The organism is Exiguobacterium sp. KKBO11 (assembly GCF_001644945.1).
GTDB lineage: Bacteria > Bacillota > Bacilli > Exiguobacteriales > Exiguobacteriaceae > Exiguobacterium_A > Exiguobacterium_A abrahamii.
Genome location: NZ_LUCU01000044.1, coordinates 55,758 through 112,950, shown reverse-complemented (window position 1 = coordinate 112,950; position 57,193 = coordinate 55,758). Strand labels below are relative to the sequence as shown.

The 57,193-nt window shown below is 46.8% G+C and carries 59 protein-coding genes and 1 other annotated feature (2 of these 60 only partly in view); of the genes, 24 read left to right on the top strand and 35 right to left on the bottom strand.

What is annotated here, in order from left to right; all coding sequences use genetic code 11:
- A protein-coding gene (locus tag AYO36_RS13330) for a purine/pyrimidine permease (RefSeq protein ID WP_064300701.1) crosses the window boundary here: on the bottom strand, nt 1–129 show its 5' portion. The gene continues 1,143 nt to the left of window position 1, outside the view; only the first 129 of its 1,272 coding nucleotides appear in the window; the start codon lies at nt 127–129; the stop codon falls past the left edge of the window.
- Nucleotides 130–287: 158 nt separating this feature from the next.
- Here AYO36_RS13330 and AYO36_RS13325 point away from each other — a divergent pair, with 158 nt between their 5' ends.
- A complete protein-coding gene (locus AYO36_RS13325) occupies nt 288–983 on the top strand; it encodes an alpha/beta hydrolase (RefSeq protein ID WP_064300700.1) in 696 nt (231 codons plus the stop codon).
- A 106-nt stretch (nt 984–1,089) separates the two neighbouring features.
- Here the strand turns inward: AYO36_RS13325 and AYO36_RS13320 are convergent, their stop codons facing one another.
- From AYO36_RS13320 to AYO36_RS13300, 5 genes are all read right to left on the bottom strand, one after another.
- The gene (locus tag AYO36_RS13320; RefSeq protein ID WP_050677176.1) at nt 1,090–2,025 is read right to left on the bottom strand and encodes a carbohydrate kinase family protein; all 936 of its coding nucleotides are present in this window, start codon (nt 2,023–2,025) and stop codon (nt 1,090–1,092) included.
- Nucleotides 2,012–2,854: a PRD domain-containing protein gene (locus AYO36_RS13315; protein WP_231681717.1), complete on the bottom strand. Its 843-nt coding sequence runs from the start codon at nt 2,852–2,854 to the stop codon at nt 2,012–2,014. The genes AYO36_RS13320 and AYO36_RS13315 overlap by 14 nt, the downstream gene beginning before the upstream one ends.
- A 127-nt stretch (nt 2,855–2,981) precedes the next feature.
- A complete protein-coding gene (locus AYO36_RS13310) occupies nt 2,982–4,394 on the bottom strand; it encodes a sucrose-specific PTS transporter subunit IIBC (RefSeq protein WP_023469730.1) in 1,413 nt (470 codons plus the stop codon).
- Between the two features lie 169 nt (nt 4,395–4,563).
- Complete coding sequence (locus AYO36_RS13305) at nt 4,564–5,367, bottom strand: endonuclease/exonuclease/phosphatase family protein (RefSeq protein ID WP_023469729.1); 804 nt, start codon at nt 5,365–5,367, stop codon at nt 4,564–4,566.
- An 86-nt stretch (nt 5,368–5,453) separates the two neighbouring features.
- Entirely contained in the window at nt 5,454–7,121 is a 1,668-nt protein-coding gene (locus AYO36_RS13300; RefSeq protein WP_023469728.1) for a PTS transporter subunit IIBC, read from the bottom strand.
- A 257-nt stretch (nt 7,122–7,378) separates the two neighbouring features.
- On the opposite strand from AYO36_RS13300, the gene AYO36_RS13295 reads away from it, so the two are divergent.
- Complete coding sequence (locus AYO36_RS13295) at nt 7,379–7,660, top strand: helix-turn-helix domain-containing protein (protein ID WP_064300699.1); 282 nt, start codon at nt 7,379–7,381, stop codon at nt 7,658–7,660.
- 55 nt (nt 7,661–7,715) lie between these two features.
- Here the strand turns inward: AYO36_RS13295 and queF are convergent, their stop codons facing one another.
- The 9 genes from queF to AYO36_RS13250 form a co-directional block, all read right to left on the bottom strand.
- Complete coding sequence (queF, locus tag AYO36_RS13290) at nt 7,716–8,204, bottom strand: preQ(1) synthase (protein ID WP_064300698.1); 489 nt, start codon at nt 8,202–8,204, stop codon at nt 7,716–7,718.
- A gap of 13 nt (nt 8,205–8,217) precedes the next feature.
- Nucleotides 8,218–8,934: a 7-carboxy-7-deazaguanine synthase QueE gene (gene queE / locus AYO36_RS13285; RefSeq protein ID WP_023469725.1), complete on the bottom strand. Its 717-nt coding sequence runs from the start codon at nt 8,932–8,934 to the stop codon at nt 8,218–8,220.
- Nucleotides 8,931–9,386: a 6-carboxytetrahydropterin synthase QueD gene (gene queD / locus AYO36_RS13280; RefSeq protein WP_023469724.1), complete on the bottom strand. Its 456-nt coding sequence runs from the start codon at nt 9,384–9,386 to the stop codon at nt 8,931–8,933. Before queD ends, queE begins: the two co-directional genes overlap by 4 nt.
- On the bottom strand, nt 9,383–10,039 hold the full coding sequence (gene queC, locus AYO36_RS13275) for a 7-cyano-7-deazaguanine synthase QueC (RefSeq protein WP_023469723.1): 657 nt from the start codon (nt 10,037–10,039) through the stop codon (nt 9,383–9,385). The genes queD and queC overlap by 4 nt, the downstream gene beginning before the upstream one ends.
- Before the next feature lie 171 nt (nt 10,040–10,210).
- Complete coding sequence (bshB2, locus tag AYO36_RS13270; RefSeq protein WP_023469722.1) at nt 10,211–10,861, bottom strand: bacillithiol biosynthesis deacetylase BshB2; 651 nt, start codon at nt 10,859–10,861, stop codon at nt 10,211–10,213.
- Nucleotides 10,858–11,226, bottom strand: coding sequence for a YojF family protein (locus tag AYO36_RS13265; protein ID WP_029342921.1), 369 nt, complete (start codon nt 11,224–11,226; stop codon nt 10,858–10,860). The genes bshB2 and AYO36_RS13265 overlap by 4 nt, the downstream gene beginning before the upstream one ends.
- 61 nt (nt 11,227–11,287) lie before the next feature.
- Nucleotides 11,288–12,103 carry a pyridoxine/pyridoxal/pyridoxamine kinase gene (pdxK, locus tag AYO36_RS13260; RefSeq protein ID WP_023469720.1) on the bottom strand — a complete coding sequence of 272 codons (816 nt, stop codon included), beginning with the start codon at nt 12,101–12,103 and terminating at the stop codon, nt 11,288–11,290.
- Between the two features lie 131 nt (nt 12,104–12,234).
- Entirely contained in the window at nt 12,235–13,239 is a 1,005-nt protein-coding gene (locus AYO36_RS13255; RefSeq protein WP_023469719.1) for an inorganic phosphate transporter, read from the bottom strand.
- Nucleotides 13,240–13,255: 16 nt separating this feature from the next.
- Nucleotides 13,256–13,873: a DUF47 domain-containing protein gene (locus AYO36_RS13250; protein ID WP_023469718.1), complete on the bottom strand. Its 618-nt coding sequence runs from the start codon at nt 13,871–13,873 to the stop codon at nt 13,256–13,258.
- 340 nt (nt 13,874–14,213) lie between these two features.
- Here AYO36_RS13250 and cbpA point away from each other — a divergent pair, with 340 nt between their 5' ends.
- The 5 genes from cbpA to AYO36_RS13225 all read left to right on the top strand — a co-directional run bounded on the left by cbpA (nt 14,214) and on the right by AYO36_RS13225 (nt 20,546).
- Nucleotides 14,214–14,852: a cyclic di-AMP binding protein CbpA gene (gene cbpA, locus AYO36_RS13245; RefSeq protein WP_023469717.1), complete on the top strand. Its 639-nt coding sequence runs from the start codon at nt 14,214–14,216 to the stop codon at nt 14,850–14,852.
- Nucleotides 14,853–14,912: 60 nt separating this feature from the next.
- Nucleotides 14,913–15,683 carry a pyrroline-5-carboxylate reductase family protein gene (locus tag AYO36_RS13240; RefSeq protein ID WP_064300697.1) on the top strand — a complete coding sequence of 257 codons (771 nt, stop codon included), beginning with the start codon at nt 14,913–14,915 and terminating at the stop codon, nt 15,681–15,683.
- A 210-nt stretch (nt 15,684–15,893) separates the two neighbouring features.
- On the top strand, nt 15,894–16,451 hold the full coding sequence (locus AYO36_RS13235; protein WP_064300696.1) for a TetR/AcrR family transcriptional regulator: 558 nt from the start codon (nt 15,894–15,896) through the stop codon (nt 16,449–16,451).
- A gap of 14 nt (nt 16,452–16,465) precedes the next feature.
- The gene (locus AYO36_RS13230) at nt 16,466–19,672 is read left to right on the top strand and encodes an efflux RND transporter permease subunit (protein WP_064300695.1); all 3,207 of its coding nucleotides are present in this window, start codon (nt 16,466–16,468) and stop codon (nt 19,670–19,672) included.
- A gap of 220 nt (nt 19,673–19,892) precedes the next feature.
- Complete coding sequence (locus AYO36_RS13225) at nt 19,893–20,546, top strand: C40 family peptidase (protein WP_064300694.1); 654 nt, start codon at nt 19,893–19,895, stop codon at nt 20,544–20,546.
- A gap of 54 nt (nt 20,547–20,600) precedes the next feature.
- On the opposite strand, the gene AYO36_RS13220 is transcribed toward AYO36_RS13225, so the two are convergent.
- The gene (locus AYO36_RS13220) at nt 20,601–21,554 is read right to left on the bottom strand and encodes a LacI family DNA-binding transcriptional regulator (protein WP_064300693.1); all 954 of its coding nucleotides are present in this window, start codon (nt 21,552–21,554) and stop codon (nt 20,601–20,603) included.
- A 17-nt stretch (nt 21,555–21,571) separates the two neighbouring features.
- Nucleotides 21,572–21,832, bottom strand: a complete 261-nt coding sequence (locus AYO36_RS13215; RefSeq protein WP_029342914.1) for a hypothetical protein — start codon at nt 21,830–21,832, stop codon at nt 21,572–21,574.
- A gap of 170 nt (nt 21,833–22,002) precedes the next feature.
- Here AYO36_RS13215 and AYO36_RS13210 point away from each other — a divergent pair, with 170 nt between their 5' ends.
- Nucleotides 22,003–22,461: a MarR family winged helix-turn-helix transcriptional regulator gene (locus AYO36_RS13210; protein ID WP_029342913.1), complete on the top strand. Its 459-nt coding sequence runs from the start codon at nt 22,003–22,005 to the stop codon at nt 22,459–22,461.
- Nucleotides 22,462–22,607: 146 nt separating this feature from the next.
- Nucleotides 22,608–23,240, top strand: coding sequence for an NAD(P)H-dependent oxidoreductase (locus AYO36_RS13205; protein WP_023469709.1), 633 nt, complete (start codon nt 22,608–22,610; stop codon nt 23,238–23,240).
- Nucleotides 23,241–23,522: 282 nt separating this feature from the next.
- Here the strand turns inward: AYO36_RS13205 and AYO36_RS13200 are convergent, their stop codons facing one another.
- Nucleotides 23,523–24,248, bottom strand: a complete 726-nt coding sequence (locus tag AYO36_RS13200; protein WP_064300692.1) for a WecB/TagA/CpsF family glycosyltransferase — start codon at nt 24,246–24,248, stop codon at nt 23,523–23,525.
- Nucleotides 24,249–24,328: 80 nt separating this feature from the next.
- Here AYO36_RS13200 and AYO36_RS13195 point away from each other — a divergent pair, with 80 nt between their 5' ends.
- Complete coding sequence (locus AYO36_RS13195; RefSeq protein ID WP_197484536.1) at nt 24,329–24,988, top strand: uracil-DNA glycosylase; 660 nt, start codon at nt 24,329–24,331, stop codon at nt 24,986–24,988.
- A gap of 369 nt (nt 24,989–25,357) precedes the next feature.
- Here AYO36_RS13195 and AYO36_RS13190 read toward each other — a convergent pair whose 3' ends face one another.
- Nucleotides 25,358–26,188, bottom strand: a complete 831-nt coding sequence (locus tag AYO36_RS13190; RefSeq protein ID WP_064300691.1) for a Cof-type HAD-IIB family hydrolase — start codon at nt 26,186–26,188, stop codon at nt 25,358–25,360.
- A 178-nt stretch (nt 26,189–26,366) separates the two neighbouring features.
- Here AYO36_RS13190 and AYO36_RS13185 point away from each other — a divergent pair, with 178 nt between their 5' ends.
- From AYO36_RS13185 to AYO36_RS13160, 6 genes are all read left to right on the top strand, one after another.
- Nucleotides 26,367–27,572, top strand: coding sequence for a hypothetical protein (locus AYO36_RS13185; protein ID WP_231884719.1), 1,206 nt, complete (start codon nt 26,367–26,369; stop codon nt 27,570–27,572).
- A gap of 20 nt (nt 27,573–27,592) precedes the next feature.
- Nucleotides 27,593–28,285, top strand: a complete 693-nt coding sequence (locus AYO36_RS13180) for a response regulator transcription factor (protein WP_023469704.1) — start codon at nt 27,593–27,595, stop codon at nt 28,283–28,285.
- Nucleotides 28,282–29,667: a sensor histidine kinase gene (locus AYO36_RS13175; protein ID WP_035395592.1), complete on the top strand. Its 1,386-nt coding sequence runs from the start codon at nt 28,282–28,284 to the stop codon at nt 29,665–29,667. The genes AYO36_RS13180 and AYO36_RS13175 overlap by 4 nt, the downstream gene beginning before the upstream one ends.
- A gap of 93 nt (nt 29,668–29,760) precedes the next feature.
- Complete coding sequence (locus AYO36_RS13170; RefSeq protein ID WP_050678428.1) at nt 29,761–30,138, top strand: DUF1499 domain-containing protein; 378 nt, start codon at nt 29,761–29,763, stop codon at nt 30,136–30,138.
- Nucleotides 30,135–31,562: a dihydrolipoyl dehydrogenase family protein gene (locus tag AYO36_RS13165; protein WP_064300689.1), complete on the top strand. Its 1,428-nt coding sequence runs from the start codon at nt 30,135–30,137 to the stop codon at nt 31,560–31,562. Before AYO36_RS13170 ends, AYO36_RS13165 begins: the two co-directional genes overlap by 4 nt.
- A 3-nt stretch (nt 31,563–31,565) precedes the next feature.
- On the top strand, nt 31,566–32,099 hold the full coding sequence (locus AYO36_RS13160) for a DUF420 domain-containing protein (RefSeq protein ID WP_064300688.1): 534 nt from the start codon (nt 31,566–31,568) through the stop codon (nt 32,097–32,099).
- Nucleotides 32,100–32,141: 42 nt separating this feature from the next.
- On the opposite strand, the gene motB is transcribed toward AYO36_RS13160, so the two are convergent.
- From motB to AYO36_RS13145, 3 genes are all read right to left on the bottom strand, one after another.
- A complete protein-coding gene (gene motB, locus AYO36_RS13155) occupies nt 32,142–32,909 on the bottom strand; it encodes a flagellar motor protein MotB (RefSeq protein ID WP_064300687.1) in 768 nt (255 codons plus the stop codon).
- Nucleotides 32,884–33,669: a flagellar motor stator protein MotA gene (gene motA / locus AYO36_RS13150; protein ID WP_023469698.1), complete on the bottom strand. Its 786-nt coding sequence runs from the start codon at nt 33,667–33,669 to the stop codon at nt 32,884–32,886. The genes motB and motA overlap by 26 nt, the downstream gene beginning before the upstream one ends.
- A 98-nt stretch (nt 33,670–33,767) precedes the next feature.
- Entirely contained in the window at nt 33,768–34,007 is a 240-nt protein-coding gene (locus AYO36_RS13145) for a hypothetical protein (RefSeq protein ID WP_023469697.1), read from the bottom strand.
- A gap of 160 nt (nt 34,008–34,167) precedes the next feature.
- On the opposite strand from AYO36_RS13145, the gene AYO36_RS13140 reads away from it, so the two are divergent.
- A complete protein-coding gene (locus AYO36_RS13140; protein ID WP_064300686.1) occupies nt 34,168–35,559 on the top strand; it encodes a TrkH family potassium uptake protein in 1,392 nt (463 codons plus the stop codon).
- 50 nt (nt 35,560–35,609) lie between these two features.
- On the opposite strand, the gene AYO36_RS13135 is transcribed toward AYO36_RS13140, so the two are convergent.
- Together AYO36_RS13135 and AYO36_RS13130 are read right to left on the bottom strand one after the other, a co-directional pair.
- Nucleotides 35,610–36,674 (bottom strand): SDR family oxidoreductase, encoded by a 1,065-nt coding sequence (locus AYO36_RS13135; protein ID WP_064300685.1) that lies wholly within the window; start codon nt 36,672–36,674, stop codon nt 35,610–35,612.
- Nucleotides 36,674–38,809, bottom strand: coding sequence for an ATP-binding protein (locus AYO36_RS13130; RefSeq protein WP_064300684.1), 2,136 nt, complete (start codon nt 38,807–38,809; stop codon nt 36,674–36,676). The genes AYO36_RS13135 and AYO36_RS13130 overlap by 1 nt, the downstream gene beginning before the upstream one ends.
- 162 nt (nt 38,810–38,971) lie before the next feature.
- Here AYO36_RS13130 and AYO36_RS13125 point away from each other — a divergent pair, with 162 nt between their 5' ends.
- Both AYO36_RS13125 and AYO36_RS13120 read left to right on the top strand, forming a co-directional pair.
- Nucleotides 38,972–39,499, top strand: a complete 528-nt coding sequence (locus AYO36_RS13125) for a restriction endonuclease (protein WP_064300683.1) — start codon at nt 38,972–38,974, stop codon at nt 39,497–39,499.
- Nucleotides 39,500–39,670: 171 nt separating this feature from the next.
- Nucleotides 39,671–40,147, top strand: coding sequence for an LURP-one-related family protein (locus tag AYO36_RS13120; RefSeq protein ID WP_023469691.1), 477 nt, complete (start codon nt 39,671–39,673; stop codon nt 40,145–40,147).
- 45 nt (nt 40,148–40,192) lie between these two features.
- On the opposite strand, the gene AYO36_RS13115 is transcribed toward AYO36_RS13120, so the two are convergent.
- Nucleotides 40,193–40,816 carry a DUF1836 domain-containing protein gene (locus tag AYO36_RS13115; protein WP_023469690.1) on the bottom strand — a complete coding sequence of 208 codons (624 nt, stop codon included), beginning with the start codon at nt 40,814–40,816 and terminating at the stop codon, nt 40,193–40,195.
- Nucleotides 40,817–40,931: 115 nt separating this feature from the next.
- Between AYO36_RS13115 and AYO36_RS13110 the strand changes: the two genes are divergently transcribed.
- Complete coding sequence (locus AYO36_RS13110; protein WP_064300682.1) at nt 40,932–41,579, top strand: diacylglycerol/polyprenol kinase family protein; 648 nt, start codon at nt 40,932–40,934, stop codon at nt 41,577–41,579.
- 3 nt (nt 41,580–41,582) lie between these two features.
- On the opposite strand, the gene AYO36_RS13105 is transcribed toward AYO36_RS13110, so the two are convergent.
- The 3 genes from AYO36_RS13105 to AYO36_RS13095 form a co-directional block, all read right to left on the bottom strand.
- The gene (locus AYO36_RS13105; RefSeq protein ID WP_064300681.1) at nt 41,583–42,443 is read right to left on the bottom strand and encodes a tetratricopeptide repeat protein; all 861 of its coding nucleotides are present in this window, start codon (nt 42,441–42,443) and stop codon (nt 41,583–41,585) included.
- 140 nt (nt 42,444–42,583) lie between these two features.
- On the bottom strand, nt 42,584–43,708 hold the full coding sequence (ald, locus tag AYO36_RS13100; RefSeq protein ID WP_064300680.1) for an alanine dehydrogenase: 1,125 nt from the start codon (nt 43,706–43,708) through the stop codon (nt 42,584–42,586).
- Between the two features lie 121 nt (nt 43,709–43,829).
- On the bottom strand, nt 43,830–45,047 hold the full coding sequence (locus AYO36_RS13095) for a PucR family transcriptional regulator (protein WP_029342896.1): 1,218 nt from the start codon (nt 45,045–45,047) through the stop codon (nt 43,830–43,832).
- Nucleotides 45,048–45,191: 144 nt separating this feature from the next.
- On the opposite strand from AYO36_RS13095, the gene AYO36_RS13090 reads away from it, so the two are divergent.
- Entirely contained in the window at nt 45,192–46,568 is a 1,377-nt protein-coding gene (locus AYO36_RS13090) for an alanine/glycine:cation symporter family protein (protein ID WP_064300679.1), read from the top strand.
- A gap of 55 nt (nt 46,569–46,623) precedes the next feature.
- On the opposite strand, the gene AYO36_RS13085 is transcribed toward AYO36_RS13090, so the two are convergent.
- The 4 genes from AYO36_RS13085 to AYO36_RS13070 all read right to left on the bottom strand — a co-directional run bounded on the left by AYO36_RS13085 (nt 46,624) and on the right by AYO36_RS13070 (nt 50,386).
- Entirely contained in the window at nt 46,624–47,481 is an 858-nt protein-coding gene (locus AYO36_RS13085; protein WP_064300678.1) for a sulfite exporter TauE/SafE family protein, read from the bottom strand.
- 114 nt (nt 47,482–47,595) lie between these two features.
- Complete coding sequence (locus AYO36_RS13080; RefSeq protein WP_064300677.1) at nt 47,596–49,152, bottom strand: solute symporter family protein; 1,557 nt, start codon at nt 49,150–49,152, stop codon at nt 47,596–47,598.
- On the bottom strand, nt 49,149–49,475 hold the full coding sequence (locus tag AYO36_RS13075; protein WP_023469682.1) for a DUF485 domain-containing protein: 327 nt from the start codon (nt 49,473–49,475) through the stop codon (nt 49,149–49,151). The genes AYO36_RS13080 and AYO36_RS13075 overlap by 4 nt, the downstream gene beginning before the upstream one ends.
- A 263-nt stretch (nt 49,476–49,738) precedes the next feature.
- A complete protein-coding gene (locus AYO36_RS13070) occupies nt 49,739–50,386 on the bottom strand; it encodes a TVP38/TMEM64 family protein (RefSeq protein ID WP_023469681.1) in 648 nt (215 codons plus the stop codon).
- 238 nt (nt 50,387–50,624) lie between these two features.
- On the opposite strand from AYO36_RS13070, the gene trhO reads away from it, so the two are divergent.
- Nucleotides 50,625–51,539: an oxygen-dependent tRNA uridine(34) hydroxylase TrhO gene (trhO, locus tag AYO36_RS13065; protein WP_082627445.1), complete on the top strand. Its 915-nt coding sequence runs from the start codon at nt 50,625–50,627 to the stop codon at nt 51,537–51,539.
- A 58-nt stretch (nt 51,540–51,597) separates the two neighbouring features.
- Here the strand turns inward: trhO and AYO36_RS13060 are convergent, their stop codons facing one another.
- Together AYO36_RS13060 and AYO36_RS13055 are read right to left on the bottom strand one after the other, a co-directional pair.
- Nucleotides 51,598–52,380 (bottom strand): alpha/beta hydrolase, encoded by a 783-nt coding sequence (locus AYO36_RS13060; protein ID WP_064300676.1) that lies wholly within the window; start codon nt 52,378–52,380, stop codon nt 51,598–51,600.
- Between the two features lie 15 nt (nt 52,381–52,395).
- The gene (locus AYO36_RS13055; protein WP_064300675.1) at nt 52,396–54,072 is read right to left on the bottom strand and encodes a GGDEF domain-containing protein; all 1,677 of its coding nucleotides are present in this window, start codon (nt 54,070–54,072) and stop codon (nt 52,396–52,398) included.
- A 129-nt stretch (nt 54,073–54,201) separates the two neighbouring features.
- Nucleotides 54,202–54,420: a binding site (T-box leader), on the top strand.
- 60 nt (nt 54,421–54,480) lie between these two features.
- On the opposite strand from AYO36_RS13055, the gene argS reads away from it, so the two are divergent.
- Nucleotides 54,481–56,163: an arginine--tRNA ligase gene (gene argS, locus AYO36_RS13050; protein WP_064300674.1), complete on the top strand. Its 1,683-nt coding sequence runs from the start codon at nt 54,481–54,483 to the stop codon at nt 56,161–56,163.
- A gap of 30 nt (nt 56,164–56,193) precedes the next feature.
- A complete protein-coding gene (locus AYO36_RS13045; RefSeq protein WP_050678446.1) occupies nt 56,194–56,799 on the top strand; it encodes a hypothetical protein in 606 nt (201 codons plus the stop codon).
- A 62-nt stretch (nt 56,800–56,861) separates the two neighbouring features.
- Here the strand turns inward: AYO36_RS13045 and AYO36_RS13040 are convergent, their stop codons facing one another.
- Nucleotides 56,862–57,193: the 3' portion of a metallophosphoesterase family protein gene (locus AYO36_RS13040; RefSeq protein ID WP_064300673.1), read on the bottom strand. Its footprint extends 262 nt past the window's final position; only the last 332 of its 594 coding nucleotides appear in the window; its start codon lies off the right edge, out of view; its stop codon occupies nt 56,862–56,864.

Here is a 57,193-nt window from a genome sequence, read left to right as displayed (position 1 = left end):
ACGAGATAAGAAGGAAAGCGTCTCGGCACCCGAGAGTTCAAACGATGCTGCGATGGCAAGGGGCGGGGCAATGTTAGTACAGATGATGAATAAAAACCATTGAATCGTAGACACAAGGGTACGCGGCAAAACGTGAATCTCCTTTCGAAAAAACAATATTGGTTTCATCTTAAACCAATTCATGAAAAAGCGATAGGGATGCTTACAATGACTGAAAATTCTAATATTTGTTTTCATATGTGATTTAACACATAATATGGGGTATAACGGTAACGGGAGGGAATGAAATGAAAAAATGGAGTATAAGAATCATTGGAACGATTGCTGCGCTGTTGGCACTGCTCGTATTTGCATTCATGATCTGGGCGCAGTTCGATTATGATGCATCTCCCCAAGCGATATCTTACGTGGAGACAGCTACACCACGTGAAGTGACATTTGGAAAAAAGACGAGTGACGTCGGATTCATCTTTTATCAAGGGGCAAAAGTCGATGCAGCGGCCTACAGTTATTACGGCAAGCAACTAGCGAAAGACGGGCACTTCGTCGTCATCCCGAAGCTACCGTTTCGGATTGCGTTGCTTGACTCAAGCGAAGGACTCGATGTCATCGAGGAGTATCCACAGGTCAAAAAGTGGTATCTGATCGGGCATTCGCTCGGTGGAAGCGCAGCTTCGACGATCGTCGAACAACATCCGAAAATTAAAGGAATCGTTTTCCTCGCGTCCTATCCGATTGATTCGATTGATGTGCCCTCGTTGACGATTTATGGTGGACGAGATGGTGTCTTACCAGTCGCTGATATCGAAAAAAGTAAACAGGACGTTCGAAAAGATGCCGTATTCCATGAAATCAAGCAAGGGAACCATGCGAACTTTGGTATGTACGGTCGACAAAAAGGGGATAACAGCAGCCCATTAACGCCAAAAGAACAACAGGACGAGTCGTTAGATGAAATCAAACGATTTATCGATACACCTTAATCAATTCTCTAGTGAATAAACGACTCATCAATCAAATGAAAAGGATGGAGAGATTCTGGCACTGGGTCCAGAATCTCTCCATCCTTATTTCTACTGAGTCATCGATTCAATTCAAGCGATGAGCGACTTCGTCGAGCGTTGGCAAAGCAGCCATCGCTCCTTTGACGGAAGCAGCAAGTCCGCCTGAAATCGCTGCGAATCGACCGATGTCGCGAAGTTCATCTTCAGACCAATCAAACGAAAAATCGCGTAACGCGCACTGGTAGAGTAAACCGGACATGAAGGCATCTCCAGCTCCTGTCGTATCGATTGCGTCGACCGTAATCGCATCGATGACAGCCATCGCACGATCCGTATAGAGAATCGATCCTTCACTTCCTCGCGTGATGGCAAGAAGACGAATCGGATATTCAGCTAACAATTCAGCAGCCCCGTCATCAAGATTCGTTTGTCCAGTTAGAAACGTCAATTCTTCCTCAGCAAGTTTGACGATTTGTGCATCCGGTAGGACAGACCGGATCGTCGTCCGCGCTTCGTCAAGATTCGGCCATAGCGACTCTCGTAAGTTCGGATCGTAAGAGACTGGTACTTGGTGCGCTTTTGCACGTGCGATGGCTTTTCGTGTCGCGTTGACGGATTCTCCAGTGATCAAAGAGATCGAACCGATGTGTAATAAATCGACGGACGTGAAATCCTCCGGTACATGTGTTTCGTGGAATTGCATATCAGCGCGCTCCGCGTTGATGAACTCGAACGACCGCTCTCCATCCTGACCGTTCGTAACGAGCACAAGTCCTGTTTTTTGCGTCGAATCGTGGACGAGATGATCGGTACGAACACCATAATGATGTAACGTATCTTTCAAGAAGTGTCCCATCGAATCATCACCGACAGCTCCAAGAAAATAACTATCAGCGCCTAATCGAGCGAGTCCGACAGAGACATTGGCAGGAGCACCTCCAGGATTTTTTTGAAACGTCATGTTTTCAGCATCAAGAGGAATCAAATCAATCAATGCTTCCCCTAAACTAAAGATTTTCATACGTAGAACTCCTTTCAAGATCCGGACGAATCCGTTCGATGTGTAAAGCCATATAGCCGATTTCTGATTCAGGTACACGTGTATCGAGTTCGACAGTCAACCAATTGCCCATTTGACTCGCACAGGCATAAGCCTCAGCATAACGTGTTTTGACGGCAGATAAAATCACATCATCCATGTCGTGTAAGGTTTCTCCTTGTTCAATCCGGGCGAGGACCAATTTCATGTGCGTAAAGAAACGATAATACGTCATCGATGAGGTCTCGATCGTTTGTCCAAAAAAGACTTCGATCTGTTCACGTAGTTCATTGAGTAACGTAACCGTCTGCAACGCAGTGGCCATATTCGGATGCGTTTGGCGTGCATTGTATAAGTGAAGCGCGATGTTCGCAGCTTCTTCTTTCGGTAGCGTGACCTGTAAGGCACGCTCGATCTCAAGAACTGCCCATTCTCCAATCGCATACTCCGGTCCATACAAAAGGCGAATCTCTTCTGCCAATCGATTATGCACGACGAGTTGTTCACGTGCTAATCGTACGGCATGAGCAAGGTGGTCCGTCAGACTGACGTGAATATAGTCATGAAACGGCGTTTGGAGCTCACCTTCTGCATGTGAGATGATGCGTTCCGATAAATCAATGATCTCAAGTGGTGTCGTTGTCAGAATCTCTTTGAACTGTTCTGCATTTTCAAATGAAGGGATGAACATTTTTTCGATCTTCGTCGCTTGAATCGGATCTTTTTTCTTTTTTCCAAAAGCAATGCCTGGTCCCATGACGATGCGTTCCTGTCCATTTTCTTTGACGACAACAGCGTTGTTATTGAGGATCTTATGAATAATCAGCCTGACGTCCTCCTTTCCGATCTTTTCTTTTATTATAAAGCGAACTTCAGCGCTTTGCGAACCGACAAATGCGACCACCGAGCCCGAGGACTCGGTTTGGTCGCATGAAGGATTAAGCAGCAACGTCCGTTTCTTTTTGTTTCCGTGCATCGAGACGCATCAAGACGACAGTCGAGATGAAAGCAGTGACGACTGCAATGGCGAACCCGACGAGATAGTTGATCAAGTTTGACGCACCGAGTGGCGCGACGATCGCAATCATCGGAATTCCAGTTAATCCATAAGCGTTCGCAGCGACTTGTGTCAAGACGACATAACCGCCACCGATCGCACCACCAATGGCACCACCGATGAATGGTTTTCCAAGACGTAAGTTGACACCGTAGATGACGGGTTCTGTGATTCCGAGAAATGCTGAGAACGCAGACGGTAGGGCGAGTGCTTTGAGTTTAACGTTCTTCGTCAAGAAGTAAACGGCAAGTCCGGCACCACCTTGAGCGACATTCGCCATCGACCAAATCGGTAAGAGGAAGTTCTTTCCGATACTCTTATCAGCAAGTAATCCTGCTTCAATAGCATGGAAACTATGGTGCATCCCTGTGATGACGATTGTCGAATAAAGTCCACCGAAGAGAAGACCGGCGACGACTGAGAACTGTTCATAGAAGAAGACGAGTACGAATGAAATGCCTTTTCCGAGTAACGTTCCGATCGGACCAATGACGATCAATGCCAGGAATCCAGTGACGAGAACCGTAACGAACGGTGTCACGAGTAAGTCAAGCGTTTCGGGTGTCCGTTTCCGGACTTGTTGTTCAATCTTTGCCATGACCCAAACGGTTAAGAGAACCGGGAAGACCGTTCCTTGATAACCGATCAACTCGATGTTCATTCCGAGGAACTTCATGACTTCCGGATCACTATTACCGAGCGTCCAAGGGTTTAAGAGGGACGGGTGTGTCATGATCCCCCCGATGACGGCACCGAGGTACGGGTTCGCACCGAATTCACGGGCTGCCGAGAAACCGATCAGGATCGGTAGGATGATGAAGGCAGAAGACGAGAACATATCCAGTAGTTGGACGATCGGTGAATCACCGTCAACCCAACCGAAGGCCTTGATCATACCGAGTAATCCCATCAAGAGACCGGCTGCGACGATTGCCGGAATGAGTGGAACGAAGACGTTCGAGAGCGAGCGGGCAAGACGGGCGAACGGATTTAATTTTTGCGATGCAGCCTTTTTAACGTCGAGTGGTTCTTCTCCATCGACCTTTACACCGGCAAGTGGTGCAAACGCAGCAAATACCTTGTTGACGGTACCGGTTCCAAAGATGATTTGGTATTGACCAGAACTTGAGAAGGCGCCGCTGACACCATCTAAGTCTTCAAGTGCTGCTTGATCGACCTTTGATTCATCATGCAAGACAAGACGTAAACGCGTCGCGCAATGAGCAGCAGTGATGATGTTCTCGCGTCCACCGACGAGTTCGAGCACACGTTTAGCAGTTTGTTGATAATCCATCGGAAAAGTCCTCCTTTTTCATGAAACGTGCTGAATGAGACAAAAAAAGGCAAGACCGAACAACACCTCTCCTAACGAGGTGTCATTTCGGTCTTGCCAGCCGTACTGTCACAATCCGCACTATTGATTTGATTTCATCTTAAAGGAGAAAAGAAAGCGTTGTCAATACTTAATGTTCATTTTTTTGAATCTGAATATCGACCTCAACACCGTAGTGATCGGAAACGACGGGACCGTGAATCCCATCGAATACGACTCCGACGCGTTCGACGTCAATTTTCCGATTCGATAAGACGAGATCGATCCGCAATCCTTGTTGATTGTCTTCCCATCCATCGATGTTGCCATTGATCGTCTCAATTCCGACCGTTTCCTTAGCTAGCAGGAAGACGTCGTGTAATCCTCGTTGCATCATATAGTCATAACCTGTATTTCGTTCTAAGGCATCGTTGTTGAAATCACCGAGGAAAAATGTCCATTCGAGTGGATCCATCCGGGCCATCAAATGATTGAATTGTTCCTGGAACGGTTCGACTTCATCTGCCCACCAGCCAAGATGGCATGTATTGAACGTAATCGGTGTACCGTCGACTTGGATCGTCGCACGGACGATTTTTCGCGATTTCCAATCGAATGTATCTTGACTGCGGCTGACATAATAACTGTCCGATTTTAAGATTGGGTGTTTCGTCAAAAGAGCGAGTCCTTCTTCATACTTATCATAGCCGATATGAGCAAAATCCCAGACGAGGGAGTAGGTTTGACCTTGTTCTTTTAACGCTTGCTGGATCAAATAGGCAAAGTTATCGTTACGCACATCATCATAGACGATGGGTGTATCCATCAATTGACTCACTTCTTGCAGTGCGACGACATCATAATCTTGAGCGAGAATTTGTTGAACGATCTGGTTTAATTTTTCGAGTGGCTGTTCTTCCTGCCACGAATGACAGTTTAGTGTGAGTAGACGCATGAGTGGTCCTCCTGATTTTTCAAATAAGAAAGGTGAAACTCTTATAAAAGAGCTTCACCTTTAGGTAGTTCCCTAATCTCGCAGGTTTATGCGCCGATCCGGTCTTGGATATCTGATTTTAAGATATCGGCTTTTGGACCGTAGATGGCTTGCACGCCATTGTTCTTAAGGATCAGACCAAGTGCACCGTTTGCTTTCCAGTCTGCTTCTTTTGCAACAAGCGCTGGATCTTTGACAGTGACACGAAGACGCGTCATGCAGGCATCGACGTCCTCGATGTTTTGCTGTCCACCAAGCAAATCGATGATTTGTGAAGCTTGCGAACCGTCGGCAGGAGCTGATGTCGCAGCAGCCTCACCTGAAGCTTCAGTTGTAGATACGTTGATATCGTCAAGATAGTTCCCGTTACGACCTGGTGTCGCATAGTTGAACTTCTTGATGACGAAACGGAACGTGAAGAAGTTCAAGAAGAAGAAGAACACACAGACACCGATGAAACGAATTAAATCACCAATTAATCCAGCTTTTGCAATCAATGGAATCCGCGTCAAGAGTTCGATCGCACCGAATGCGTGAATCCGAAGATGCATGACATCTGCTAGTGCGAAAGCAACACCCGTGAGCACAGCATAGATGACGTAAAGAACAGGAGCGATGAACATGAACATGAATTCGATTGGCTCCGTGACACCTGTCAAGAAAACTGCAAGTCCAGCAGATAAGAAGACAGGTTTGTATGCTTTCTTCTTATCTTCATCAACTGACATGTACATTGCGACAGCGATACCGATCAATGAAGCAAGTGATGTGACGACTTGTCCTTCTTTAAAACGAGCAGGAACGACACTGTTGATTAAGTCATTGTATCCTTGTGTGTTACCGGCTTGTTTTAAATTAACGAGGTCAGTGATCCAAGCTAACCAAAGCGGATCTTGACCAGCAACCGTCGATCCTTGAGCAGCACCTGTCAGGATTTTGTACGTTCCACCGAGTTCCGTGTAGTTCATCGGGACAGTCAACATGTGATGAAGACCGAACGGAAGTAATAGACGCTCGAGTGTACCGTATACGAACGGTGCAATGATCGGTGCAGAATCACGTGAAGAGGCAATCCAGCGACCGAAGTCATTCAATAAGCCTTGAACGAACGGCCAAACGAGTGATAAGGCGAATGCTGCAACGACTGATCCACCAATGACGACGAATGGTACAAAACGTTTTCCGTTGAAGAATGCAAGCGCATCTGGCAATTTACTGAAGTTATAAAATTTATTAAAGAGAACGGCACCAAGGAAACCAGAGATGATTCCGACGAATACTCCCATGTTGAGAGCAGGTGCCCCTAAAACTGAAGTGAAATAATCTTTTACGATGAGCTCAGAACCAAGTAATGAATCGACCGTTGCTTTTGGGTCCGCGATCATGTCAGCGTTGACACCGAAGATAGCTCCTGTGACACGGTTGATCAAAATGAAGGCGAGTAACGCTGCGAACGCACCACCAGCACGTTCTTTTGCCCATGACCCACCAATCGCGACGGCGAATAAGACATGAAGGTTCGTAATGATAGCCCAACCTAAATCTTCAACGATTCGAGCAATCGTTTGCATTAACGCGATATCGCCTCCATACATGCCGATCAGTTTCCCGACCGAGATCATGATTCCTGCAGCAGGCATAACCGCGATGACGACCATCAAGGCTTTACCGAGTTTTTGCCAAAAATCGAACGAAATAGCATTTTTCAAGATCATTCACTCCTTTTGTATCTCTTTTTCTCTAATATGTGTGTAAGAACAGTGCAATAATGTAAGCGATTAATGCAACCGTTTGCATATAGAATTGTAAGCGATAACTTTTTAAAAAGCTAGTGTTTTACAAGAAAAATATTTGAAATTTTATTTTGATTAGAAATTGATAGTTCGGAAAGGTATTCAGATTTTAAAAAAGTGGGAATAAGACTACAGTGAACGTTGTTTAGTTTTAAAAGAAGAAAGGATGTTTGAAGCGGATGAAAGAAGGGATTCAACCGATCGGACAGTACGGACAGCGGATTCGTACATTACGAGAACGTCATCAGTTAGATCAAAATACATTAGCAGCGTTAACTGAGACGACACCTGAGATGATCCAGCGTATTGAAAGTAGCATTGCCCATCCCTCATTTTCAATGATTGAGCGACTGGCCCGTGTCTTACATGTCCCTTCGGATCACTTAATTCGGCATATCTGGCCACCTGAGGTCATCCGTCAGCATGATAGCCCGTCCTTGATCGACCTTCCATCTAGTTGATGAGCATCAAAAAAGAGGAACAAGGGGAAATCCCCTTGTTCCTCTTTTAGTCGTCTTAACGATTATCAATCGTTTCAGGATAGAGATCGTGATTGAATAAACGGTGCTCTGCCATTTGTTCGTATTTTGTACCAGGCTTCCCATAATTGTAGTACGGATCAATTGAAATTCCACCGCGTGGCGTGAATTTGCCCCATACTTCAAGATAGCGAGGTTCCATCAAGTTCACGAGATCCTTTCCGATAACGTTGATGCAGTTCTCATGAAAATCACCGTGGTTACGGAAGCTGAACAAGTACAACTTCAGTGATTTTGATTCGACGAGTTTTTCGTCCGGGATGTACGAGATGTAAATCGTCGCGAAGTCCGGTTGATTCGTGATCGGGCAAAGACTCGTAAATTCTGGTGCATTGAATTTCACGAAGTAATCATTTTCCGGGTGACGGTTCGGGAATGCTTCGAGTACTTCGGGTTGGTATTCAAAAATGTATGGAACGGCTTTTTGGCCGAGTAACGATAAGTCGTTTAAATCTTCAGGTCGCATGAATCATTTCTCCTTAGACGCCACGATCGTTCGCGAAAACGAGGGCGTGTAGTTGTGGTAGGACGCGCGCATGATTGAAGCGTTCATCACGGGCGACGCGTTCCCAAAGTGTTTTTAAATCGTGTAGCATGCGTGGAGCGATCGTTCCTTCTTCATGCGGATCAGGATTACCGAGCGATAGATAAAGTGTCTTTAGCGCATATCGTTCTGAAATCATCGCTGCGAAGTCGAGGTCTTCCTCATTAAAGATGACGATTTTAACAGCACGCTGTTGTTCCGGTAAACGTTTAAAAAAGACATCCAAGCGATCGAAATCAATCTTCATCCCACTTGAAGGTGGTTTAGGACTAAGTGTGACGTCATCGATATCAAGCAACCAATTTTGCCAGTAGGAGCCTTGGGTTTCGACAGACATCGTGATATTTCGTTCTTTTAATGCCGCAACCAATGTGCCGATTGATGCATGAAGTAACGGGTTCCCACCAGAAATCGTGACATGTCCGTAAGAGCCGAGTGCATCAAGGCGTTCTATGATCGTCTCTGCCGTCAAGAGTTCGGGTTTTTCAGAACCATCCCATGTGAAGGCGGAATCACACCACGAACAAGAGTAATCGCAACCACCGGTCCGGACGAACATCGTCTTTTGACCAATCGATCGTCCTTCTCCTTGAAATGTTGGTCCGAAAATCTCGAGAACCGGAATTTTTGGTGTTTTTGTTAAGGCACTCATGCTTCGTTCATCCACTCACGACGGACTTCAGCAAAAGCAGTCGGTGTCTCATAGAGCTTAACGAATTCGACACGAAGTCCACGCTCATCCGGAAGGTGTTGTCCGAGCGTCTCGAAAATCCAGGCTGCCATGTTTTCAGCTGTCGTATTCATGTATGGTAACGATTCATTCAGGTAGCGGTGATCCAATAGTGGTTCGAGATGTGTTTTGAAGATTTTTTTGAGATCACCAAAATCGAGTGTCATACCGCGGTGATCCAGAAAACCACTGATCCCCATATCGACATGGTACGTATGACCGTGAAGGGCACGGCATTTTCCATCATAATCATATAGGTGGTGTGCTGCGTCGAACGTTAATTTTTTTACGATCATAACGCGGGATTTCGTATAGATAAGCGAGTCGCCAGTCGGGCGCTCGACCGTTTCAGGTGCTTCGTAATTGAATGTCATGTGTGTTGAACCTCCTTGATGTATGCATCTAAGCCATTTTTCCGTAATTCACAGGCCGGGCATTCGCCACAACCATCTCCAATGACGCCGTTGTAACACGTCAACGTGCGATTTCGAACGAAATCAAACGCACCGAGCGAATCGGCAAGCGCCCACGTCTCTTTTTTGTCGAGCCACATGAGTGGCGTGTGAAGTACGAATGGATAGTCCATCGCAAGGTTCAATGTCACGTTGAGTGACTTGATGAAGGCATCACGGCAGTCAGGATAACCGGAAAAGTCCGTTTCACATACGCCAGTGACGATATGACGGATTCCGCGTCCTTTCGCAAGGACGGCTGCGAACGAAAGAAACAGGTGATTTCGTCCATCTACGAAAGTAGAAGGAAGACCATCTTCATTCGTCGTGATGGTTTGGCTGTGGTCAGTCAAGGCGTTACTCGTCAGTTGACTGAGAAGAGAGAGATCAAGCTCATGGTGTTTGACACCGAGCTCAGAGGCGATGTCGCGTGCGACTTCGAGTTCTTGTGCATGACGTTGTCCGTAATTAAACGTCACGACTTCGACTTCTTCGTATTGTTTCAATGCCTGAAACAAACAAGTCGTTGAGTCTTGACCGCCACTAAAGACGACAAGAGCACGTTCGTTTTTCATAATGTACACTTCCATTCCTAGTTTTTGTAACGGAGGAGGTTACGAACTCCGGAGACATAGTCTCAACTATTCACACTAGCAGAAGCCATTGAAAAAGTCGACGTTTTCTGATGAAGACAAAAAAAGAGATGCGTATCGTCGATCGGACGGTACGCATCTCTTGCAAGAAGATTAAAGTGGATAGTGATAGTAGCGTTCTTTGACGAGTAGATCTCGAATGTTCGAATCTTCCGAGATGACTTTCATCAGACCACCTGTTTGTGAAGCATGCGCTTCGAGTGCTTTGATCTTTTGATCCGTATAGGCACTGACATCATGAATGAACGTTCCTTCCCCGAGCTCTTCTTTCGTATTGTTCGCAAAAGCGACCGCAAGAAACTCTGGGCGATCAGCTGGATCCATCATCCGAAGGGCACGAACGACGGCACGAGCTGTCGCTTCATGATCGGGATGGACCGCGTAACCCGGATAGAACGAAATTAAACGAGTTGGTCGTGTCTGTTGAATCAAGGCAAGAATACGGTCAGCAAGTGCTGCTTCATCCTCGAATTCAACGGTCTTATCACGAAGTCCCCACATTTGGAGATCCGAAATCTTCATTTTTGCAGCAGCATCAATCAACTCGCGTTTACGAATCGTTGCGAGCTGTTCCCGGTTCGTAAAGACAGGACGTCCCATGTTACGACCCATCTCACCAAGTGTCAGACAAGCGTACGTGACAGGACCACGGTTTTCAGCGTGTTCGATGATCGTACCGGCAGAACTGAAGGCTTCGTCATCCGGGTGAGGGAAGACGACGAGTAAATGATCTTCGTGTGTCATGCGTCTACCTCCTCTGCACCTTGAGCGAATGGTGTCGGGCTAAGTTCAAAAGCAATCGCAAGACGTCCTTCGATATCGTGACCGGCAATCAACAATTGATCCCCAGCAAATTCGAAGTCAGTCAATCCTTCACCGTATAACCAGCCGTGCGCAAGTTTCAAACCGATCCGGTAAGGTCCGTTTCCTGTGATCAGACCACGTTCGTAAGTGATTTCCGCATTACGGAAAAACATCCCTGCGCTATGGAAAGTTGGATCTTGGTGCGTCGCGTAGGCACCGTTCGTCGTCTCGACGTGTACATATAACGGTGTATTCGCATGTTCGTCGATATAACGCTGTATTTCTTGTAAATCAATGGCTTGCATAAACTTTTCTCCTCTCCTATACAGAAAGAAGTCCGCGGATATCGCGGACTTCTTAAGCGGATCAAGACTGGACTGTACGATGTGCAGCGTGGTCAGTTGGTCCGACGTATTCATTCAAACGGAATGAATGACGAATCGCGGAAGTGATGAAAGATTTTGCTGTACGGACAGCAGCTTCTACCGATGCACCTTTTGCGAGTTCGGCCGTGATTGCTGCAGAGTACGTGCAGCCAGCACCGTGCGTGTACGGTGTCTCGATTCGTTCGTCCTCAATCAGGATAAACTCTTTTCCGTCATAAAGCACGTCAACTGCTTGTGGATGGTCAATCTTGCTGCCACCTTTGACAAGAACGTATTGCGCACCTTTTTCATGAATCCGCGCTGCTGCAAGTTTCATCTCGTCGATCGTTGCTGGTGTTTTACCAAGACCCGACAGTTGTCCGGCTTCGAAGACGTTCGGTGTGACGACCGTCGCAAGTGGTGTCAAGACATCACGAAGTGCGTTTGCCGTATCAGGGTTCAGTACTTCGTCTTCGCCTTTACAGACCATGACAGGATCGATCACGACGTTTTGAACGCCGGATGATTTGATTTTCTCAGCTACGGCTTCAATGATCTCGACAGTCGGGAGCATACCCGTCTTCATCGCATCAACACCAATACCTCCAAGGACCGTGTGGATTTGTGTCCGGACGAGTTCTGTGTCGATTGGGTAAACCGCATGGTGCCAAGAGTGATCAGGGTCTTGGGCGACGATGACCGTCAAAGCATTCATTCCATAGACACCAAGTTCTTGGAATGTTTTCAAATCAGCTTGAATACCAGCTCCACCGCTCGTGTCGGAACCAGCAATCGTTAAGGCTTTACGTTTTGTCATGGGGCATTCCTCCTAAAGAAATAGACAATCCTTCTTGTTCTTCATCATAGCGAATTATGGGAAAAACAACAACTATCGACGCTTCTGACGTACACAAAACCCCACCTCTTTTGAGTAGGCGGGGCAAGTACTTATTTAATGAATAAGAAGTCAAGAATATAGTAGATCAAGGCAGCGAAAGCCATCGAAATTGGCAATGTGATGACCCATGTAATGAGCATGCGTTGTGCTGTTCCCCACTTTACACCTTTCTTACGGTGTGATGTACCTACACCCAAGATGGCAGAAGAGATGACGTGTGTCGTCGAAACCGGAAGATGAATCGCTGTCGCTCCAAAGATGATTGCTGCTGATGTTAAGTCAGCTGCAACCCCGTTGACTGGACGGATTTTCATGATTTGACCACCGACGGTCTTGATGATCCGCCATCCACCGACAGATGTTCCGAGACCCATCGCGATCGCACACGAGAGTTTAACCCAAGTCGCAACTTCGTGATCTGTTTGATAACCAGATGAGATCAAAGCAAGCGTGATGATCCCCATCGCTTTTTGTGCGTCGTTCGTACCGTGTGTATACGACTGCAAAGCAGCGGTTGCAATTTGAACATGACGGAAGCGACGATTCGTCTTCGCCAAGTTCCCTTTTTTGAAGATGACTTTAAAGATTGCATAAACGATGAAACCGAGTGTGAATGCGAGCACTGGTGAAATGAGCAAGGCTTGAACGATTTTCAAGAAGCCTTTTGCTTCGATTCCTCCGAATCCGACAGAGGCAACAGCGGCACCAGCAATCGAACCGATCAGTGTATGCGAAGAACTTGACGGAATACCGAAGTACCAAGTCAAAAGGTTCCAGGCAATGGCTGAAATCAAGGCAGCGATGACGACGTAGCTACCATGTTCAAGTGTTGACGGGTCAACGATGTCACCAGAGATCGTTTTTGCGACTCCAGTGAACGTGATTGCACCTAGGAAGTTCATCGATGCAGCCAAGATGATGGCATGACGTGGTTTCAAAGCACGAGTCGACACCGAAGTCGCGATCGAGTTCGCTGTATCGTGGAAACCATTGATGAAGTCGAAGCTAAGTGCGAGAATCACGATTATGGCGGTGATGATAAACAGGCTATCCATCTCGTTAGCTCCTCACTTAAGCGTTTTTCATGATGATCGTTTCAATGACGTTAGCTGCATCTTGGCAGTAGTCCGCGATTGATTCGAGCGATTCATAGATTTCTTTATATTGGATGATTTTGATCGGATCTGTTTCTGTTGCGAACAATGCTTTGATCGATTTACGGCGTAGGTTGTCACAAATCGTCTCTTGTTCTTTGATTTTGATGACGTGTTCACGCATCGGTTGCAATTTACGTGCAACAAGAAGATCCATTGACATCGCGAGTTCTGTGACAGCAATGTTGATTTCATCGACGAACTTGATCATGTGCTCGTCTGCTTGAACGATATTGTAGATTTCGAAGATCGCTGAACATTCTTCAAAACCGTCTAAGACGTCATCAAGTGCGTTAGCAAGTGCGAGTAAGTCTTCACGGTCGATCGGCGTGATGAACGCATTGTTCAAGTCGATGATCAACTGGTGCATCAAATCGTCCCCAGCTGTTTCGAAGTCTTTTACTTTATGTGCAAATTCTTTTACATCCGCGATGCCGTTGATTTTAAAGTCAACGAAGAATTGCGAAGTCGTTTTTAAGTGTCCTGCGATTTCGGATAATTTCACTGCGAATGGATCTTGTTTTTTACTAAACATTTCTTCTGCCTCCATATTAAGAACAAGAATAGAATAGTGAAGTAACTTCACGAGTTCGATTGTAGCAGACGATATTATAAAAGAATACATTTATGAAGCGTCTTTACGAAATCTTAATAAATCTTAATATGAAGGTGATTGTAGATTTAATAAATTGTCTGACAATGGAAAAATAAAGTGTACTTGATTGAAATGAGTTGGATTACGTTGTGATTGCAAGAAATTGTCTTGTGATTGTAAGAGTAGAAGCGCATCAGAAGTGGGAAAAGAGGATATGGCGCACGAAAATCGAATGATATGATTAAGTCTGCGTAATCAGGTAAAAGAGGAGGATTTTATTATGCTCGTACAAAGTTTATGTATTCCGAAGCATCAATGTGTCACGATTTCTGAAACAGCGACGATTCGGGAAGCACTCGACACACTTGAAAAAACCGGATACCGATGTGTCCCTGTCCTTGACCAATCAGGACAGGACTTCAAGGGGAACATCTATAAGATGCACATCTATCGGCATGGGATGAATGGTGGCAGTTTAGACGACAACGTCATGTCGCTGATTAAGAATACATCCAAATACATCTATACAGGAAGTAATTTCTTTGAAGTCTTCTTCTCAATCAAGGAATTACCGTATATCGCTGTCTTAAATGACGATGGTCATTTCTTCGGCATCCTACCTCACGGAAAAATGCTTGGAATGCTTGAAGAAGCGTGGAACCGTGATTCTGGGAGTTACGTCTTGACGGTAGCCCTAAGTGAACAAAAAGGGGCACTTGAGAAAATTTCGAAGATCGTCAACAAATATTCAACGGTCGCGAGTCTGATGACGCTCGATGCGAAGAGTAGCGTCATGCGTCGTGTATTGATTACATTACCGACGGATTGTGACGAGAAGACGAAGAAAAAAATCGTGAAGAAACTTGACGACAAGGGACTTCGTGTCGTTGCTGTCGAAGATTTAGCCGTTCGTGTATAATGGACCCGCACAAGACCAGTTCATGACTGGTCTTTTTTTGAGGGAAAGGAAGGATAGACGATGAAACTATTAATAGTAGGAGCCGGTGCGATGAGTGAGGCACTCGTTCAAGGATGGGTCACTTCTGGATTTGCACGAGAAGATATCACGATGACGAATCGAAGTGGCGGGGCACGTTTGACGGAAGTTGCAGCGCGACATGGCGTTCAAACGGTCGAGCAGGAGGACGTCTCCTTATACGATATCGTCATGCTGGGTATGCAACCCGATGGTGTACTCGACTATGTAGCGAATCAACAATGGACGAATCAGACGATCGTTTCGATTGCTGCACATATTACACCATATGAAATCGAACAGTTGGCAAAACGTCCGACAGTCGCTGCCATGCCGAATACTCCAGTCGCACACCGTTTAGGAATGACTGGACTATGGTTCGGCTCACGCGTGAATGAAGAGATCCGAAGTGTAGTCGAGGCATTATTTGGACGTGTCGGAGAAATTGCGGAAGCAAATGAATCGACGATGCCTGCATTCATGGCGGCAGCTGGATGTAGTCCTGCTTTCTTCTATGAAATCGTAGCTGGCATGGTGCCGGTTTTGACGGATGCTGGTTTTGAAGAAGAAAATGCACGCCGAATCGTTGCTCAAGCGATGAAAGGTTCGGCTGAAATTCTCATGCGCTCCGACGCAAGTACGGATCGTCTCATTGCTGATGTTGCGGCACCTGGTGGACCAACGGATCGTGGCGTCCAAGTGCTACGGGAGCATCACTTATTCGATACGATGCAAGCGGCACTACGAGAGAGTGCACGCGAAGCAGACGAATAATGGATTCAAAAGAGGCTGACTCAAAAAGAATGACGCGTCTTTTCACGTCCTTATCTTTGTAGAGACTGACATTTGAGTCAGTCTTTTTTTCGTTCACGAAAGTTTCACGTGAAACATAAACAAAGCGATTGCATCTTCAAATAAGAATTCGTACACTGTAAAAAGAAACCGTCCAGACGGTACAGTAAATATGAGGGAAGGGGGAGACTATTGGCCAGTGCAAAAGCGCAAGAGACTCGTCGTCGGATTCTTGAAGCAACGACGACGATTATTTTGCAACAAGGATTCACCCAATTGACGCTTGAAGAAGTAGCGAAACAAGCAAATGTCTCAAAAGGTGGACTATTGTATCATTTCGCTTCGAAGGAAGCTTTATTAATGGGGGTCATCGAGGCGCAAGAAGCACGACAATTTGAACTATATGCCCAGCATCAGTTGACGATGGGACCGATGGAAGCGTTCGTGACGTTGCAAATCCAGCAACAAGAGGAGTTCCATCTCGACATGGATGCGCTTCTTTACTTGTTGTCCTTATTAAAGGATCATGCGGCGTTCGTCGAGGAACGAAAGCGACAAGCGGAGCAGTTCTTTCGCCAACTGACAGAACAGATGGATCCGGTTGAAGTGTTATCGATTCGCTTTACATTAGACGGTTTGAAATTGTCGGAGCATTTTCAGTTCGGTGCACCGTCTCCAAATGTGCGACAACGATTAATTCAGCAATTAATAGAACGTGCACGACGACTAGATAAACAAATTGAAGAGTGAGGGAGAACCATACGATGAAAAAGATCATCCAGTTTTCGGTGAACAATAAGTTTGCCCTCTGGCTCATGACGATCATTATCACGGTTGCCGGTATTTATGCGGGAACATCGATGAAGCTCGAGACATTGCCAGACATCACGACACCGACCGTGTCGGTGACGACGATTTATCCAGGTGCTACACCAGAACAGGTTCTAGATGAAGTCAGTCGAGAACTTGAAAGTAAGGTCGAAAATTTATCAGGAGTCGATACTGTACGTTCGACGTCCTTCCAAAATGCATCGAACCTACAAATCGACTATAACTTTAGTACGGATATGGAAGAAGCCGAGCAAAAAGTAAAAGAAGCTCTTTCAAACGTCGAACTACCAGAAGGTGTCCAGGAACCACAAGTATCACGGATCTCCTTTGATGCATTCCCAGTCATCGGTTTTGCCGTTTCGGATAAGGAACGTTCCCTATCTGAATTAACGAAACTCGTTGAAAACGAACTTCAACCGAAGCTTGAAGGAATCGAAGGGGCGCAGACGGTTCAAGTCGCGGGTCAAGAGATTCGCCGGATCGAAATTCGCTTCGATGAGAAAAAACTCGAACGTTACGGTTTGACCGAAGAGAATGCGAAACAATTGATCCAAGCTAATGATTCACGTTTAGCGCTTGGCTTGTACGAGTTAGGAGATAAAGAACAAGCGGTCGTATTAGATGGAAAAGCAACGACGGTCAAGGAATTAAAAGATCTTCGTCTTCCCTATACACCACCAGCATCGAATACTCCTGAAGCAGGACAAGCAGGACAAGCAGGACAAGCAGGACAAGCAGGACAAGCAGGACAAGCAGGACAAGCTCCATCGTCAGCTCCTGCGGCATCTCAAACGACACCATCGACAGGTGCGGTGTCAGGTCAGGCAACACAGACGGCGCCAACGCAAGTACCAACTGTCACGTTGTCGCAAGTCGCGACGATTGAAGATAAAGGAATCGAGGAATCGATCTCGCGTTCGAATGGTGAACGATCGATCGGTGTTCAAGTGACGAAGTCGCAAGATGCGAATACGGTCGATGTCGTCAATGCAGTGAAGCAGACGATCAAAGACTTTGAAAAAGAAAACGGTTCGGTCAAGGCATCTGTGACACTTGATCAAGGAAAACCAATTGAGGAATCCGTTTCGACGATGATCAGTAAAGCATTGATTGGTGCGTTATTTGCAATCGTCATCATCTTGCTGTTCTTGCGAAACATCAAATCAACGATCATCGCTGTTATTTCGATTCCGTTATCGCTTCTAATGGCAATTCTTGTGCTGAAGCAGATGGATATTTCCTTGAATATCATGACACTCGGAGCCATGACGGTCGCGATTGGTCGAGTCGTTGATGATTCCATCGTCGTCATCGAAAATATTTATCGCCGTTTAACGGATCCGACGGAAAAGTTAAAAGGAAAAGAACTGATCATCAGTGCAACACGAGAGGTCTTCATTCCAATCGCTTCGTCGACAGTCGTTACGATCGCGGTCTTCTTGCCACTCGGATTCGTTACGGGATTCGTTGGTGAGCTGTTCTTACCATTCGCTTTGACAGTCGTCTTTGCACTGTTCGCGTCCTTGATCGTTGCGGTTACGGTCGTTCCGATGTTCGCCGATTCGCTCTTTAAGCGTGGTAAAGCACCAAAACCGGAAAAAGAAGAGGGCGGAAAGTTGGCGAACGGATATCGCCGTATGCTGAATTGGTCTCTCAACCATAAACTCATCGTCTTTGGTCTATCAGTCTTGCTGTTGATCGGTAGTTTTGCTCTCGTACCAACGATTGGCGTCAACTTCTTGAATCAAGAAGGAGAAAAGACACTCTACGTCACGTACAATCCAAAACCAGGTCAAACGCTGGATGATTCGTTAAAAGCAGCTGATCAAGCAGAAGATTATTTCAACAAACAAAAAAATATCGATAATCTTCAGTTTACCGTCGGTGGAGAAAATCCATTGAATCCAGGGAATACAAAGCAAGGGGTCTTTATCGTCCAATACGATCCAGACACAGAAGATTTCGCAGATGTTAAACAGACAGCCATCAAACAGCTGAATGCTGACATTCCGACAGGAGAATGGAAAGAGCAAGACTTCAGTGGTGGCGCAGCTTCGTCAGGCGTCTCGTACTCGATCTTTGCGAATAATATTGAAGATTTAGAAGCAGTAACACCGAAATTCGTTGATGCGATCGAAGGTGAATCGAAGTATGTTCGAAAAGTAACGACAGATTTAAAAGAAGCGTATACGCAATATACGTTCGAAGTCGATCAGCAAAAAGCGGCTGAATTCGGCGTTTCAACAGCACAACTTGCGCAAGGTATTGCCAATGTCCAAGGAGAAGAAAAACCACTTTCTACTATTAAGGTAGATGGGAAGGAACTCGATGTCATCGTTCCAAACGAACAGACGACATACGATTCCGTTCAAGATTTGGAAGAGACGGATGTCGTGACACCGCTTGGCGTTCGCAAACTGTCCGATTTCGTTGAAGTGAAGAAAGGGACGACTCCTGATTCGCTCAACGAACGTGATGGAAAACTCGTCGCTACCGTTACAGCAGAACTAAAAACGGATAAAGCAACAGAGGCTTCTCAAGCGATTGAAAAGTCCGTTAAAAACATTGATCGTCCGACAGGCGTCTCGTATGAGCAAGGCGGAGTCACAGAGCAGATCCAAGAGTCGTTCACACAACTTGGTCTAGCAATGGCAGCAGCTGTAGCGATCGTCTATCTTGTCCTCGTCATTACGTTTGGAGGAGCATTGACACCACTCGTCATCTTGTTCTCACTTCCATTCGCCATCATCGGTGGACTGGTTGCCCTATTGATTACAGGAGAGACGATTTCTGTGTCATCCTTGATTGGTGCTTTGATGTTGATCGGAATCGTCGTGACGAATGCGATCGTCTTAATCGACCGTGTCATTCATAAAGAAGCGGAAGGTTTATCGACGCGTGAAGCACTACTCGATGCAGCAGGTACACGTTTACGTCCAATCTTGATGACGGCACTTGCGACGATTGGTGCACTTGCACCACTTGCGCTTGGACTCGAAGGTGGCGCATTGATTTCAAAAGGGTTAGGTGTGACGGTCATCGGTGGACTCACAAGTTCGACATTGTTGACACTCCTCATCGTGCCGATCGTCTATGAATTCTTAGCACGTTTCCGTAAAAAGAAGTCAATTGATTCTTAAAAAAACGATTAAATGACTCAAACTGACAGGTATGTAGAAATGGCTATCTTAAGCCATTCTACATCCTGTTTTTTTTATTTTGTTACAAAAGTATTACGAAAAATAGTCCGCGTTAAAGAACTGTAATATGATGAAAATCTGGAACGTGATAGGATAAAAACAGAAATTATCTGACAATTCAGACGTACAATACATTCATACATAAGAGGAGAATGAATCGATGAAAGCTGTCACTCGTGTTTTGTTAACCTTAACGTTACTCATCAGTAGTTGGACATTCGTCCCAGCATCAACGCAAGCTGCAACAAGTAAAAAAGTAGTGGTGTCAGTGGATGTGCTGAATATTCGTGCAAAAGCTGCTGTATCGAGTAAACGAGTCGGGCAATTGAAACTTGGACAAGCTGTAACCGTCGTAGGTCAGGTCAAAGAATGGTATCAAATCCGTCATCAGGGGAAATCAGCCTATATCGCCTCTACATACACGAAAGCATATAACGCTAAAGCGACGAAAGGTCTTAGTAAAACAGGATCAACGATCGTTTCGGTAGCAGAAGGTCTCAAAGGACGTCCTTATGTTTTTGGTGCGACAGGTCCTGTTAGCTTTGATTGCTCTGGATTTACACGTTACGTCTATCAAGCACTAGGAAAATCACTCCCACGTACGGCAGCGGCTCAATACTCAGCAACAAAACGTACGGCACCTGGCGCTGGGGATCTCGTCTTCTTTACACATGGAAGTGGGATTCAACACGTTGGAATCGCTGTCGATGGCGGTACGATGATCAATGCGAACTCGTATTATGGAAGAGTCGTCAAAGAATCGTTCCGTGGCGGTTACTGGGGATCACGTTATGTAGCGGCAGGAACTCTGTAAACGAAATGAAGCGACGAATTCAAATCGATGAACTCGTCGCTTTTTTATATGGATTCAGGTATGAGGAAGAACGGTCGTTCCAGCAATGAACGCCGAAGGTACTTCGATTTGTGGACGAGCAACGAGATCTTCGCGGACGGTTAATTGAAAAGCATGTCGCCCGATCGTGGCATAAGGGATCGCGATCGTCGTCATCGCTAAGACTTCAGCGAGTTCACTTCCATCAAAACCAATGACAGACAGGTCTCCAGGAACCTGATAGCCTTGTTTTCGGAGTTCCAAGATCAGACCTGCTGCCACGTGATCACTTGCGGTCAAAATAGCGGTCGGTCGTTGTTTTTGTTGCATCCAGCGTCTTGCGACGGTCGCACCGTCTTCAATCGTCAAGGTCTGTTCATAGACAAATTCGTCACGTACGACCTCTTGATACGCATGTTTACGCGCCAAGCTATTCGTACTATCTGGTCGCCCAAGACAGATGCCGATGCTCGTATGTCCTTGTTGTCGCAGATGTGCAAGTCCTTGTTGGAAGGCCGTATAGTGATCGATATAGACGGCAGCGACATCTTCATGATGTTCACAAAAGACGATCGGTCCATAACGTTCATACGATAAAATCGCTGATAAGGGAAGACTGTGCGACACGACGATGAGTGCGTCGATTTCCTGTTGCGCCAGCGCATCCAGTGCCAGTTGCTCATGCGTTTCCACATAATTCGTTTGCCACGTCAAGAACCGATAGCTCGCGTCAAAGGCGGCTTGCGCGATGCCTTGAAGAATGGCAGCGTGATATGGATGATCAACGAACGGAAGCATGACTCCGACCGTTTTTGTCATACCCGTCGATAGATGGACAGCAGTCTGATTACGGATATATCCGAGTTTTTCGATAGCTTCTCGAACAGCTTGTCGCTTCTCGTTCGCAACGTAAGGATGATCATTTAGTACACGTGAGACTGTCGTAACGGACACGTTGGCTTCACGTGCCAAGTCTCGGATGTTCGTCATCGCGCATCCCTCCTGGATTACATCTTACGAGATAATCGTCGTTCAAGTCGGCGCCAATCCTGTCGAGAGACGGGAGCCGAGAATGGAGCTGTCTGCTCAGCCAGTTCATTGATCTTTGAGAGCAGTCTCGTTTTTTCTTGAGGAGACAAATCAGGGTATTGATCAACCAACGTGTGCTGACACAAATAATAACCTGCTGGTGTATGCAATTGTTCGATGGCCCACTCAAAAGCAACATTTCGTTTAAACAGCTGGATTAATCGTGTATGGATCGACATGATGATTACCTCCTTTTTAGTGTATATCAAGACGATAGGCTATGAAACGCGTTTCACGGCAAGAACTATTTTTGAGCAGTGGATCATTGCAAAAATTCAGCAAGAATTGACCAGTTAGACAAAGAAGTCTATGATTGTGACGATACAACACAAAGAGGGGCGAACGTAAAATGGAATCGACAGACTCGAAGCTGGCATTAAAAATGCTCGTTGTTCTATCTCGGACGATGCATGCGGTGACGGAGCAAGTGAAGGCAGACATCAAAACACATCAGTTGAATTTATCGGAATTCGGAGTTCTTGAATTGCTGTACCACAAAGGGGACACGCCTCTACAACAAATTGGCGATAAGATTCTATTAACGAGCGGAAGTGTGACGTATGTCGTGGATAAACTTGAAAAGCGTGGGTTGATCGCGCGAAAATCATGTGCGACGGATCGTCGTGTCACGTTTGGAACCCTAACGGAAGCGGGACGTGAACTAATGGAAGAGACATTCCCGAAACATGAAGCCTTTTTAGCAGACTTATTTAAGGATTTGTCGGTTTCTGAAAAGGAACAGTTGATTGATCAGTTGAAACGAATCGGTTTACGAGCCGAACATTATACGCCGCTCGAAAATGTGTAAGAATTAGCACTCATAAGATCAAGAAAGCTCAGGTCACGGACTTGAGTTTTTTTTTATTCGTTTGGAAGTCAAACTAATTGACAAACGAAAAGGTGGTTGGTATGTTTAGTTACAGAATTTACTTTAAATAAAAGGGAGAAATAATAATGACTAAATTACTTTATGTAACTGTTAACCCGAAAGCTACAGAACACTCTTTCAGCCTTCAAGTCGGTGAAGCATTCCTCGAAAGCTACAAAGCAGCGAATCCTTCAGCTGAAGTAGAAGTTCTTGATCTATATAACGAAACAGTCCAAGAAATCGATACAGATGTTCTTAGCGCATGGGGCAAATTCGCAACAGGCGAAGAGTTAACAGAAGTGGAGATCGCAAAAGTCGGTACGATGACAAAACATCTCGAGCAATACATGGAAGCAGATGAGTATGTCTTCGTCACACCAATGTGGAACTTCTCTTTCCCAGCACGTCTCAAAATGTACATCGACAGCGTTCTTCTTGCAGGTAAAACATTCGCTTACACTGCAGAAGGTCCAAAAGGCTTGATGGAAGGCAAAAAAGCACTCCACATCCAAGCAACAGGTGGCGTCTACACAGGATCTGGTCTCAACTTCGGTGATGACTACCTCCGTCAAGCACTTGCTTTCACTGGTGTAACAGACTACGATGCACTCTTCATCGAAGGTATGGCAATGAACCCAGAAAAAGCAGAAGAGATCAAAGAAGCAGCAATCGCTAAAGCGAAAGAACTCGGTCGTTCATTCTCGACTGTCAACGCATAAGATAAGCGTAAAAAAAAGGCTCCCGCCGTGTCGGGAGCCTTGAGACTGAAGACAAAGCGTAATTTTTCTCTTAACGAGAAAGATTGCGCTTTTTTTTCATCTCGCATCGTTTTCCTGGGACAAGCATCGCGCTGCTCCTACAGAAAAAAGCGCCATTTTGCGCTGTCGAGACAAACAAGACCCGTTTTCCTGCTTGAATGAAGCGGAAAAACTGGCTTGTGTCTCGCCTGAGGAAAGGGTGTGAGACGCGTCATTTTTTAAGTCAGCCCTTTTTGTGTGCGCTCAAGAGAGCGTTGATTTTTTACGAAGCACGAGCGTCAGGAAAAGTAACAAGTCCTTGAGTTTCTCGAATCCACGAGGATGCGTCGAGATACGATAGAGCCACTCTAGCTTGAAGCGACGGAATAATTTAGGCGCGCGTTTACTGTGTCCGGACCAGACGTCGAACGCACCACCGACACCGATGAAGATACCATGATCGACTTGATCATAGATGGAAGCAATCCATTCTTCCTGTTTTGGCGCACCGAGTGCGACGAGAACAAGATCAGCGTCTGCTTCTGCGATCGCTCGCGTAGCTTCTTCTGTCTTTCCAAAACCATGAAACGTTCCAACGAAGTGGATGTTCGGAAAACGAATCGATAACTGACGGATCAACGATTTCATGACTTCCGGACGTCCACCGAGTAAAAAGACGCGCTTCTCGAGTGCGTCTGCCGTCCGCAATAGTTCACGTGCGGTCTCGATTCCCGGCAATGTCGCAGTGAGCGGTGCTCCCATCCGTTTACTGGCAGCCGTTACACCGATCCCGTCTGGTGTAATGAACGTCGCCCGTCGTAAGATGGCATCGTAAGAAGGTTCACGCAATGCACGCAACACGAGCTCGGGATTCGCCGTGACAATAAAGGCTTTTCCGCGGTCGTGTAAGATTGTTTTAATATGGGTATACCATTGCGAAGGTGTCGCATCGACGAATGGTAGTCCGAATAATTGTTTTGTCTGAATCATAATTTTCCACCTCATCATCCATCATAGCAGAATCAAGACGGACGAACAGCGACTTGAGACTGAAAAAGGAGCGGATTCACGTGCATCCATCTTGGCAAACCGTGTTAAAAGAAGAAAAGGAAAAACCCTATTTTCAAGAACTGTGGGCTTTTTTGAAGGAAGCCTATCAAACGACGACCGTCTATCCTCCGAAAGAGCGGATCTTTCATGCGTTTGATGCAGTCGCGCCAGAAGACGTCCGGTGCGTCATCTTAGGGCAAGACCCCTACCATGGTCCGCGTCAGGCGAATGGACTCAGCTTTTCCGTCCACGACGGAGTTCCGATTCCTCCATCCCTTCGAAATATGTATAAGGAACTTGTCGCGGACATCGGTTGTCCAGCACCGACATCCGGCAATCTCGAAGCATGGTCCCAGCAAGGAGTATTCTTGCTCAATACGTCGCTAACGGTTGAGGAGGGGAAAGCGGGATCCCATGCTAAAAAAGGCTGGGCATCGTTCACGGATCGGGTCATCGAAGTATTAGGAAAACAGACACAACCGATCGTGTTCATCCTCTGGGGAAATCATGCGAAAAGTAAAAAAGCGCTGATCGATACGGATCGTCATCTTGTTCTTGAAGCCGTCCATCCGAGTCCCTTATCCGCGAGTCGTGGATTTTTCGGTAGTAAACCGTATTCTCAAACGAATGCTTGGCTGAAAGAGCAGGGAAGAGAGCCGATTGACTGGTGTTTGTCGTAAATCAAAAAAGGCTGACTCAAAAGTCAGCCTGAGACTGAAGACAAAGCGCAGTTTTTCTCTTAACGAGAAGGATTGCGCTTTTTTGTTCGTCTCGAATCGTTTTCCAGGAACAAGCATTGCGTCGCTGCAGGGTCGCTCTTACTTGTTTTTCCCTAGGAAGCGATGTCGAGTGAACGAAACGCTTCCTAGATCCTTCTTCCAGGTATAAAAAAATGACGCGTCACACGCAACTCCTTCAGGAAAAAGCGCATATTTGCGCTGTCAGAGACAAACAAGACCCGTTTTTCTGCTTGAATGAAGCAGGAAAATTGGCATGTGTCTCGCCTGAGGAAAGGGCGTGAAAAGACGCGTCATTCTTTTTTGAGTTACTTAGCGGCTTGAGATCGCCGGTTCTTCATCCATCATGAACTTTTCGACGACGAGAGCAACACCATCTTCATCGTTCGAAGCGGTCATATACTGTGCCTTTTCTTTGACGGTATCGGCTGCATTCGCCATCGCGACACCAAGACCTGCCCATTCGATCATCGATAGATCGTTGTTGCCGTCTCCACAAGCAATGACTTCTTCTTGAGCGATTCCCAGTTTTTCAGACAGTAAGGCAAGGCTTGTGCCTTTTGTGACACCATCTTCTGTGAATTCAAGGAAAAATGGCTTCGAGCGAGCCACCGCGAGTTCACCCTCAAGTTCCTGTTGAAGCGTCTGTTCGACGCGCGCGAGGTGCGTCTCTTCTGCCATCATTAAACACTTGACGACAGGTGTTTGGATCGCGGCTTTAAAATCAGCGACAGGGATGACCTCCATGCCTGTCAGTTGTCCTTCGAGCGTCGTATATTCATTCGGTTCCTCTGTCAGAATTTCATGTCCGACATACGTGTGGATGTAGACACCCTCCCGTTTACTCAAATCGTCGAGGCGGTGGACCGTCTCCGGGGAAAGTGTGCTGAGGAAGAGCGACTCGTTCGTTTTACAATCAATGATTGAAGCGCCATTGAAGCTTAGGATGTAACTGCCGTAGCGGGCGAGTTCCAGTTCTTTTGCGAGGTCGAGCATGGCAAACGTCGGACGACCGCTAGCGAGCACGACTTTCTTCCCGCGTCGCTGCGCAGCGAGTAAAGCTTCTTTCGTACGTGGTGAAATCGTATGGTCACTTGTCAACAAGGTATCATCTAAATCGAGAACAATCATTTTATACGTCATACATTCAAACCCCTTTCAATTATCTGTATATCGTAACAACTTGTCCCCCGTTCGACAATATACTCTCCTCGAAGAGAGTATGATAAAGTGGAAACAGAGCCCGTACGGAAAGGATTCCAACTTTATGAAATATCTCTTCATGATCATATCAAGTCTATTATTAGCAGGATGCAGTACGATGTTTCCGCATCCCGCCTCTTTACTCGAACATCCGTCCCTTCCGGCATGGGAGCAGTCGTTGAAAGAACGGATTGACCGCGATTTGCCGAAACAGGCAGAGATCGTGGCACCACGAAATCAAGCGGTATCCCGCCTATACGAACTCGTCGACTTAGATCGAAATGGTAAAGATGAAGCGATCACCTTCTACCGTAGCGAGCAGGACGGGCGCTTCACGATTCATCTTCTCGTCCATGAACGACAAGGCGAAAAATGGCGACTCGTGGCGCGACAGACGGTAGCTGACGGTCGAGCCATCGATCGACTCGAAGTCATAACTGACGCACGACATAAACAAAACCACCTGGTCATCGGTATTACCAGTTATGGTGAAAATACGTTATACATCATTGAGCAGTTACTATCGAAGCAACGAGACGTCACGACAGTCGATCGGTATGATCGTCTGTCGGTAGCTGATTTGAATCAAGATCGAGAGCGGGATATGGTGCTTCTGCAAAAGGGCAGTCCGTCTCGTTTGATCTATTATAAAGACATTCTGTCGAAAGAGCACCAAGAGACGACACTTTCAACGCAGGATGGCGATTTATTCGCAGAACATGATTTATTTGAAGTCGATACGATCAATGCCGCTCGAAATAAAGGCTTGATCGTATCGTATACACGAGATGCGAAAATGCACATCGCATTATTCCGTTTAGCGAACGATACGTTGGAACAGGTCCGTTTCGGTCAGATCGATGAGATCGTCGAACCGATGTATACCTTCCCGAAAGATGTCGATCAAGACGGAATCGTCGAGTTTGGTCATCAATATACGCCAGAAGGCAGTAAAGGGCGTGAGGGTGAACCGAAACCACGCATCACGGCATACTACACATGGAATGGATCAGATAATCCACCATTTCTCGAGAGTGGGTTCGAACTGCGAGAAGAGCAGTACATCGATCAAGAATACAATTTCGTCATGCGGTTCCCTGCCAACTGGGCGACGCGTGAAACGATCGAAAAACGCGAAAATCGTGTTCGGTTCATCAATCGAGAAACGAAGCAGATTGATTTCGAATTAGAGGTCATTCCGAAGAATCAATACATTGCGAGTGATCAAAAACGAAAAATCAAAGAAGGTATCGATTATGTCTATGTGATTGATGCGACGAAGGATTATGAAGTGTTCGTCAATCGTGTCACACTCGTGGAATAAAGAATCAGGGGGAGAAAAGAATGACCAAAATACTAGTAGCCGAAGATGAACATGCGATTCGTAGTTTCATCGTCATTAACTTGAAACGGGCAGGCTATGATGTCATCGAGGCGGAAAATGGGAAAGAAGCGCTTGCGCAATTTGATCAACAAACCTTCGATATTCTGTTACTCGATATCATGATGCCGGAAGTCGACGGTTTTGCCGTCTGTGAACAGGCGCGGGCAAAGGATGAAGTCGTCGGGATCATCATGCTGACGGCACGGACACGAGAAGAGGATAAAGTCATGGGACTAAGCGTAGGCGCGGACGATTACATCGCGAAGCCGTTCAGTCCAGCAGAGCTTCTTGCGCGCATCCAGTCACTGTTACGACGGGTAGAGACGTTACGCCGCAGAAAACAGCCACGTGAACTCGTCTCTGGACCGTTCCGGATTGATTTAGGGGCGAAGCGCGTCCAAAAAGAAGGTGTTGACGTCGAAGTGACACCAACTGAATATGATTTACTTTGCCACTTCATCAAAAACGAAGATCAAGTCATGTCGCGAGATGAGTTACTCGATGCGGTATGGGGTGAGAATTACTTTGGTGATCGGAAGACGGTCGATGTCAACATTCGCCGTCTTCGTCAAAAAATCGAAGAGAATCCAGCGGAACCGAAGTTCATCGAGACATTGTGGGGACATGGATACAAGTGGCGTAACGAAGAATGAAGCGCCAGATATTGATGCGGTTCATGACGATCATCACGGTGACAGTCTTACTCGTCATCGGAATCCTTTCGTTCGTGACCTATAACTATTACTACGTGACGGCGACAGATGTCTTAAAACGTCATGCGAATGCGAGTGCTGTCTTATTTGCGAATAGCGGCCTCGCTTATGATTACGCCGATTCAGAAGCGACGATTCATGATGTACTCGATTCTTACGCTTATCCGGACGCCGAGATCGAAGTGTTGGATGCGACAGGGATTCCGCGTTACTCTTCGACCGGATTCATCTCGGAACGTAAGTTGACGCGAGCAGCGGTCAATCAAGTAAGGGCGGGACAGACCGTCACGAAACGATATGACGATGAGGCGACGGGAGAACATTTACTGGAAGTAACAGAACCTGTTGTATCGTTCGGTCAGACGACGGGAGCGCTTCGTTATACGACGTCGCTTGAGCGAATCGATCGACGTGTGATCGAAATTTGTTTAGCGATCGTCCTCCTGGGTACAGTTATTTGGGGACTTGCCTTCATCTATTCCTCACGTCTCGTCTCGTCGATCGTCCGACCGATTCAAGAAGTCATCGGTGCATCGGACCAAATCGCGAAACAGCATTACGACGTCAAGGTGAACGAGGAATACTCGTTCGAGCTTGGAGAACTAGCGCGGACGATCAATTATATGGGGCAACAGATCAAACAGCAGGAAACGTTGAAAGATGAATTCATTTCTGGTATCTCTCATGAATTACGGACACCGCTGACATCGATCAAAGGCTGGAGTGAAACGTTACTCGTCGAACAGGATCAGTTGCCGGAAGAGGCGTCGCTTGGGATGGGCATCATTCATTCGGAGACGGAGCGTTTGATTTCGCTCGTTGAGCAGTTACTCGATTTCTCGAAACTCGAGACGAGCCGCCTCGTCTTATACCGTCAGGAAGTCAACTTGACGGAAATCATCGAGACCGTAACGGCGCAACTTCGTCAAAAGCTGGAAGAAAAAAATGTCCAGATCGTACAGAAGTTACCGGCGCAAGTCGTCGGTCTATACGACGAAAACCGATTGAAACAAGTCTTCTTGAACCTGCTTGATAATGCGATCCGCTTTTCTCCAGTCGGTGGCACGATCACCATTCGACTCGTTCGTTCAGAGCGTGTGTTGTTCCTCTCCTTCAGTGATGAAGGACCTGGCATTCCGAAAGAGCACTTACGTCACGTCACAGAAAAGTTCTATCAAGTGCAAAAAGGAAAGGGCGGAACAGGGCTCGGACTATCGATTTGCCGAGAACTCGTCGAAGCACATGAAGGCAAGCTATTCATTGATAATCAGCCGGAAGGCGGCGTCATCGCGACGATTCTGCTACCTGTCACGAAAGCGTAAACACTGAGACGGGCAGAGTGAAACAGAAACTGGTAAAGTTAAGTGGATTATAGTACGAAATGGATCAGATGATAGGAAACGGAGGAATCAGTCATGGCACTTGGTGTTTCAAATGGTACGCTTCAACCGCTCTCCGGAAAACCGAACGCGGTATCTACTCAAACCGATCTACAGGATATGAAAATGCGTCCGCTCCCGTTCAAAGGAACGCTTGCAGATTCGAAGTTTCAATTACTACGTATCCTACAAAGCCTCGACCGCGTCAAAGTCGTCAAGGAGGAAGGGACATACATCCACGCCATCTTCACGAGTAAAGTCTTTCGCTTCAAGGATGACGTCGAATTTTACTTCGATGAAGCTGCACAGGTGATTCATTTCCGTTCGGCATCACGTGTCGGGTACTCCGACTGGGGCGTCAACCGTAAACGAATGGAAGACATTACACGTCGCTACGAGGAGGGATCACGATGAAGAACTATCAATTAGTCGTCATCGGTGGTGGTGCAGCCGGAATGACGATTGCTGCTGGTGCAGCAAGTCTTGGCGCACACGTCGCCCTGATCGAACGCCATACGCATCTAGGTGGAGATTGTCTTCACTACGGTTGCGTTCCTTCAAAGGCTTTGATCGAAGCGGCGCACGATGTTCATGTCATGAAGCGGACGGCTGAAAAGTACAACGTGACGCTGAACGGAGACGCGGTCTATTCCAAAACGAAGGCAAGCGTCGACAGGGCGCGTAATATCATTCAATCACATGATGGCACAAAACGATTTGAGGACCTTGGCGTCGATGTCTATATCGGAGAAGCGACATTCCTCAGTGCCCATGAAGTGGAAGTGGCGGGACAGCTTGTCGTAGGTGAGAAGTTTGCGATCTCGACTGGATCTCAACCAATCATTCCACCGATTGATGGACTTGATACGATTGATTATTTAACGAACGAGACGATCTTCGAATTGACGGAGCGTCCGGAGCGTCTGCTCGTCATCGGTGGTGGTGCGATTGGTCTTGAGTTGTCGCAAGCGTACGCGCATCTCGGAACGGAAGTCACAGTTATTGAGGGAATGAAGACGTTACTCGGAAAAGAAGACCGTGACATGGTCGAAGTCATTCAACGTCAGCTTGAACAAGAATTAACATTACATCTCGATACGAAGGTCACGCACGTCCGCAAGTCAGCCGGGGGCATCGAAGTGACGGTCGAAGCAAACGGCGAATCACGTGTCATTGAAACGGATGCCGTGCTTGTCGCAGTCGGTCGTAAGCCACGTATCGAAGCACTACGTCTCGATCGAGCTGGTGTACACGTCGAAAAAGGATTCGTCCAAGTCGATGGTTCACTTCGAACAAGTCAGCGACACATCTTTGCGGTCGGAGATACGATCAACTCACTTCCGTTTACGCACGTCGCAGGGCTTGAAGGAAAAACGGTCGTCACGAATGCTTTATTCGGTCTACGGACGAAGCCGGATTATCGAGCGGTTCCGTGGGTCACATTCACGACGCCTGAATTGTTCCATCTCGGATTGACGGAAGACGAGGCACGTAAGAAACATGGGGAGATCAAGGTCTATCAGACCGGTCTCGATGAAGTCGATCGTTTCGTCATCAATGGTCAGACGGAAGGGCGCGTCAAGCTCATCGCGGATAAGCGTGGAAAACTGATTGGAGCACATGCAATCGGAGAACAAGCGGGTGAGTGGATGCAAGAAGTCGTCTATGCGATGGCACGTAAAGATAAGGTCGGTCAATTGTCGCGTGTCGTCCATCCATATCCGATCCGTGGTGCTGCGGTTCAGCGAGCTGCTGATGTCTACTGGCGTGAACGTCTATTCGCTGGTCCGATCCCAAAATGGTTGAAACGTTATTTCGACTGGAAACAAGGAGAATGATTCATGCAACAACCTGCTACTAAACGGAATTTCGTTCCGCTCGTCATCCTGCTGACGCTTGTCATCAACTTGCTCGTGGCGCTCTTATTCTTTGCGCCACCTGTACAAGTCGATTCAGGATTCGATTGGACGTTGCTTCCTTTTTTGAATGCCATCTTCAATAGTTTTACCTTCATGCTGTTGCTCGGCGCTTGGATTTCCATTCGTCGTGGCAACCGGGTGAACCATCGTCGCTTTATTGGTGGTGCGATGACGACGACGACACTGTTCTTGATTTCGTACGTCACATATCATGCCGTCAGTGAATCGACGAAATTCGGGGGCGAAGGATTTGTTCGTCCGATCTATTTCTTCATCTTGATTACGCACATTATTCTAGCTGCAGTCATCGTTCCACTCGTCTTGATGTCACTCGCGCACGCCGTGAATCAAAATTTCGAGAAGCATAAAAAATGGACACGCTTTACGATGCCACTTTGGTTATACGTCAGTTTGACCGGTGTCATCGTCTACATCATGATTCGTCCGTATTATTAAAAAAAGCTCCTTCGTGGCAACCACGAAGGAGCTTTTTTACGTTCAGGATTCGACTTTTGTCTCGTCGAGTACATTGGCTTTTAAGTCGATCAATGGTCGAATTAACACTTCGACGCGTCGATTCTGACTGCGACCTGATTCTGTTTGATTGGACGCGATTGGTTGAAATTCACCGTAACCGCTGACGGTGAAGCGTTTTGGTTCAAGCTTTGGGTTCCGTTGTAAGGCGCGCATGAAACTGATCGCCCGATCAGCACTCAGTTCCCAGTTTGATGGATACTGTGCTGTATTGATTGGAATGTTGTCTGTATGGCCAGAGACTTGAATCTGACGTTGTCCTGCCTTGACGAGCAGTGCGCTCATCCCCTCTGCGATTTGAAGCGAGCGTCCTCTTACTTCTGCTTGAGCTGGTGAGAACAGTGCGCGGTCGCGAATCGTAAAGACGAGTCCTTCATTCGTGATTTCAACCTTGATGTCTTTTTCAAGTTTTTCATTTTTGATGTATTGATTGGCTTCTTCTTTGATTTTTTCGAGTTCTGCGATTTCATAGCTTTGTGCCTTCGTCCGGGCATCGAGTTTTTTTGAATCCTCTTCTTCTTGAGTGGAGAGCGAACTGTTCGTGATCATCCCTGAGCCACCGTTGAAGACGGAGCTAAACGACTGGGACATTGCTTTTAGTTTCACAGCATCGACATTACTCGAAGCAAACAGAACGATGAAGAGGGCCAAAAGCAAGGTCAATAAGTCAGCGTACGGAATTAACCAGCCTTCGGAGATATGTTCATCATGCGGCTTCTTTTTCCGCTTCATAGTTCGCACGCTCCTTCGGTGTCAAGTACACAAGTAGCTTATCTTCTAAGTTTTTTGGTGATTCACCGTTTTGAATCGATAGAATTCCTTCAATCATCATCTCGTACAACTGAATTTCGCTTGCTGATTTTTGCTTCAACTTCGTTGCGAACGGGAACCATAGGACGTACCCGGTGAAAATACCGAACAGCGTCGCGATGAAGGCACCTGAAATGGCGTGACCTAATTTTTCGATGTCCGATAAATCGGATAGGGCGGCAACGAGACCGACAACGGCACCGAGAACCCCGAGCGTTGGTGCGTAAGTACCGGCTTGCGTGAAAATGTTCGCATTGGCATGATGGCGTTCCGTCATGTTTTCGAGGTCACGTGTCATGACGTCCTCGACATATTCGGATGGCTGCCCATCGATGACCATCATGACGCCACGCTTCATGAAGGCATTATCGACTTCTTCAAGTGCTGACTCGAGAGATAAGAGCCCTTCTTTACGTGCTTGCGTCGAGAGTGTCAAAAATTGTCCGAGCAACACTTGTTTTGTCATCAGCTTTTGTTCGAATAAGATGACTTTAAACAAGGCAGGTAAGACTTTCAATCGTTCCTTCGGGAAGGAAATCATGATGGCAGCTGCCGTTCCGACAAAGATGATGACAAGGGCTGCAGGGTTGAGTAGAGCGACTGGAGGCGCACCTTTTAAGATCATACCTCCGACTAGTGTGATGAGACCAAGGATGATCCCGATGATCGACACGATATCCATGATTGATGTGTGCCACCTTTCTGTATGTAATCCGTATAGGAACGAAAAATAAAAGAGCAGAAGACACTTCTTCTGCTCGGAAATCCAAAAACCGAGAATCAAGCGCCGTTTTCGTCGATTAGCATTTGAATGCTTTCGTTTCGTTCGTCACGCTCTATATCGGTCAGTACGTCGTATTTTTTTAACACTTGATACAATTCATTTAGAATCGGTTGCTCCAAATGTAATGATAAGAGTTCCTCGAATTGATAATACAATTGCGCAGGCATCCATTGTGATTGTCGTTCCAGCCTTCGCCAGACATCCTCAATCGAATGATCAGCCGTCTTAGGGTCCACTGTTTCCCTCAACCTCCTTTAATGATTACACGTCCACTTTTATCTAGTTTACCAAAAAAATACGAAAACGTTTAGTCGATTGCATATTTCGATAGAACTTCTTAATTCGAGGGAGTATGATAAAGACAATTCTGTCTGAAAACAATCTAGGGGGAGTAAGATGTTCTCGCATAAAAGACGTTCACGACTCGCACGCTTCGGGCGTTTCGGTGAATTGATGTATCATCAGCTGTTTGATAAACCGGCACGCTTCATTGCGACAGGTTTTACATTGACGATTTTGCTCGGTGGTTTTTTATTATGGTTACCGATTTCTCAGAACGAGGGGCAAGCGGTCTCTTTCATCGATAGTTTATTCGTTGCCACCTCTGCGGCGACAGTGACCGGGTTATCGACGATCAACATCGCAGAATCCTACGATCTGCTCGGGCAGATCATTCTCATGCTGCTCATCCAAATCGGGGGTCTTGGATTCATGACGATTGCACTCGTCTTACTCAGCGTCACGGGCCGAAAGATTGGGATTCGTCAGCGGATCATCATCCAAGAAATGTTCAACCTCGATAGTCCGGGCGGTACGATTCGTCTCGTTCGTAACATTATCTTAACGACGGTCGTCGTTGAGATGATTGGTATGCTCTTGATTGCATTAGACTTGTTCATTCAATACAAATATACCTTTGGGAGAGCATTGTATTATGGCTTGTTCCATGCAGTTTCTGCTTTCAACAACGCAGGGTTTGCTTTATGGGGGGATAGCCTAATTGGCTTTCAACAAGATACGACATTCATTCTGACGATTGCAGCGCTCTTGATGATCGGTGGTCTTGGTTTTACGGTCATCGCGGATATCGCTGGAAAACGAAACTTTAAGAAAATTTCGCTCCATTCTAAATTGATGGTGCTATCACTACTCGTCATCAATGGACTAGGTGTTTTAGCAATGATGCTCTACGAATGGGTTTCGAACTTGGGTTCGTTAAAAGATGAATCGTTCTTCAGTGCGCTCCATATCGTATTTTTCCAAGTCGTCACGACACGAACGGCTGGTTTCCAGACAATCGATTTAACGACGATGGTGCCGCTCTCGATCGGTTTGATGATGGTTTTGATGTACATTGGGGCAGGTTCCGCATCAACAGGTTCCGGGATCAAGGTCACGACGGCAGCGGTCATCTTGAAAAATGTCTGGACGTATCTCCGCGGACAGCGTGAAACGGTTCTGATGCGACGGACTGTTCAGACGCAAGCGATTCAAAAGGCATACGCGATTGCTGTCTTCAGTTTATTGTTCATCGCTTTAATTACGACGTTCCTGGCGTTGACCCAGCCGAATATTTCCTTTATTGGTCTATTCTTTGAGACCGTTTCGGCATTTGGAACAGTTGGTCTTTCTTTGAACGTAACAGCTGAGCTCAATAGCTTTGGTAAGTTTTTGATCATGTTTATGATGCTACTTGGACGTGTCGGCTCCTTGACGATTCTGTTCACGTTCGCGACGCAACGAGACCGGACGATTCGTTATCCAAAAGAAAATATGTTGATCGGGTAACCGATAAAAAGTCCAATCGACTTCCCTTGTGGAAGAACGATTGGACTTTTTTAGTGTGTCACGTGTGTTTGATAATACTGGACGAGTCGAGGCATCGTTTCTGCAAGATCTGGACAAATAATACCAGTGTCCCGTAAGTCACGTAAGGCATGTGTCGTATCATATTGAACGGGATGAATGAAGTAGTCAAGTGTCTGCCGTTGCATCTGAAGTCGTTTTGCGACAGCTGGAGTCAATGCCGTGCTGACGAGTCGAAACGGAACGATTCCGCGCGGATAACGTCCATAATAGGCGACGTGTAACATCTCAAAAATCGCGCGTGCGCCATGTGGGAATGGATCTGTCAGATGATAGGTCTTATTTCTTCCGACCGGTGCATGACTGAGATAAGCGGTCGCTTCAATGACGTAATCATAGGGCACGAGATTAACGAGTGCGTTTGCTCGACCTGGGTACGGAAGAGGGGCGAAGGATTGCAGGAGACGCATCGCGTTCAAAACGAAATACACCCCATCCCACTTCGGTGTTTCGCCCGTTTCGGAATGACCGACGACGATCCCAGGACGGATGATCGTATAGGGAATCGTTCCGATTTCTTTACGGAAACGCACTTCTGCTAAATATTTCGTTTCTTCATAAGCATTTTTAAAGGTACTAGCTTGTAACTCATCTTCTAGAACCATTCCGGAACGAAGACCCGAGACATACGCTGTACTGAAGTAAATGTAGCGCTCTAAGGTCCGACACGTATGAGCAAACTGTGTCACGTTCGCGGTACCGATCACATTGATTCGAAAGGTAGGTTCATATGCTGTTGCTAAATCATATAGCGCCGCGAGATGAAAGATGTGTGTGACGTCTTGTTGCAACATCATTCGAGCCTCTGATGATAAAGCAAGCTGTTCGACCGTGATATTGCCTTCGTGCAATACAAGTTGCTCCGGTCGTAAGGATGTACGTTCTAGAAGATCCTGGCGTCGCTTAACAGCTGCGTTTCGCTCTGACGGTAAATGAAGCAAATGAAAACAAGCGATTTGGTCCGGAACACTTGCCAGTTGTTCGATCAGTTTGGTCGCTAAAAAACCGGGGAAACCCGTCATAAAGTAGGTCCGCATCAATTCCATTCCTTTCTTGGATCACGTTCGAGTACAACGGTGAAGGTCGAACCATCATTGATTTCTGATTCAACGGAAATCGCACCTCCGTGCGATTCGATGATTTCCTTACAGATGGCAAGTCCGAGGCCGGTTCCGCCGATTTTCCGGATGTCTGAGTTATCGACCCGGTAAAATTTCGTAAAGAGCTTTTCAAAAGCATTTTGTGGAATACCGAGTCCATAATCCGTCACAGAGAACGTTGCTTGTTCCGGATTGGCTGAAAGAATGACTCGAATATGATCCGCCTGTGGAGAATACTTAATGGCGTTCGAAAGCAAGTTCAAGATCACCTGCTTGATTTTGTGCTCGTCCGCAAAAATCAGAACAGGATCCTCTGGTAGTTCTAGATCAATTCGATGCGTCTCGACGGTCTCGCCATAGGCATCGACGGTTGATGCGAGAAGATCGCGCAACGAGAACGACGTGAAGGTATACTCCTGTTTTCCACCTTCTAGACGCTGAATGTCTAAAAACTCATTTAATAGCTTCGTCAATCGTTTCGTCTCTTCGTGGACGATCTCAACATACCGTTCGATTCGATCAGCCGATTGTTTTTTATATCGTAGTAATTCCATATAGCCAAGAATGGAGGACAGTGGCGTGCGCAACTCATGCGATACTGTACTGACGAGTTCGTCCTTTACTTGATCCATCTTCGCTTCCTCTGTCCGGTCACGGAAAACAAATAGGAAGCCATGACGAGAAATGCGACTCTTCTCCTTTTTGATCGCAGTCGCATAAAATTCGAAATAAAGTGGACTGGACTCATTTGGTCGCTGTAACGTGAAACGAAACGATAGTTCAGAATGTTTTCCGGCGAGTAATTCTTCTACTTGTCGGAGCATCTCGAATCGAGTGTTCAAATCGAGATTCGGAATCAGACTGATTCGTTCTTGAATCTTACTTGGTGCAATGCCTGGGACATCGAGTAATTTGCGTGCTTTGACGTTCATGAAGATGAAACTCCCATCCTCTTCTGTCAGTAGGAACCCTTCATTGGATGCCTGAAGAATCGATTGTGTGATATCACGCTGACGCATGATGGCATTTTTTTCGCGTTCAAGCATTTTCTCAATTTTTTTTCGTTCTGTAATATCACGAACGACGGCGACACGCATTCGGATGTTGTTGTAGATGATTTCACGCGGAAACACTTCGATTTCGACAGAAGTTCCATCGGCACGTTGACCGAGGACTTCGTATGGTTCTTCTCGATGCTCCTCGATGCGTTGTAAGACACGCGCGTGATGATCCGGATGAATTAATTCAAGCGTCGTCTTGCCTTTCATTTTCTCGAGTTTCGTCCGGAAAATGACTTCTGCTGCGCGATTGGCATCGATGATGATGCCGTGGTCATGAAAGATAACGGCTTCAACGACGGATTCCGAGAAGAGTCGGAAGCGGCGTTCGCTTTTCGTCAGATGCCATTCGATTTGTTTTTGCGGTGTGATGTCCTGAATGAGCAGGAAGTACGTATCGTTTGGCAACCGTGTCATATAAAGGCGTCCATGGAACGTTGAGCTATCCAAACGATGATAGGTCCATTCATTTTCGGCTTCCCGTCCATGCAGTAAAAACAGTTGCGCGTCCGATAAGTCTTTTAAGTTCAATTGTTCGAGATGTTGACGGCGGGTAGCGATTTCCTTCGCATCATGTAGAATCGTCGCTTGGAGACCAATGATGTCTTCGGCATGCTCGAAACGGAATAAGGTGCTTGCCACTTCGTTACAAGTTTGAATCCGAAACTCCGAGTCGGTGATGAATAGAGCAGTATCTAGTGTTGAATTGAATAAGTCCTCGATTTTCAGGGGAGCGACATGGACAAGAAAATAGTCCGTGGCTTCAATCGCTGTGACTGTTAATTGATGTGTCGTTGAAATGACGGCTTCCTTCTGTAATGGAAAGAAATCATCCGTGATGGGAAACAGCTCCTGAACGGTTTCGATATTTGGAGTGTTCATGAACTGGTGTTGAAACGCGTCATTATGAAATTGAATCCTTCCATTTGCATCGACAAGAAGAACAGGGTCTTTCATAGCACGTAACGTCGCGTGAATGATTCGTAGCGATGAAGGAGATGAATGTTCTGCCATGAGCTACCTCCTGACTGGTCTTCGACCATGGATTTTAAGACAGTCTTTCCTCGTTAGTTTACTTCTGCAAGACGAGTCGTGTTTCCTGTTGAAGGAAGCAACCGACGAAGAATTTTAGTATAGTGAAAAAAAGGTCACGACGAAGTAGAGGGGAAAAGCACGATGAAACGATTAAAACGAAAACGATTGTTACTAGCAGCTTTGTTTGCAATGATAGGAATTTTCGGAACTTATTTTTTTTCGAGTTCTTGGGAACCTTTAATCTTAATCATCAGTATAGTAGGGTGTATCCTTTTTCTTCTTTTGTCCATTTTAACGCCGTCGCTTGAAAAACGACTCGATCGAATGGAAGGACGAGAATTTGAAGAATGGCTTGCCGATTTATTTGAAAAAGCAGGATATCGGGTCGAGTTGACACCTGCTTCACGCGACTTCGGAGCAGATTTGTTGATAGAGGATGAACGAGGGTATAAGATTGCCATCCAGGCAAAGCGATATAGTGCGGCTGTAGGGCTCGAAGCGGTTCAACAGGTCGCTGCCTCGGTTCCATTCTACGGGATGGACGAGGGGTGGGTCGTTACGAATTCGACCTTTACGGAAGCTGCGTATCAGCTAGCTGAACCAAATCAGGTTCGCCTCATTGATCGGGAAGAATTGCTCGCATTTGCAAAGGAGATGAACCTGCATTGAACATGTCGAATGATTGTCGACAAAAGGGGGTTGTCAATTTGGAGAAACGGTGCAATAATCATTTTCGTTAACGAAATATCATACAGATAAAGAAAGTTAAACTATACAGGATGTCTAAATAAACTGGGGACGAAAAACCAGCACGTTTTAGCAGTGAGAGGAGAATTTCTGTTGCGCAAAGTTGTCTATGTGCAGGGTTGCGTTTTTTCGCAAGGTCATGCCGCGATTTATGATGAAGCGCACCAAATGATCGGTGCGGTTCAACACGACGAGAATGGTCGTGTTCAAGTAATGAATGGTGAAGGTAGAGGGGTAGCGTTTGGTAAGTTCATTCCGACGTGTAAGAAGTGGGTCGTGATGAACCATGATGGACAAGAGGTAGGTCAAATGCGTGAGAAGTTTTCGCTCTTCTCGAAGAAATGTGAGTACAACGTGTATGAGCGTGGTACATTCACGATTTCCTTCGACCTGACAAAAGGAAAATTCTCCGTACGGAGTGCAGCTGGAGAAGTCGTTGCTGAATTGTTGCAAGACGGTGATGAGTACCGTCTCGTCAAGGATGCGGACAAACTCTCGATGTACGAACTACTCTCTGTCTTGAAAAGTCTGACGAACAACGTCCACTATAAATCACTGACAGCCGTCTAAATAAAAAAAGATGCCTTCCATGACATGGATGGCATCTTTTTTTCATCATGTCGTTTGCAGAACATGATGGAGGCGTTGTTTCGCTTCGTGTGTTAAATGCGATACACGACGGGCATAGAGACACAGTTGGAGAACGTGGACAGTTTCAGGGCGGTAAGCGTTAATGCGCTCGAGCGAGCGTCTGAGACGCTTCTCCGTCAATTCGATCGGACCACTTGTCTCCGCGTGTTGCGTATAGACGAGATAAAAATTAAGCGGACTGATTAAATCATCCTCATCAATATTCGGATTCTTGAAGACGATCGTCAGCAGTTCTCGTGTTTCTTCTAACGAGAAGAGGTGTTTTAAATCATCCAGTAAATAGATGATCGAAGCCTGATTGATCGAGTACTTCTTTCCGCGATGCGGTACGCCGATGATGTCCCGGACTTCACGTTTCGTCCAGTTCTGGATCGTCGTCGCTGACATATGTTCGCCGATCAGGGCATTTGCCAAATGAACGATTTCATTGATGGATAGACCATTTTTTAATGGATCGAATTGCTTCAAGCGATTGATGACCTTCGGCAATTCTGTGCCTTCCGTTGCGACGAGGGGTTCGATTCCTTTTCCTTCATTTAGGCGTTGCAGACAACTTGATAATGTTTGGACTGCTTGAGCATCATACATTTCCAAAACTTCCTCTCTAGGACGTCATTTGACCTTATGTTATCAAATGAAGGTTCAATAGGGCAAATGGCAACTGAAACAACGTACAATAATAGGAAAGAAAGGGGGAATGACGATGGAATGGATAGCTGCTCTTGGCACGATTGGAATCGTCGGGCTAGTTCTCGTCATCCTGGAAGTCATTGGACGCCGTTTCGGCTTTTCTCCCGAGACGGTTCGGAAATGGATTCATATTGCTGTCGGTCACTGGGTATTTCTTGCGCTGCTCTGGCTGGATCACTGGTACGTTGCGATCGTACCGTTGTTATTCTTTGCTGTCGTGAATCTAGTGACACTACGAAAAGGAATCGGTCAGATGCACGACGTCGATCGTCCTTCTTACGGAACGGTCTATTATCCACTCGCTCTAGCGGGACTTGTCCTGTTCTTCTTCGAGCGACAGCCGATGGCGCTCATTGCGGGAAGCATGGTGCTTGCTTGGGGTGACGGTCTCGCGGCTCTCGTCGGAAAACGCTACGGAAAGACGTTTTACGTCCGTGGTGAGACGAAACGATCCTTTGAAGGAAGTATCGCCCTATTTTTGGCGTCATTCCTCGTGTTGACCGTGACGTTCTTGTTTTATGGACAACCGGTTTGGCTCGCTGTCAGTTATGGCTTCTTGCTTGCGAATATCGCAGCCTTGATCGAAGCCATCTCATATCGCGATCTCGACAACTTGATCTTGCCATGGACGATCGCGGCACTCGTCGCATTTGCTTTTTGACGTTCAGTCGCGTAACAACAATTGTTTGAAATAGAGAAAGCGTAATCGAATATAGTCCGGATACGCACGCCAACCTGCATGACGGATGGTCATATCCCGACACATATCCTGAAAGACATGGCGATAGATCTTTTCTTCGGAATCGTCATAAACAGCTGCGAACAAGCCATGCTCGAGCATGTTGGAAAGGCATTCGTCGAGTTTAGCGTAGAGGGTCTCGTCGCTGTCTTCGCGCAATGTAGCATGCAGCTTCTCATATTGAATACTTTGATTGACAGAAGCTGTCGCATGAAAGACGGTGGTTTTGTCGAGATGAGATACGCCAAGGATTAAGGAATAGAGTGCTTCCAATATGTCGATCGAATGACCGTCCAGTTGTTGGATGGAATCAATGGCCATCAGCGTATCGATTCCAGATGCGCCAACCTTCTTTAAATATGTAAACGCATAAATGGCGGATTCCCCATAAAATTGACGATGATTGTAATGGACGGCAAGGAAACGATGTCCTGCTGGCTCTTCAGGGAACCGTGTGATGGCTGAAAGGAAAAACTGTTCTGCTTCGTGCATATATCCTTCATCTTCACTAATGATACCGAGGAGGATGTATCCTTGCACATGTTCGCCGAGTTGCTGATGTGTCTCTTCGATCAGCCGGCGCGCTTGAGTGTGTTCGTTCTTGAAGTAAAGAGAATGAGCTGTAGCAATGTTGAGCAATGGATGAGATGGGATGAGAACACGTAAGCGCTCAGTTGCGGCAATACGTACGCTCTCTTCTGTATCGGATGTCAGTGTTTCGAGTAACGCGACTTCAGCGACGTGGCTCTGAAGTTCATGAGAATGAGCGGTTATGGTTTGTGTCATGTAATGAGATCCCCTCTACTAGTTCAAAATCATAAGTCTTCGTTTCTCATCATATGACAAGCCGAGTGGCGCCTCAAGAAGTAAAAAAAATAGTCGATGGTTCCTCAAAAAGGAATCATCGACTATTTCTACTTTCAAGATTATGCGTGTAGGTGAAGCACATCTTCAACGGATTTGTACGTGTATCCGAGATCGCGTGCGACCGCTTCGTACGTGACGAATCCTTGCGCGACATTTAATCCTTTTTCAAGAGCATCGTTTTCAGCAAGCGCACGGTGTGTGCCTTTGTTCGCGAGCTCAAGGACATACGGAAGCGTTGCGTTCGTCAATGCTAGTGTAGACGTACGTGGAACAGCACCTGGCATGTTCGCGACCGCGTAATGAACGACACCAAATTTTTCATATGTTGGGTCATCATGCGTCGAGATGCGGTCGACCGTCTCGAAGATACCACCTTGGTCGATGGCAACGTCAACGATGACAGCGCCCGGCTTCATGCGTTTGACCATGTCGGAAGTGACGAGTTTCGGTGCTTTTGCACCTGGAATCAAGACAGCACCGATGACGAGATCACTCTCAGCGACCGCTTCAGCAATCGTGTACGGATTGGAGATCAACGTGTTGATCGAGTTACCGAAGATGTCATCGAGCTGACGAAGGCGTTCTGGGCTGACATCGATGATCGTGACATCCGCACCGAGACCAACCGCGAGTTTCGCAGCATTCGTTCCGACGACACCGCCGCCGATGACTGTGACTTTTCCACGACGAACCCCAGGAACACCTGCAAGCAGGATGCCCATACCACCGTGTGGTTTTTCTAAGAACTGTGCACCGATTTGCGATGCCATACGTCCTGCGACTTCACTCATTGGTGTTAACAATGGAAGAGTGCGGTTCTTTTCAACTGTCTCGTAAGCGATTGCTGTGATGTTCGAATCAACAAGTGCACGTGTCAGTTCTGGCTCAGCCGCTAGGTGAAGATACGTGAATAATGTCAGATCCGGACGGAAGTATTGGTACTCTGAAGCGATCGGCTCTTTAACTTTTAAAGCAAGTTCGGCTGTTGCCCAGACTTCAGCAGCAGTCGCGATGATTTCAGCACCAGCTTTGACGTACTCTTCGTTCGTGAAGCCACTCCCCATACCTGCCATTGATTCAATGATGACACGATGTCCTTGTGCATGTAACGCTGCTACCCCGGCAGGTGTTAATGCAACACGGTTTTCGTTGTTTTTGATTTCCTTTAATACTCCAATGATCATGTGAACGCGATCCCCTTTCGCAAATAAACAAATCAATTTCTCTTCTTCTTCAGTATATGAGAAATGAAAGCGTTCTACTTTATCGGCGTTTTCAAAAATAACTGATATCCTTTGTGTAAAATCACAAAGGATATCGGTCTGCTTTTAGGTACAAATAAAGTAAGGAGCGTTCAGGTAAAGATTCCATTCGAATGCCCGCTTCCTCCTCGATCCGTCGCATCCGATAGAGGATCGTATTCGGATGGACATGGAGATGAGAGGCGACTTGTTTGACGTTCCCATCATAATGAAGGAACCATTCTAGCGTCTCACATAAGGAGGAAGCATGTTTCACATCGTAAGCACGCAGACGTTCGATTTCTTCCAAGCGAACCGTCCGCCGTCGCAGACGCTCCGAGAAAATCGGTAAGAGTTGGAATAGGCCGAGACGTTCGTAACGGGTCACGTTCTTCAGCTCAAATGGAAAGGCATCTTTCAAACGCAAGACGATGCCCGCTTCTTCATAGCGCTCGGGAATCGCTTGGACGCCCGTGAAGACTTCACTACTTGCTGCGACGAAGTCCGTATAATCAAATCGCTCTGCGAGTAGTTGTCGGAACGACTGGATGAAGGCATCGAACTGCAGACGCTCTTGTTCTGCGTCGCGATCGTTTGTGCTGATCCACAAGATGAAATCCGTCTCATCATACGCATAAAGTAACGGACGAACCGTCTGCTGGATCGTCAATAAATAGCGCAGGCGATCGGCGAGGCGTGGTGTGATCGCTTCCGAAAAACGGATGACCGTCAAACGACTGATGCCGGGTGGTGCGACATGGAGTTTAGAGAACATCTTCAAGATTTCCGACTCGGATAGTTCTTCATGTAATAACTCGAAGAAGAACTGTTCCGTCTGTTCTTCCTTCCGTTTTTTCTGCATGTCGATCGCCAGCAACTGACGTTGAGCAAGTAGAGCTCCTTTCTTTAAATCGGCTAATTCCGACGGAGTAAACGGAGTGCTTCGCGCAATCGACCAGATATAGCCGAGAATTTCTGAATCTTGCTTGATCGCAATAGCGACACGGTCATTCAGTCCGACACCGGTGCGTGCAGAAATAATGAGTGGATCATCTTGTGTAGCAAGGCTCTGGATGACTTCATCTTTCCAGAGTTGGTCGATGACCGATTCCGGTACCCGGCGACCAATGATCGTTGCGACACGGGCAGGGTCTGTATCAGCCGTATGCGTACTATACGCAAGAAGGCGGTGATTGCGATCTTCAATCGTAATCGGGGCATTCAAGGCAATACCGATCGCTTCCGCTAAGTCGTCTAAGGAATGATATGAAGCTTCTAACATGGGATTTCCCTTCTTTCTCTTTCACTCGATAGTTTTAGTATATCTTCTATTGTGTAAAATCACAAAAAGTATTCTTTTGTATTGTAAGAAAACACAACTACATGCTACGGTAAGCCTCGGAAAAGAGAGAGAGGATGAAATGGCATGGAAGTGTTACGTCTGATATCGGCTTGGGTCTGGGGGATTCCGAGTATGATGTTGTTGGTAGGAACAGGAGTGTACTTTACGATCCGCTTACGTGGTCTTCAGTTTCGGCGTTTAAAACAAGCGTTTCAATTATCTGTTCAAAAATCAGGGCAAGGTGAAGGTGAAATCAGTAGCTTTCAGATGTTGATGACGTCCCTCGCGGCGACGATCGGAAACGGAAACATCGCAGGGATCGCAGTCGCCTTGACGATGGGCGGACCGGGCGCAGTCTTTTGGATGTGGGTCATCGGTTTAATTGGAATGGCGACGAAATATGCAGAAAGCCTCCTTGCCATTCTCTTTAGAAGTCGAAACGAACGCGGCGAAGCCGTCAGTGGACCGATGTATTATATCGAGAAGGGACTAGGACCTAAATTTAAACTACTCGCTATCCTGTTTGCGGTATTTGGTTTGATCGCATCATTTGGTGTTGGGAATACGGTGCAAGCGAATGCGATGGCAACGGTGCTTGAGCAATCTTTCCGTGTGCCGCTGCTATTGTTCGGCATTCTGCTCGCGATTGCGGTCTATGTATCGATTCGTGGTGGACTTGAACGCGTCAGTGCGATCTCGACGATCTTTGTTCCGATCATGAGCTTACTTTATATCGGTGCCGCTTGTGTCCTTTTAATATTGAAGGCGGATCAGATTCTACCAGCCTTTGGTTTAATCTTTGAGTACGCCTTCCAGCCGCTTGCGCCTGCAGGAGCCTTCACCGGTGTATCGATCATGATGGCGATGCAAGTCGGTGTAGCACGTGGTATTTTCACGAACGAAGCAGGACTTGGGACAGCAGCATTGATTGCCGGATCTGCGAAAAGTGAGCGTCCGGTCGAACAAGGATTGATTTCGATGACGAGTACCTTCATCGTGACCTTGATCGTTTGTACGATGACGGCACTCGTCCTTCTGACGACAGGTTTTTGGGATCCATCAGGTGGACTACATTCAGGTATGATGCATGATGCGAATCTTTCCGGGGCAGCACTGACAGCAACCGCCTTTGCGAGTGTTCTAGGATCATTTGGAGAATGGACGGTCGCTTTTTCCGTCTTCTTCTTCGGTTATTCAACGATCATCGGTTGGTATGTCTATGGAGAGAAGTGCTTGGAGTACTTGAGCGGTACGACACGCTTCAACGAAGGATACCGCGTGTTCTTTGCGCTCGCAGCCTGTTATGGTGCGGTCGCGCAATTAGAACCGTTGTGGCTGGTCGCGGATATTGCCAATGGATTAATGATGATTCCGAACTTGGTTGGAATGTTGTTCTTGTCGCACTTAGTCATTGAACAAACGAGAGACTATGAACGAGCCGGTCACAAACGAGTGGCTTAACGGAAAAAAGCGGTGATACCTGATAGGGGCATCACCGCTTTTCTGATGAGACGATTCATCCATTCGTTCGACGACGGCTGTAGACGAGGAGTGTCAGTAAGAAAATCAAACTAAGCGCAACGAGAACGGAAAGTGAAGCGACGTTCCAGCCGATGACTTCGAGTAGGACACTGACCGCAACTGTCAAATAGAAGATACCAAGGTACTTTTTGACGAACGGACTTTCGAAATGCGTCAACTGCTTCGCGCCAATCGGTGCTCCGAGCAAGGCGCCGACAATCAGCATGATCCCGACGAGGATATCGATATTCGTGCTCGCGACCGTATAGTTGACGAGTCCCGATAGGACGATCAGTAACGCGGAGGCAATACTCGTTCCAACCGCACGTTTCAACTCATAGCCAACAATCCCGACGAGTAACGGTGTGATGATGAATCCACCGCTGACACCGAGAAGCGAAGAGATGAATCCAGCGAACAGACCAGTAAAGGCAAGGGCAAGATATCGATTTTTCCAACCTGTCTGTTCTCCGGTCGTTGCTTTCGGACGTAAGAACTTATTCGCGAAGTAGAGTAGGAGTCCGATATAAACGATCGAGATGACGAGATGAGCACCGTTGACTTCCTCTAAACGAAGGACAAGTGGTGTCGCGATCGTCGAACCGATGATTCCGACACCACCGACGACAAGGCTATCGCGCCAGACGACATTTTTAAGGCGTAAGTGAGAGAGCGTACCTGAAACCGTTGATCCGAGAGTCAACATGAGACTGGTCGCGATCGCAACGCTTGGAGCATATCCTAAAATGAGTAGTAGGGGCGTCAAGATGATACCGCCACCGATTCCGAAAAAGCCGGAGATGATTCCAATGAAAAATCCGAGGATTAAGAAATAATAAAAAGCGAGATCCATGTACAGTCTTCCTTTCCTTTTCTTCTCTATTCTTCACTTAGTATGGCAATGAATGAGAAGAATGTAAAAGGGGACGGCTCCTTCAAGGGGGTTGAAGGAGCCGTTAAGGGGAACTTATTCTTTTGACGCGGCGACTTCTGCGGCTGCATCGATACCGGTATTGGCCTTGACTACGATACGTTCGAAGTTACCGGCAACTTCGTTCGATTTCGTCAACAATGTTCCGACGATGGCTCCGAGGAAGCCAAGCGGGATGGAGACGATTCCTGGATTCGTCAGCGGGAAGAGGGCTTCCCCGACGAACAAGGCTGAACCGTCGACTGCCCAAAGGTTTGGACTGAGTGCGACGAGAATCAGTGAAGAGAATAACCCGACGACCATACCTGTGACAGCTCCGCCAGTATTGAAACGGCGCCAGAAGATCGTCAAGAGAATGACTGGCAAGTTGGCACTTGCCGCGACAGCAAAGGCAAGCGAAACGAGGAACGCGACGTTCATCGTTTGCGCGAACAATGCCAGTACCATCGAAATCAAGGCGACGGCGATGGAAGCGAGTCGTGCTGCCGTCATCTGTTCTTTTTCCGTTGCTTGTCCTTTACGTAAAATATGACTATAGAAGTCATGGGCAAAGGCGGATGCTGCGGATAAGACGAGTCCCGCAACAACGGCGAGGATCGTCGCAAAGGCGACCGCGGCAACGAACGCAAAGAGTAAATCGCCACCGAGTGCTTGGGCAAGAAGTGGTGCCGCCATGTTACCAGCAGCATTGGCAGCAATGATATCTTCAGAACCGACGAAAGCAGCGGCACCAAAGCCGAGGAAGATCGTCAAGATATAAAAGGCACCGATGATCCACGTCGCATATACGACGGATTTACGAGCAGTCGGAGCATCCTTAACAGTAAAGAAACGAATCAAGATATGTGGTAATCCAGCCGTTCCGAGAACGAGTGCGAGATTCAATGAAATCGTATCGAGCGGTAATTTGAACTTGTTTCCGGGATTCAAGAATGAATCACCGAGCGGCGTCGCTTGTTTGACTTCTGCAAACATCTTGAAGATCGAAAAATCGAACTTCGCGAATACCATGAACGAAATGACAGCTGTTCCTGCCATCAAGAGAATCGCTTTGATGATTTGGACCCATGAGGTCGCTGTCATACCACCGAAGACAACGTAGACTGTCATCAAGATACCGACGATGATGACACTCGTCGTGTAAGGAATTCCTAATAACAGTTCAATCAAGGCACCCGCACCAACGAGTTGGGCAATCATATAGAAAATCGAGATTGCGATCGAGTTCATGGCGGCGACTCCCCGAACTTTTGATGCGTTGAAACGAGCGGCAATCATATCTGCCATCGTGTATTTCCCAAGGTTCCGAAGTGGTTCGGCAACGAGGTACAAGACGACGAGATAGGCAACGAGGAAGCCGATCGAGTAGAAGAATCCGTCGAATCCGGCTAAAGCGATCATCCCAGCAATTCCGAGGAACGAGGCAGCGGACATATAGTCGCCGGCAATCGCCATCCCGTTTTGTGCACCAGTAAGTCCGCCATCCGCTGTATAAAAGTCGTTAGCAGTTTTTGTTTTACGAGCAGCAAAGTATGTAATGACGAGCGTCAAACCGACGATCGCCGCAAATAAAGCAACGGCAGTATAATTCATTTCGACTCCTCCTTGATCTGTTCGACGAGTCGATCAAAGGCACGTGCTTTTTTGCTGTACATCATGCAGAACGTCCACGTCATGATGAACTGAGCAAAAGCGAAGATCCAAGCACCTGTAATATCACCGAACACCGGCTGATTTAAAATCGTGAAGTAGCTTGTTAAAATCGGAAGCGTAAAATAAAAAATAAGACAGAAACTGATGGCTGGAAGAATGAAGCCATTCTTTTGACGCATCAATTGTTGAAAAGTAGCGCTCTCGACGATTGCTGGAGCGGATTGAGTCGCTTCATTTTTTTGAACTTCGGACACTTGATGCATGAGGACGCCTCCTTTAAGGAATGAATGTAAATTCATTATAAGGATGTCGTTTCTGGAAAAGCTATCCTAATTTTTAAGAAGAAAAGCTCATTATTATATTAATATTGGTCATACCAATTTAATGTAAGCGTTTGCAATATTGAACATTGTTTGAACGTTATTTTTATATATTAATTATGTCGGAAAATGATTCAAAAGACCTAGTACCCGGAAAATGAGAACAACTTAAAAAGCCTGCCTATGGAAGCATAGACAGGCTTGAGTCATTTTTCAGATGGACGTTCGATCTTATCTTCGATTTCCCGTAAATGATCCGCACGTTTTGAGAGCGCACGACGCTTCAGCCATTCTTCCGTACCGCGACTGACTCCCCAGATGGCGAGTAAAATCAAAAATAGAAGGACAAGACGCATCGGACGTTCAAGAAACGTGGACCATTCCTTTCCGATTAGCGAGAAGATGATGACGACGATCAGACGACCGGCACCAGCAGCGATCAAATACGTCCGCAGCGATAGTTGAATCATGGCGGAAATGGACGTGATGATGAACGCAGGCATGAACGGAAGTGAAAAAAAGAATCCGAGTGAGATGGGACTCATGTGACGAACACGTTCGATCCACTGTTGTGCGGCATGGTGTTTTTCAAGCCAACGCGTAACCGGACGACGAAATAGATATCGAATACAAGCGAAGACGACGAGTGATCCAAGCATGCTCCCGACCCATGATACGAGAACACCCATACCAAAACCATAGGTTGCCGCATTCGCGGAAATGATCAGGACGAGTGGCAGGAAAGGAAATAGAGACTCAAGAAACGGGGCAATCAAACCGGTGGCAGCTCCTCCAGGTAAGTCTTGGAGAAAGAAAATCATCTGCTCGATCCAGTCACGAAGTGTATGGAGCATTCGGAATCCTCCTTGCGAGATGTACTACTGTGTTTTATTTTACCTCTTTCTGATTCAGAAAGGGAATGAAATTCCTTGAAAGGGATTCAGGAATTGTAGATTGTACATTCGAAAGGGAGTTGGTATTATACTTAAATGGGTGCGTTTTGCAGGCGTTCCCAGCTAGTCAATAGCTAGACGCTTCGTTTGCCAACGTTCGTTTTACTGCAAAAAACTGACATGGGGGCTAATGAGGAATATGAAACCTTATCGCGTACTATTATTTTATAAGTATGTTCCGATCGAAAATGCGGAACAGCTAACGAAAGAGCATCTTGCTTACTGTAAAGAGCTCGGTATTAAAGGTCGGATTTTGATCGCACCAGAAGGAATCAACGGCACACTCTCTGGAACGGTCGAACAAACGGAACAATACATGAAGGACTTGACGGCGGATCCACGATTCGCTGACATCGAATTCAAAATCGATGAAGTTGAAGGGCACGCCTTCAAAAAGACGTTCGTCCGTTACAAAAAAGAACTCGTCACATGGCGTTTTGAGGATGAATTCAACGTACCAGAAGAACACGCTGCGTATCTTGAACCAGCAGAGTGGAAAGAAATGATGAAACAAGATGATGTCGTCATTCTCGATGTACGCAACAACTATGAATACGACCTCGGTCACTTCAAGAATGCTGTAAAAGTCGATGTCGATGCTTCACGGGAATTCCCGGAGTGGCTTGACGAGAACGAGCATTTGTTTGAAGGGAAAAAGGTTCTCACATACTGTACGGGTGGCGTTCGTTGTGAAAAATTCACGGCGTACTTCCGTAAACGGCAACAGAGTGATGATATCTTCCATCTTAAAGGCGGAGTCGTCATGTACGGAAAAGATGAACAGACGCAAGGAGAAGACTGGGAAGGCGAACTATACGTCTTTGATGAGCGTGTACAGGTTCCTGTCAATGCCGTCAATCCTTCTGTCGTCTCAGAATGTTACTACTGTGGAAAACCGGAGACGCGCTACGTTAATTGTGCAAACCCGGAATGTAATCGACAGCACTTCTGCTGTGAAGAATGCGAACCAAAAGTCATGCGTTCGTGTTCCGATGAATGCCGGGAGCATCCGCGCAACCGTTATGAAAAAGAGCAACAAGAAGAATTAGTATAAGGCACGCGTAAAAAGCCGGAGGATTTCTTTAATAGAAATCGCCCGGCTTTTTGTGTATTCAGGAGGAAGGAAACAAGTAACGTAAAATATCCGGTAAACGCTCGGCCCAGGCCGTTTCATGATGGATTGCTTCCGGGATGATCGTATAGCGACTTTGAGTAAGTTTCTGTTCGACCGCTCGCGCTAAGACATCATTTGTGTGTAAATAATCTGTCTCCGTCATCGGGCCACTCACTTCTTTTGTCCCGACATCCATATAACAGCGATGGGCAGTAGACAGCGACGGACTGCGCTCGATGAATTCAAGGAGTGAGGAGAAGTTTGCCCATCCGGCAGTCGACAGGGCAGCGACACGCGTGATGACTTCCGGATACGCGAACAATCCATAGAGCGAGATGACGCCACCCATCGAGCTGCCAATCATCGTCATATCGTCAGGGCGTGTCGCGTAGTTGGCATCAATGTATGGTTTTAGCTCGCGAATGATCCAGTCCATGTAGACCTTACCGTTTCCCCCGATCGACTTCCGGTGCGAAGGATAAGCGGTCCGCATCAATAAAGCTTCATCACTCCAAGGAGCGTAGTCGTCGTAACGGTCCATCCCGTCTTCTGGACTATCAATCGCAACGACCATTGCCGGAATCTGTGTCTGTTGTAGCGCAAGATGAATCTCCCAGCCTTTTCCGAACGAGGCAGTCTCTCCACTGAAGACATTTTGTCCATCGTGCATATAAATCACTGGTAACGCTTCAGAAGGATCTAAATGGGGTGGACGATGAATCCGAATCGTCCGGTGAGCTTGTGATGTCGGTAGCGTCATTTCAATTTCCGTAATCGACAATAGAGTCACGACCTTTCAAAGATTTGCATAATGCGCGGTACAGTTGCGTCCGTTGTGTTTTCCGCCGACATAGAGTGCATGGTCGGCTTGACGTAACGATTCTTCGAACGTCCGTTGATATCTTTCTTCCACTGTGTCGATTCCGAGGCTGACGGTTAAGGACAGTCGGTGACCATCGACGAGGAAGGGACGATCCATGACCGCATGGCGGACCGTCTCGGCAATCTGGATAGCAGCCTCTTGACTACCATTTCGCAACAGAAGTACGAATTCCTCCCCACCATAACGAGCAGCAAAGACATCATCATATTGCAATTGGATCGCCTGGATACGTCGACCGAGTTCACGAAGGACGAGATCGCCTACTTTATGACCGTACGTATCATTGACACGTTTGAAATGATCGATATCGAACAGGATCACGGAGAGCGGATAGCAGTCAGCGGCAAATTCCTGCCGACCGTGTTCATAAAAAGCCCGACTATTCGGTAATTCGGTCAAGGCATCGGTCCGACTTTCCGTATAGAGTTGGACCGTTTCACGTGAGCGTTCTAAGACGCGACAAAAGATACGGAGCAAACGAGATAATTCGTCGGCATTTGTCGCATCATAGGCGTCTGCGACTTGATGGAATAGGATGATCGAAACATCGACCTCTCCGCTCGTAATCGAAGGAATCGCTAGCATCGAGTGACGATCGACAGGCAATCCGATTTGAATATCGTTTCCCCAATCACAACGAAGACCATAGATGATCGGGGTATGCAAATCGTCGGCTGACAAGGAATGAAACAGTGGTAACACGTCGATTGGTTGTTTCGTCCGGATGTTATAGATGACTTGTTTCCGCTGTTGTTGAATCGAGATCCAACCTTCAGAAAACGGCAATAGATGCGGTAAATCGAGGAGCAACGAATCGATCGTCTCGCGCTCGAAGCGGGAAATCAACAAGTGTTCCTTCGCATCATCAAATCGCTTGGCATTATCGTTTGCTTCAAGGGAGTCACCACGCTCTTGCAACAGACGTTTGAACAAGAAGAGAATCAAGGCGGATACTGTAGCCGCGACGAGCGGACTTTCATCGTAGAACCAGATTCCAAGTAGAGCACTTAACATGCTGATTCCGTAGACGAGGGACTGAAGCTTTACGAGACGTTGCCAATCGTATTTCAAGTAGAGGAAGCGATTGACGAATAGACATTGGAAGTAAGAGACAACGAAGACGGTGATCAAAAAGCCGATGAAAGGAATCAAGGCTTTCGTATACGTAAAGTTTGAGCCGATTGGTCCGCCGAGCGCATAATACACAAAGGTCGGAAGCGAGATGTAGACTAAATCGAACAAGGCGTTGATCGGGTAGAGATAAACGAAACGTTTCCAACGAATCGCTTTTCGGTGAGACATGAATTGAAAGACGAGAATGCCGACTTGGCTTAAAATCAAGGCGTACGTTAAACCGTAATTGAGGAATAAAAATAAGATGATGCCTTCTTGGAATGTATAGTAAATGCCACCACGACGGACATTATCGAACTGAAACAGGAGCACAAGTCCGAATAAATAAAGGGTGTTAATGATGGAAACAGAAGGATGGAAGGTTGGTGGATGAACGATGCCGATCACTAATAATGTCAAGGCGACGAAACCGAAGACGATCCAGCTCGTCCGGGCTACATGTTGGTAGTAGCGCATGAAACATCCCTCCCCCTGAGAAGTATCTTTTATTCCTATACCCGAATTGTGGAAATTTTGATAAGCCATTTACCAAAAAAATAAGGTTGAGAGAAAAGAAAGAATTGCGTATAATGTGAAAGATATCGAATACAGTCAATGATGAAGAGAGTAACGGTTGATATTCGTCAACTAGCGAATCAGGGAATGGTGGAAGCCTGAGGACAAACCGGTCGTGAAACGCACTTCTGAGACGCTACCCGATTCCTGATGGAAAAGGCGTAGCCGGGGGAACCCCGTTATCCCCGAACAAGGTGGGTGTCGAAATGACACCAAGAAGAGTGGTACCGCGGTCATTCCGTCTCTTTGCGCGTGGCGCAAGGGGCGTTTTTTATTGCCAAAAAATCAGTGAAGCAGGAGGAAATAAAGATGAGTTATAAAGCGCAGTATGCAGAAGTATTACATCAAGTCATGGAAGGTGCTTTATCGGTTGAACAAATCGAACAACTGATTGAGCAACCGAAACATGAAGATCATGGAGATCTAGCATTCCCATGTTTCATGCTCGCGAAAACATTCCGTAAAGCACCGAACATGATTGCTTCGGAGCTCGCAGAAAAAATTGACGCGCCGTTGTTCTCGAACGTTCAAGCTGTTGGTCCTTACATCAACGTTTTCTTGAACCGGGAAGTCGTCTCGCAAGAAATCGTCAACCAAGTCCTGACGGAGAAAGAAGCATTCGGATCAAGTGAAGCGAATGGAAAAACGATCGTCACGGACTTCTCAGCGCCAAACATCGCGAAACCTTTCTCGATGGGTCACTTGCGTTCGACGGTCATCGGGAACGCGCTCAACCAAATCTCACGTAAAAAAGGGTACGACGTCGTCGGGATCAACCATCTAGGGGACTGGGGAACACAGTTCGGAAAATTGATGGTGGCTTACACGATGTGGGGTGAGGAAGAGGCAGTTCGTGCAGAACCAATCAAGGAATTGTTGAAATTATACGTCCGGTTCCACGAAGAAGCGGAAACGAACCCAGCTCTTGAAGATGAAGGACGTCTCTGGTTCAAAAAACTCGAGCAAGGTGATGAGCAGGCGACGACGCTTTGGACGTGGTTCCGTGAAGTTTCACTCGTTGAGTTCAACCGTGTCTATGAGATTCTCGGTGTTAAATTCGATAGCTTGAACGGAGAAGCTTTCTACAACGACAAGATGCAACACGTCATCGATTTGCTCGAAGAAAAAGATCTCCTCGTCGAATCAGAAGGGGCAATGGTCGTCGACCTCGAAGCAGAAGGTATGCCACCTGCCTTGATTAAAAAGAAAGATGGCGCAACGCTTTATGCGACACGTGACTTAGCAGCTGCCGTCTATCGTCTCGAAACGTACCGCTTTGAGCAGGCGTTCTACGTCGTCGGTGGGGAACAAGCGCTTCACTTCAAGCAATTGTTCGCAGTCTTGAAGAAACTTGGATTTGAGAACGTCGACGGCATGCACCATGTGCCGTTCGGTCTGATCATGAAGGACGGAAAGAAAATGTCGACGCGTAAAGGTCGGATCGTATTGCTTGAAGAAGTACTACAAGAAGCGATCGACGTCGCGAAGCAAAACATCGCGGAAAAAAATCCGAACTTAGCGAATGCCGAAGCAACGGCTCGTCAAGTAGGTGTCGGCGCCGTCATCTTCCACGACTTGAAGAACGAACGGATGAACAACATCGAGTTCGATCTTGAGCAGATGTTGAAATTCGAAGGCGAAACAGGACCGTATGTCCAGTACACGAATGCCCGTGCGCACTCGTTGCTTCGTAAAGGTGGCTATGATGGCACACCATTCGCTGGTAGTGCCGATGATCATGCATGGGGTGTCGTCTCGATGCTAAACCAATTCTCGACGGTCATCGATCGCGCGTTCACACGTCGCGAGCCGTCAATCATCAGCCGTTACGTCTTAGATCTTGCACAAAGCTTCAATAAATACTACGGACACGTCCGTGTTCTCGAAGATGACGCAGCAAAACAATCGCGTCTTGCACTCGTCAAGTCTGTCACGATCGTCTTGACAGAGGGTCTTCGTTTACTCGGTGTCGGCGCTCCAGAAGAAATGTAAGACCAATCCACGAATAAGAAGAGGTAGATTATGAAGACTGAGACGAAAGAACGATTACAGCAAGCTGCTTCACAAATGAAGCAGGAGCCTTTGGCAGAAACGGTCGCCTTCATGGCTGATTTTCACGGGAAAGTCGCTGCTTGGTTACCGGGAGAGTCTGTCGATTTCGTTCACGATTTCGTGACGGCGCCGGAAGCTGATTTGATTGCTCCGATCGAAGGGGACGCATTACGGACGAAAGATAATTTTGAATTCTTCATGCGTAAGAAACAGACACGAAAAAAACTTGGGGAATTGTTGACGCTTTGGAAGTCGGCACGCACGACAGAGACGTTGAGTCAAATCGATGCGATCGGATTGAAAAAGTGGCTCGCCCGAAATGAATTCCGTTCGGAAGACAAGCCGTGGGATTATTTGAACCGTCTGCATGTTCTCTTGTTCCTTGATTTGATGACGACGATCATCGATGATCATCGATTGACGAGTCTGCATGAGCAACTTGTCGGTACGACACCAGTCCCGACGAGCTTCGTACGTCGTCAAGGGGATGTCCGTCAAGTCATCGAAACATTCGCGGAAGAGACGAACTTCACACAAGTGGATGTCGTCAAGGCATCGCTTGTCCGTTATCTCTGATCAATAAGATGCATGAACAAAAGCCGTCGAGCCCTGTGCCCGACGGCTTTTGTCGTATCTTCTTAGTTCGCCTGATGGAATACGATCGTTTGTTGCTCTGAATCGTAAAGACACCACTCTCGTTCGAATACGACGGGACCTAGATTGACGGCATACCGTTTTCCTTTGATGGATAAAGTTTGACCTAGTGGGCTCGGTTTGGCGATGCCATTTCGAAACAAACCTCTGATATGACTATGACCAAAAAAGAGTAACGGTTCGCGTTGTTGTGACAAATCGGGTAGAAAATCCCGCGACCAACTGAGTTGATCTCCATGAATCAATAACGCCCCCTCGATCCGTTGTTTTCGAGGGCAATCGCGTAATGCATCGATGACAGGAGATAGATGTGGTG

Excerpts from the sequence above, each read along its gene's own strand:
- AYO36_RS13230 (WP_064300695.1), top strand. The coding sequence starts at position 16,466 with ATGAAAAAGATCATCCAGTTTTCGGTGAACAATAAGTTTGCCCTCTGG.
- motB (WP_064300687.1), bottom strand. The coding sequence starts at position 32,909 with ATGAAGCGGAAAAAGAAGCCGCATGATGAACATATCTCCGAAGGCTGG.
- AYO36_RS13165 (WP_064300689.1), top strand. The coding sequence starts at position 30,135 with ATGAAGAACTATCAATTAGTCGTCATCGGTGGTGGTGCAGCCGGAATG.
- AYO36_RS13075 (WP_023469682.1), bottom strand. The coding sequence starts at position 49,475 with ATGCATCAAGTGTCCGAAGTTCAAAAAAATGAAGCGACTCAATCCGCT.
- AYO36_RS13255 (WP_023469719.1), bottom strand. The coding sequence starts at position 13,239 with ATGGATAGCCTGTTTATCATCACCGCCATAATCGTGATTCTCGCACTT.
- AYO36_RS13170 (WP_050678428.1), top strand. The coding sequence starts at position 29,761 with ATGGCACTTGGTGTTTCAAATGGTACGCTTCAACCGCTCTCCGGAAAA.
- AYO36_RS13265 (WP_029342921.1), bottom strand. The coding sequence starts at position 11,226 with ATGCAAGCCATTGATTTACAAGAAATACAGCGTTATATCGACGAACAT.
- AYO36_RS13175 (WP_035395592.1), top strand. The coding sequence starts at position 28,282 with ATGAAGCGCCAGATATTGATGCGGTTCATGACGATCATCACGGTGACA.
- AYO36_RS13070 (WP_023469681.1), bottom strand. The coding sequence starts at position 50,386 with ATGCTCCATACACTTCGTGACTGGATCGAGCAGATGATTTTCTTTCTC.
- ald (WP_064300680.1), bottom strand. The coding sequence starts at position 43,708 with ATGATCATTGGAGTATTAAAGGAAATCAAAAACAACGAAAACCGTGTT.
- AYO36_RS13215 (WP_029342914.1), bottom strand. The coding sequence starts at position 21,832 with ATGTCGATCCATACACGATTAATCCAGCTGTTTAAACGAAATGTTGCT.
- AYO36_RS13320 (WP_050677176.1), bottom strand. The coding sequence starts at position 2,025 with ATGAAAATCTTTAGTTTAGGGGAAGCATTGATTGATTTGATTCCTCTT.
- cbpA (WP_023469717.1), top strand. The coding sequence starts at position 14,214 with ATGCTCGTACAAAGTTTATGTATTCCGAAGCATCAATGTGTCACGATT.
- AYO36_RS13200 (WP_064300692.1), bottom strand. The coding sequence starts at position 24,248 with ATGATTCAGACAAAACAATTATTCGGACTACCATTCGTCGATGCGACA.
- queC (WP_023469723.1), bottom strand. The coding sequence starts at position 10,039 with ATGAAAAACGAACGTGCTCTTGTCGTCTTTAGTGGCGGTCAAGACTCA.
- AYO36_RS13080 (WP_064300677.1), bottom strand. The coding sequence starts at position 49,152 with ATGAATTATACTGCCGTTGCTTTATTTGCGGCGATCGTCGGTTTGACG.
- AYO36_RS13190 (WP_064300691.1), bottom strand. The coding sequence starts at position 26,188 with ATGACGTATAAAATGATTGTTCTCGATTTAGATGATACCTTGTTGACA.
- queE (WP_023469725.1), bottom strand. The coding sequence starts at position 8,934 with ATGAGTGCCTTAACAAAAACACCAAAAATTCCGGTTCTCGAGATTTTC.
- bshB2 (WP_023469722.1), bottom strand. The coding sequence starts at position 10,861 with ATGACACACGAAGATCATTTACTCGTCGTCTTCCCTCACCCGGATGAC.
- AYO36_RS13105 (WP_064300681.1), bottom strand. The coding sequence starts at position 42,443 with ATGACACAAACCATAACCGCTCATTCTCATGAACTTCAGAGCCACGTC.
- AYO36_RS13250 (WP_023469718.1), bottom strand. The coding sequence starts at position 13,873 with ATGTTTAGTAAAAAACAAGATCCATTCGCAGTGAAATTATCCGAAATC.
- AYO36_RS13140 (WP_064300686.1), top strand. The coding sequence starts at position 34,168 with ATGTTCTCGCATAAAAGACGTTCACGACTCGCACGCTTCGGGCGTTTC.
- AYO36_RS13225 (WP_064300694.1), top strand. The coding sequence starts at position 19,893 with ATGAAAGCTGTCACTCGTGTTTTGTTAACCTTAACGTTACTCATCAGT.
- AYO36_RS13220 (WP_064300693.1), bottom strand. The coding sequence starts at position 21,554 with ATGACGAACATCCGAGACTTGGCACGTGAAGCCAACGTGTCCGTTACG.
- AYO36_RS13180 (WP_023469704.1), top strand. The coding sequence starts at position 27,593 with ATGACCAAAATACTAGTAGCCGAAGATGAACATGCGATTCGTAGTTTC.
- AYO36_RS13130 (WP_064300684.1), bottom strand. The coding sequence starts at position 38,809 with ATGGCAGAACATTCATCTCCTTCATCGCTACGAATCATTCACGCGACG.
- AYO36_RS13110 (WP_064300682.1), top strand. The coding sequence starts at position 40,932 with ATGGAATGGATAGCTGCTCTTGGCACGATTGGAATCGTCGGGCTAGTT.
- AYO36_RS13185 (WP_231884719.1), top strand. The coding sequence starts at position 26,367 with ATGTTTCCGCATCCCGCCTCTTTACTCGAACATCCGTCCCTTCCGGCA.
- queD (WP_023469724.1), bottom strand. The coding sequence starts at position 9,386 with ATGACATTCAATTACGAAGCACCTGAAACGGTCGAGCGCCCGACTGGC.
- AYO36_RS13115 (WP_023469690.1), bottom strand. The coding sequence starts at position 40,816 with ATGTATGATGCTCAAGCAGTCCAAACATTATCAAGTTGTCTGCAACGC.
- AYO36_RS13055 (WP_064300675.1), bottom strand. The coding sequence starts at position 54,072 with ATGCGCTACTACCAACATGTAGCCCGGACGAGCTGGATCGTCTTCGGT.
- AYO36_RS13090 (WP_064300679.1), top strand. The coding sequence starts at position 45,192 with ATGGAAGTGTTACGTCTGATATCGGCTTGGGTCTGGGGGATTCCGAGT.
- AYO36_RS13310 (WP_023469730.1), bottom strand. The coding sequence starts at position 4,394 with ATGGATTATCAACAAACTGCTAAACGTGTGCTCGAACTCGTCGGTGGA.
- queF (WP_064300698.1), bottom strand. The coding sequence starts at position 8,204 with ATGCGACCTGAAGATTTAAACGACTTATCGTTACTCGGCCAAAAAGCC.
- AYO36_RS13210 (WP_029342913.1), top strand. The coding sequence starts at position 22,003 with ATGGAATCGACAGACTCGAAGCTGGCATTAAAAATGCTCGTTGTTCTA.
- trhO (WP_082627445.1), top strand. The coding sequence starts at position 50,625 with ATGAAACCTTATCGCGTACTATTATTTTATAAGTATGTTCCGATCGAA.
- AYO36_RS13240 (WP_064300697.1), top strand. The coding sequence starts at position 14,913 with ATGAAACTATTAATAGTAGGAGCCGGTGCGATGAGTGAGGCACTCGTT.
- argS (WP_064300674.1), top strand. The coding sequence starts at position 54,481 with ATGAGTTATAAAGCGCAGTATGCAGAAGTATTACATCAAGTCATGGAA.
- AYO36_RS13045 (WP_050678446.1), top strand. The coding sequence starts at position 56,194 with ATGAAGACTGAGACGAAAGAACGATTACAGCAAGCTGCTTCACAAATG.
- AYO36_RS13300 (WP_023469728.1), bottom strand. The coding sequence starts at position 7,121 with ATGATCTTGAAAAATGCTATTTCGTTCGATTTTTGGCAAAAACTCGGT.
- motA (WP_023469698.1), bottom strand. The coding sequence starts at position 33,669 with ATGGATATCGTGTCGATCATCGGGATCATCCTTGGTCTCATCACACTA.
- AYO36_RS13095 (WP_029342896.1), bottom strand. The coding sequence starts at position 45,047 with ATGTTAGAAGCTTCATATCATTCCTTAGACGACTTAGCGGAAGCGATC.
- AYO36_RS13325 (WP_064300700.1), top strand. The coding sequence starts at position 288 with ATGAAAAAATGGAGTATAAGAATCATTGGAACGATTGCTGCGCTGTTG.
- AYO36_RS13305 (WP_023469729.1), bottom strand. The coding sequence starts at position 5,367 with ATGCGTCTACTCACACTAAACTGTCATTCGTGGCAGGAAGAACAGCCA.
- AYO36_RS13160 (WP_064300688.1), top strand. The coding sequence starts at position 31,566 with ATGCAACAACCTGCTACTAAACGGAATTTCGTTCCGCTCGTCATCCTG.
- AYO36_RS13085 (WP_064300678.1), bottom strand. The coding sequence starts at position 47,481 with ATGGATCTCGCTTTTTATTATTTCTTAATCCTCGGATTTTTCATTGGA.
- AYO36_RS13295 (WP_064300699.1), top strand. The coding sequence starts at position 7,379 with ATGAAAGAAGGGATTCAACCGATCGGACAGTACGGACAGCGGATTCGT.
- AYO36_RS13135 (WP_064300685.1), bottom strand. The coding sequence starts at position 36,674 with ATGCGGACCTACTTTATGACGGGTTTCCCCGGTTTTTTAGCGACCAAA.
- pdxK (WP_023469720.1), bottom strand. The coding sequence starts at position 12,103 with ATGACAAAACGTAAAGCCTTAACGATTGCTGGTTCCGACACGAGCGGT.
- AYO36_RS13125 (WP_064300683.1), top strand. The coding sequence starts at position 38,972 with ATGAAACGATTAAAACGAAAACGATTGTTACTAGCAGCTTTGTTTGCA.
- AYO36_RS13205 (WP_023469709.1), top strand. The coding sequence starts at position 22,608 with ATGACTAAATTACTTTATGTAACTGTTAACCCGAAAGCTACAGAACAC.